A 41,021-nucleotide genomic window follows, 5' to 3' on the forward strand; every position below is an offset into this window, starting at 1 on the left:
GCCCGCACGGTCGAGGCCGCCTTCGGTGAGGTCGCCAGCGACGAGGAGGTGGCGAAGTGGCGCTCGGTGACGCCATTGGACCGCACCATCGCGGTGGTCGACGAGGGTGAGATCGTGGGCACCGCGGGGGCGTTCTCCTTCGACATGTCGCTCCCGGGCGGCACCGACACCGCGGTCGCCGGCGTCACCGCCGTTTCGGTGCGCCCGACGCACCGCCGGCGGGGCCTGCTGCGCCGGATGATGGATCACCAGCTCGACGACATCGCCGAGCGGGGCGAGGCGGTGGCCATCCTCACCGCGTCCGAGACCGTCCTCTACGGCCGCTACGGCTACGGGCTGGCCGCCTCGTACAGCGGGTGGACCCTGCCGACGCTCGGCACCACTCTGGCTCGCCCTTCCACGGCGCCGGGACGGTGCCGGATCGTCGACGCCGCCGAGGCCCGCAAGGTGCTCCCCGACGTCTACGAGCGGTCGCGCCACCGCCACCCGGGCCAGCTGACTCGGAGCGAGGCGTGGTGGGACCTGCACCTCGCCGACGAGCCGTCGGACCGCAACGGCCTGTCCGCGCTGTTCCACGCCGTCCACGAGGATCCCGCCGGCGTGGCCGACGGGGTCGTCACCTACCGGCGCAAGTCTGCCCACGACCACGGCCTCCCCGCAGCCGAGATCCACGTCCGTCCCGACCTCTACGCCGTCGACGACGAGGTCGAGGTTGCGCTCTGGGAGCTGTTGATCGGCACCGACCTCGTGCGCACGATCCGCACGCACGGCCGGCCCGTCGACGAGGTCCTTCGGTGGCGCCTCGCCGATCCCCGGCGGCTCCAGATCCGGGCCGTGACCGATCACCTCTGGGTGCGGGTGCTCGACGTCGCCGTCGCCCTCGAGGCGCGCCGCTACCCGGTGGATGGACGGCTGGTGCTCGACCTGACCGACCCCTTCCGCCCTGCCAACGACGGCCGGTGGGCGCTCGAGGGCGGCCCGGACGGCGCCACCGCAGGGCGGACGACCGACGATGCCGACTTGGCGCTGTCGGCCGACGACCTGGGGGCCCTCTACCTGGGCGGGGTCAGCGCCACGACCCTCGCCCGGGCGGGCCGGGTCACCGAGCTGCAGCCGGGCGCGCTGGCGAGGGCCGACGTCATCCTCGGCTGGGGCGTTGCCCCGTGGTGTGCCACCGAGTTCTGACCGGCCACTCGGCTGCCAGGCCCACCCCCTCGTAGGGTGGGCACATGAACCTCAAGGACAAGATCGCCAAGGTGGTCACGACCGGGCACGAGGCGGTCTTCAAGGCCTCCGGTGGCCGACTGCTGGGCCGGGTTGCCGGCATGCCCGTGCTGGTGCTGACCACCACCGGGCGTCGGAGCGGCAAGCAGCGAACCACCATGCTCACCGCGCCCATCGTCGAGGACGGCAGGGTCGTGCTCGTCGCCTCCTACGGTGGCGACAGCCGTCACCCCACCTGGTTCCTCAACCTGCGCGACCACCCCGAAGTGCGGGTGCTCATGGACGGCGCCGACCGCCCGATGCGGGCCCGCGTCGCCACCGACGAGGAGAAGGCCGAGCTGTGGCCGAGGATCGTGTCCACCTACAAGGGCTACGCCGGCTACCAGGAGCGCACCGACCGCGACATCCCGCTGGCGATCCTCGAGGGGTAGCCCACCGAGGGTCCCGCCTAAGGGCGTCAGCCGGTCAGGCGCCGGGCTGCTCCGAGATCAGGTGGTGAGCACGACCTTGCCGAAGACGTCGCCGGCGGCGAGCTGCTCGAGGCCGGTGCGGGCGTCGGCCAGCGGGAGCACGGTGTCGATCACCGGCCGGACGCCCGTGACCTCGCAGAACCGTGCCAGGCGGTCGAGCTCGTCGCGGGTGCCCATGGTGGAGCCGATGACCCGCAGCTGCAGGAAGAAGACGCGGTTGAGGTCGGCCGACGGGTCGGCGCCGCTGGTGGCACCGGAGACCACCAGGGTGCCGCCGGGTCGCAGCGACTTGAGGGAGTGGCTCCAGGTGGCCGCCCCCACGGTCTCCATGACGGCATCGACCCGCTCGGGCATCCGGGCGCCGCTCTCGAAGGCCTGGTGGGCGCCGAGCGCGACCGCCTGCGCCCGCTTCTCCTCGCTGCGGCTGGTGACCCAGACGCGGTACCCGGCGGCCTGGCCCAGGGCGATCAGGGCGGTGGACACCCCACCGCCGGCGCCCTGGACGAGCAGGGTGCCGCCGGGGTCGACGGCGGCGTTGGTGAAGATCATCCGGTAGGCGGTGAGCCACGCCGTGGGCAGGCACGCCGCTTCCTCGAACGAGAGGCCGGCCGGCTTGGGCACCACGTTGCGACGGGGGACGGCGACCCGCTCGGCCAGGGTGCCGTCGTGGACCTCGGAGAGGAGCGATCGCTTGGGGTCGAGGGTCTCGTCACCGGACCAACCGGGGGTGGAGATCACCGAGTGGACGATCACCTCGCGGCCGTCCTCGTCGATCCCGGCCGCGTCGCAGCCGAGGACGATCGGCAGGCGATCCGGGTCGATGCCAACGCCCCGCAGCGTCCAGAGGTCGTGGTGGTTCAGCGACGCCGCCCTGACCGTCACGGTCGTCCAGCCCTCCGGGGGCGACGGGTCGGGCCGGTCGCCGATGGCGAGGCCGTCGAGGGGGGTGTCGGGGTTGGTGGCGGTTGCGGTCACGGCGAGCACGGCGCCGACCCTACCGGCGCAGCGGGGAAGCCTCAGGGGCCGGCGCCGGTCACCCAGCGCCACTCGTCGCCGTCGTGGCGACGCACCACCTGGGCGGGGTTGCCCGCCACCACGGTGAGGTCGGGGACGTCGTCGCGCACCACGGCGTTGGCCCCGACCACGGCGTTGCGACCGATGCGGACGTTGCCCACGATCACTGCGCCGATGCCGATCCAGGCCCCCTCGCCGATCTCGACCCGGCGGCCGTCGCGCAGCCCCTGGCGCTTGATGGGGACGGTGGGGTCCTCGTAGATGTGGCCGGTGTCGGAGATGTAGACGCGGTCCGCGATCATCGCCTCGGCCCCGATCCGCACCCCTCCCACCGCAGTGAGGCGCAGGAAGCTTCCTAGGTAGGCGCCGTCGGCGATCTCGACCGTCACGCCCCGTTCGGGCACGAGCGCCTCGATCACGGCGAAGGCGCCGATGTTGACCCAGGAGCCGACGTGCACGCCGCCAGGGTTCACCACCGACAAGACGGGCTGGTGCAGCACGCTGTGGGGCCCGAAGGCAGCGAGCTGGTCGGGGTCGAAGGGCTCCATCATCAAAGGGCTCCAGTCGTGGCGGTAGGCGCCCGGTCGGGTATGGCGAGGGCGCGCAGGAGGAACTCGGCCTGGCCGGCCCGCCCGGCGTCGCCGATGCGGGTGCCCAGGGTGGTGAAGCCGTGATATGCCTCCGGATAGGTGCGAAGCTCGACCGCCACCCCGGCGGCCGCCAGCCGGGCGGCGAGGAACGTGGAGTCGTCGAGGAGTGGGTCGTGCAGCCCGACCGAGACGAGCGTCGGGGGGAGGCCGGCGAGGGAGGCGTAGAGCGGCGACACGTCCGGACGGCGCCGCTCCTCGGCGGTGAGGCCCGGCGTGTAGGCCTCCACGAACCACTCGACTGTCGCCCGGTCGAGGAGGACGGTGCGCTCGGCCGGGGCGCGCACGCTCGGCGTGAGGGAGAGGTCGTAGATCCCGTAGAGCAGGTCGAGGGCACCCACGGCGCCGGCGAGGCCGTCGCCGCGGAGGCGGAGCAGGGCCGACAGGGCGAGGTGGGCGCCCGTGGACTCTGCGGACACAGCGACCCGGTCGCTCCCGAGCTCGCCCTCCGCCCAGTCGATGCACCAGCGGAGGGCCGCCTCACAGTCGTCGACCGCGGCGGGGTGGGGGTCCTCGGGTGCCAGGCGGTGCTCGACGGAGGCCACTGCCAACCCGGTGCGCACGGCGAGGTCCCACAGCGGCTCGTCCTGCTGGTCGGCGGCACCGGTGGTGAAGCCGCCGCCGTGGACGAAGGCGCAGGCGCCCACCGGGTCCGGGGGAACGAGGAGGCGAACCGTCAGATCACCGGCGGGGCCGGGCACGGTGCGGTCCTCGGCTTGGGGGAGCCTGACTGGCCCGGGGAAGGGCCCCCCGCCGGTGGACCGCAGCCGCCGTGCCTCGTCGAGGTCGACCTCCGCGGGCGGGGCTCCACCGGCGAGTGTCGTCGCCAAGCGGTCGTTGGTCGCCCGCGCCTCGGCCAGCGCATCGTCGTCGAAGGGCACCAGCACGGAGGGCATGGTGGCACCTCCCGTCGACCGGAGCGCCCTTCAGGCCCGTAGGCCCGTCACCGCCTCCACGTCGTCGGCCACGAAGCGGTAGCCCCGGCGCACTGCCGTCTCGATGGCACTGCCGGCGGGGCCGAGCCGGCGACGGAGGCGGGCCACGGTGACCTCCACGGCGTGTTCGTCGGCCTCACCCGGACCCCACACCTGGCGCAGCAGGGTGCTCTTGGCCACCACCGTCCCCGGGCGCTCGAGCAGCACGTCGAGCACGGCCCGCTCCCGGTTGGTCAGCGCCACCGCGACGCCGTCGATGACGGCGGTGCTGCCCTGGAGCACGACCACCCGGGAACCGACCACCACTCGGCGACCTCGACCCTCGAGGGCCGAGCACAGGGCGCCGACCATGGCCCCGAGGCGGGCCCGAGGCGGCTCGACCACCCGGGTGAGGCCGTGGCGGGCGGCGACGCCGGCGCACACCGGCCCGACGCAGACGACCAGGATCGGGCCGGCGGCGGCGGCGACCAGCTCGTCGAGGCGGCCCAGCCCCCTTGCCACCCCGAGGAGGTTCTCGAGGGCAGGGGCGCTCGTGAAGGTGACGGCGTCGAGGCGGCCCTCGCAGGCGGCGACCACCAGGCGCTCGGCCGGGCGCAGGTCGTCGGGCAGCGTCCAGCGGTACACGGGGACCTCCACCACGTCGGCGCCCCGAGCCCGCACGGCGTCGCTGAGCGTGGAGGTCTCGCTCCCGTCGAGCTGCACCGCCACCCGCAGGCCGGCCAGGTCGGCGCCGAGGTGCTCGAGCAGCTCGGTCGAGCGCTCGCTCGGTGCCGACCACGCGATCTCCAGGCCCGCTGTGAGGGCGGCGCCGGCCGACTTCGGGCCGCGGGCCAACACCTGGGCGCTCACCAGTGCCGCGAGCAGGTCGTCGTCGAGGCCCTGGCTCTGGGCCGTGGCCATCCAGCCGCGCACCCCGAGCCCCGTGGTGATCAGCACCAGGTCGGGTGGCTCGGCGATCAGGGACTCGGTGGCGTCTCGCAGGGCGTCGGACGCACCCAGGAGGAGGGTGTGGATGGTGGGCGCGTGGACCACGGCGGCGCCCCGGCACTCCAGCAGCTGGGCCTGCTCCTCCCACCGGTGATCGGCGGTGATCCCGACCGAGAAGCCGGTGAGCGGGGAGAGGGCCATTGCATCAGTGTCGGACATCGATGTTTCGCCACCGTTGCCGAGGGATGTCCGCAGGTGTGGTTCGGTCACCGTCGAACGGCTCCGGGGTCACCGCTCCCAGTGGGCGAGGGCGCGGACGGCCACCGCAGCGTGCTTGTACGACGGTTGGCGCGAGTGCGGGTCGACGGTGGGGTGGGTGAGGCGGTTGGTGGCGGCGTCGTGCATGGCGACGAACACCTGGCCCGGCGACACCGTGGCGGTGACGAGTGCTCGAGCTCGCATGGTGCCCCGCGCCGAGGCGACCTCCACCTCGTCGCCGGGGCTCACGCCCGCCACCTCGGCGTCGACCGGGTTCACCTCCACCCATGCTCCCTCGGGAGCCAGGCTGCGCAGCACCGCCGAGGTGGAGGTGCGGGTGCCGGTGTGCCACTGGGCGGCGCTGCCCCGTCCGGTGAGCAGCACCAGCGGAAACCGATCGCTCACGGCCTCCCGGGGGGCACGGGGCACATCGGCCACGAAGTGGGCCCTGCCGTCGGGGTGGAGGAAGCGGCCGTCGGCGAAGAGGCGTCGCTCGTCGCCCGCCACCACCTCGGCGCCGGCGGGGCAGGGCCACTGGATGCCGCCGGCATCGTCGATGTGGCGGTAGCCGTCGATGCCGCTGATGTCGCACGGGCGTCCGGCGGAGAGCTCCTGGAGGATGGCGAATGCAGCCTCGGGGGAGGTCCACCGCTCGAACAGCTCGCCACAGCCCCAGGCGTCGGCCAGCAGGCGGAGGATGGCGAAGTCGGCGAGCGCCTGACCCGGCGCCAGCGACACCGCCTTGATGACCCCCAAGCGGCGCTCCGAGTTGATGAAGGTGCCCTCCTTCTCCCCCCATGCGGCGGCGGGGAGCACCAAATCGGCCCGGCGGGCCGTCTCGGTGGTGGCGTACATGTCCTGGACGACCAGGAGGTCGAGGCGGTCGAGGAGGCCGTCGAGGTCGGTGGAGCTGATCCAGGAGTGCGCCGGGTTGGTGGCGATCACCCACAGGCCGCGGATGGCGCCGGACGCGATGCCCTCCACGATCTGGTCGTAGGCCCACGACGGCCGGTCGGGGATGCGCTCGACGGGGACGTCGAGGATCGACGCGACCTCGGCCCGGTCGCCGGCGTCGGTGAAGGAGCGACCTCCGAACAGGTTGGTGGTGTTGGCGAAGAGGCGTGACCCCATGGCGTTGCACTGGCCGGTGATGGAGTTGGGACCCGTGCCCGGCCGGCCGATGTTGCCGGTCATGAGGGCGAGGCCGATGATCGCCTGGGCGGTGCGCACGGCTTCGTGGCCCTGGTTCACGCCCATCGTCCACCACAGCGACACCCGCTCCCCGGTGCCGATGCTGCGGGCGAGGCCCTCGAGCTGCTCGACGCTGAGGCCGGTTGCCGCGCCCACCCGCTCCACCGTGAAGTCAGCCACCGCCGCCGCCCACGCGTCGTAGCCCTCGGTGTGTGCGGCCACGAACGCCTCGTCGACCCACCCCCGCTCGATGATCAGGCGGGCCACGCCGTAGAGCAGCATCAGGTCGCTCTTGGGGAGCAGCGGGAGGTGGGTGGTGGCCGCCATCGCCGTCTCGGTGACGCGGGGATCGATGACGATGATCTCGGGGTGGTGGGGGTTGCGGGTGATGCGCTCCCAGAGGATGGGGTGGGCGATGCAGAGGTTGGATCCCACCAGGACGATGACGTCGGACGCCTCGAGGTCGGCGTAGGTGTAGGGCGGGGCGTCGAAGCCGAAGCACTCCTTGTAGGCCACCACCGAGCTGGCCATGCACTGGCGGGTGTTGCCGTCGCCGTGGACCATGCCCATGCCGATCTTGGCCACGGCACCGAGGAGGGCCAGCTCCTCGGAGGGCATCTGGCCGGTGCCGAGGAAGGCCACCGAGTCGAGGCCGTGGTCGGCCTGGATCTGCTGGAAGCGACGGGCGAACGTGGTGGTGGCCACCTCCCAGCTCACCGGTTCCAGCCGACCTCCCGGGCCTCGCAGTAGCGGGGTGGTGGCCCGTCCCTGCCCGGACAACGGCGTGAGCGCCTCCCAGCCCTTGGGGCAGGCCATGCCCAGGTTGACGGGGTGGTGGGTGCTCGGGGTGAGCCCCACCGCCTGCCCGTCGCGGAGGTGGACGTCGAGCGAGCATCCGGTGGAGCAGAACCCGCAGATCATCGAGGTGGTGGCGTCGGGGGCCCGGCGCGCGGGGACCTGGCCGATGCCGAAGCCGCCGGGTCGGCGCGACAGGTCGGCGGTGAGCGGGCCGTCGTCCTGGTGGAGGAGCGACCGGAGACGGTCGAGGAGCCTCACGTGGGCGCCCCCGGCATGCGCCTCGGGGTGGAGGCGGTGAAGTGCAGGTTCCGCTCGAGCAGCTCCCCGGCGACGAGGAGTGCGAGGGCGGCGACGGCCAGGGCGACGACGAGCCCGTCGTTCGGCACCGGCGACCGTGCGGTCACCAGCACGGCGACGGGGAGCACCACGCCCCCGAGCGTGCCGGCAGCCAGGCGGCGCACCGAGGTGGACCGCAGGTCGCGGGTCAGCAGCACGGCGGTGCCCCGCAGCTCACCGGAGCCGTGGCGGTGGCGGACCACCGAGGCGTCCAGGAGCAGCTTCGCGATCACCGACGCCACGACGGTGGTGGTGAGGGGCGCCACCAGGGCAGGCGCGCCGTCGGCACCGGCGGCGAGCGAGCTTGCCAGGACGGTGGCGGCACCGCACGACACGGTGGTGAGGGCGAAGCGGGGGCCGGTGGCACCGACCCGCCACCACCGCCGGCCGGTGGCGGCGTAGATCATCACCGAGCACGCCACCCCCGTCACGCCCATGACCACCACCGCGCCGGCGACGGCGGCGCCCGTCGCCGAGGCGAGCGGGACCCCGCCCACGGTGGCGCCCGCGTGGGCGGCGGCGGCACCGGCGAAGGCCACGAAGGCCACGATCTCCCGGCTCAGCCACGAGCGGCGCACGCCGAGCACGGCACGGAATGCCAGGTGCGGGCGCCCGAGGTGCAGCACCGACGCCCCGAGCGCCATCAGCCCGGCGACGAGGGCGCCGACGGCGTTCGACGGCAGCGCCTCGGCGGCGCCTCCGGCGGCCAGGAGCCGAACGGTGAGGTCAACGAGGAAGGCTCCGACGGAGAGCTGGGTCAGCACGAGCATCACCGCCAGGGACGGATGCGCGTGGCCCGGGACCACGGCGGAGGCGTCGGCGGCCACCAGGCCGGGGTCGATCCCGGTCGCCGACCGATAGGTGGTGGTGGGGACGGTGGTCGTCGATGCCGGGGCCCCGGGCACGAGCGGCGTGGCCGCCGCCACGCGCGCAGCAGCCACGTCGACCAGTCCGACGCGGATGGCCCCGTTGGGGCATCCCTGCACGCACGCCGGCGCCTCGCCCGCGGCCAGGCGGTCGGTGCAGAGGTCGCACTTGCGCACGATGCCGAGGCGAGCGCTCATGGTGGGCACCTCGTACGGGCAGGTCCAGGTGCAGTACCCGCACCCGATGCACTGGTCGTCGAGGTGGCGGACGATCCCGGTGGTTGGGTCCTTGACGTACGCCTCGACGGGGCAGCCCTGGAGGCAGGCGGGCTCCACGCAGTGGTGGCAAGCGGTGGTGACGTGCTGCTGGACCGCCGGGCCGCCGGACCCGCCGTGGAGCAGGCCCACCGAGCGCCAGGACTCCTCGTCCTCCAGTCCGTTGAGCTGGTGGCAGGCGGTGACGCACGCCTTGCACCCGGTGCAGGCGTCGAGATCGACCTCGAAGCCGTACTGCTGGCCCGGCCCGGGCGCCGTGAGGGGGATGAGATCGCGGTAGTACCGGGCGTGGGCGGGCACGGTCCCCGACTCGTGGCGTTGGGTGAAGCGCGCCACCGCCCGCAGGTCGCCCTGGGCGGCGAGCCAGTGGTCGAGGGGCGTCGACGGTGCCTGCTCCCCGGTCGGCGCCGGGCGGGACAGCTGCGCCCCGGCAAGGCTGGTGGCGGCCGCCGTCACGAGCTGGTCACAGCCACTCGCCGCTCCTCGGCGGCGGGGATGGCCACGGCGGACAGGTCCACGATCTCGTCGCCTGGGTCCTCGGCCGCCAGCTCGGCGTCGAAGGCGCCGTCGGGCTCGGGCAGGAAGGCGCAGGCCACGCTGCCGAGGACGGAGGCGGCGGCGATCACGATGAAGAACACCGCGGGGCTCACGAAGAGGAAGACGGTGAGGAAGCAGACCGCTCCCACGTTCCCGTAGGCCCCGACCATGCCGGAGATCTGGCCCCCGACACGCCGCTTGACGAGGGGGACGATGGCGTAGGTGGCGCCCTCGCCCGCCTGCACGAAGAACGAGCACGCCATGGTGACGGCCATGGCGACGGGCACGGGCCACGACGGCCCGAGGGCGGCCATGGCCAGGTAGCCCACGGTGAGGCCGACGAGGAGGGCCCGCAGGGTCTGGCGGCGGCTGCCGAGCAGGTCGGAGAGGAGGCCGCCGGCGGGTCGGGCCACCAGGTTCATGAAGGCGAAGCCGCTCGCTGCCGCACCGGCGAGGGCCGGCCCGAGCCCCCACGTGTCGGCGAAGAACAGCGGGAGCATGGAGACGACGGCCAGCTCGGATCCGAACGTGCAGGCGTAGGCGACGCACAGGATGGCCACGGAGCGGAAGGGGTAGCGGTCGCCCTCGGGGTACTCGTCGGCGAGGGCGGGTCGGTTCACCACGATCACCCGCTGGAGCTGCAGCGCCAGCAGGGCGACGAGGGAGATGCCCACCACCCAGAGCCCGGTTGTGGGTAGCACGTCCACCCGCCACACGCGCCAGGCGATGAGCCCGAGCACCCCGGTGAGGGGCACGGTCAGGGCAGCCAGGCCCCACACGGCGCCGGGCCCGGTGACCTCGAGGGCCCCCTGCCGCCGGGGTCGGGCGTAGCTGCGCCCCTCGGGGGTGTCGCTGACCGACCGCAGGTAGACGAGGCCGTAGGTGGCGGCGACGACGCCGGTCGCCGCCGTGGCCCAGCGCCACCCGGAGTCGCCTCCAACGACGCCGGCGAGCAGGGGGAGGGAGAAGGCGGCCGCCGCCGACCCGAAGTTGCCCCAGCCGCCGTAGACCCCTTCGGCCATCCCGACCTCGCGGGGCGGGAACCACTCCGAGACCATGCGGATGCCCACCACGAAGCCGGCGCCCACCAGGCCGGTGGCAAGGCGGCTCACCACGAGGGTGGTGAAGGTGGTGGCGGTGGCGAAGAGCAGGCAGGGCACCAGGCTGTACAGGAGGATGGCGCCGAAGACCCGGCGGGGCCCGTAGCGGTCGAGGGCCATGCCGATGAGGATCCGCGCCGGCACCGTGAGCGCCACGTTGCACAGGGCCAGGGTGCCGAGCTGACCGGTGGAGAGGTCGAGCTGGTCGCCGATGGTGGAGGCGAAGGGCGCGAAGTTGAACCACACCACGAACGACAGGAAGAAGGCGAACCAGGTCAGGTGGAGGGTGCGGTGCCGGCCCTGGAAGGAGCAGAGGCCGGCGATCCGGGCCGACGCCCGGTCGCCGGCGACGGCGCGGGGGGAGGGTGCGGTCGGGGGCATGGCGGCGATCGTGCCCGGGGCGCGTTTCCCCTCGGGTTCGGCCGGGTTACGCCTCGTCGACGTCCGCCTCGCCACACCGGCGGGCCGGTGTGAGGGACCTCGCAGCGGCTACGGCCCGGTGTGCGTGGCCGTTCACCGAGCCGTCCCACGGCGGCAACCGACGGGTGACGCAGCGTCCGTACGTTCGTCCCATGCAGTCGAAGCAGACGGTGGTCGTGATCGGCAACGGGATGGTGGGCCAGAAGCTCCTCGACGTGCTCGTGGAGGACGGGGCCACCGACAGGTGGGACGTGGTGGCCTTCGGTGAGGAGCGCCACCTGGCCTACGACCGGGTGAACCTCAGCGCCTACGTCGCCGGCGCGTCGGCCGCCGAGCTGAACCTGGCGGCGCCCGAGGTGGTCGGCCACCCGGCGGTGCGCATGGTGGTGGGCGACCGTGTGGTCGCCATCGACCGCGACGCCCGGACCGTCACCGCCGAGTCGGGCCAGGTCGTCTGCTACGACGCCCTCGTCCTCGCCACCGGGTCCACCCCCTTCGTGCCGCCGGTGGCCGGCGGAGACGGGCCCGGGTGCTTCGTCTACCGGACCCTCGACGACCTCGACGCCATCATCGCCCATGCCCCCGACTGCGGCACAGGGGTGGTGATCGGCGGCGGGCTGCTCGGCCTGGAGGCGGCCAACGCCCTGCGCCAGCTCGGGCTCGAGACCCATGTGGTGGAGTTCGCCCCCCGGCTCATGCCCGTGCAGGTGGACGACGCCGGCGGCTCGGTGCTGCGGTCGGCCATCGAGGCGATCGGCATCGGGGTGCACACGGCCAAGGTCACCACCGAGGTTCGCCGCGACGGCGACCGGGTCACCGGGCTGGCCTTCGCCGACGGCACCGACCTGGTCGCCGACCTGGTGGTGTACTCCGCCGGGATCCGCCCCCGGGACGACCTGGCCCGCAGCTGCGGCCTCGAGGTGGGGGAGCGCGGCGGTGTCGTCGTCGACGACGCCTGCCGCACCGCCGACCCGCGCGTGTACGCCGTCGGTGAGTGCGCCAGCCACCAGGGTCGGGTGTACGGCCTGGTTGCCCCCGGCTACTCGATGGCCCGGGTCGTGGCCGACCGCCTGACCGGCGGCGATGCGACGTTCACCGGCGCCGACCTGTCGACCAAGCTCAAGCTCCTCGGCGTCGACGTGGCCTCCTTCGGCGATGCCCACGCCACCACCCCCGGGGCTCGGATTCTCACGTGGCACGACGCCTGCCCCTCCGATCCGTCGGTGGCGACCTACAAGAAGCTGGTGGTGAGCGGGGACGGCCTACGGCTCCTCGGGGGGATGCTGGTCGGCGACGCCTCCGACTACGCGTCCCTCCACCAGCTGCACGCCTCCGGCGCGACGCTGCCCGCCCACCCCGAGCTGCTGGTGCTGCCGTCGCTCGCCGGCGCGTCGTCGCCCCTGCCCGGTGCCGGCGCCATGGACGACGGCGCCACCGTCTGCACTTGCAACAACGTCACCAAGGGCGCCATCTGCGCCGCCATCACCGACTGCGCCCTCACGACCGTCGGCGAGGTGAGGGACGCCACCCGGGCCGGCTCCACCTGCGGCTCGTGCACCCCCCTGATCAGCGGCATCCTCGACGACGAGCTGACCCGGGCAGGCGTCGCGGTCGACCGGAGCCTCTGCGAGCACTTCCCCCACACCCGCCAGGAGCTCTTCGACATCGTGCGCGTCCGCCGGGTCCGCACCTTCGCCGAGCTGGTGGCGGGCTGGGGCACCGGCCGGGGCTGCGCGGTGTGCAAGCCGGCCGTGGCCTCGATGCTGGCCACGCTGTGGAACGAGCACGTGCTCGACCGCGACCACGCCTCCCTCCAGGACACCAACGACCGCTTCCTCGCCAACCTGCAGCGGGACGGCACCTACTCGGTGGTCCCCCGCGTGCCCGGCGGGGAGATCACCCCTGAGCGGCTGATCGTGCTCGGTGAGGTGGCCCGCGACTACGACCTCTACACCAAGGTCACGGGCGGACAGCGCATCGACCTCTTCGGGGCCCGCCTCGACCAGCTCCCGTCGATCTGGCGGCGGTTGGTCGACGCCGGCTTCGAGTCTGGCCACGCCTACGGCAAGTCGCTGCGGACGGTGAAGTCCTGCGTCGGGCGTTCGTGGTGCCGCTACGGGGTGCAGGACTCGACCAGCCTGGCCATCGCCCTCGAAGAGCGGTACCGGGGGCTGCGCTCACCGCACAAGCTGAAGCTGGCGGTGTCGGGGTGCTCTCGGGAGTGCGCCGAGGCCCAGGGCAAGGACGTGGGCGTCATCGCCACCGAGGCCGGCTGGAACCTCTACGTCGGAGGCAACGGGGGGATGAAGCCCCAGCACGCGGTGCTGCTGGCCACCGACCTCGACACGGCGACGCTCGTCCGGTACATCGATCGCTTCCTCATGTTCTACGTGCGCACCGCCGACCGGCTGGAGCGCACGGCCACCTGGCTCAACAAGCTCGACGGCGGCCTCGAGCACCTGCGCCGAGTGGTGGTCGATGACTCGCTGGGCCTCGCCGCCGAGCTGGAGGCGGCCATGGACCACCACGTCGACACCTACCGCTGCGAGTGGGCCGCGACCCTCGACGACCCGGCCAAGCTGGCCATGTTCACGCCCTTCGTGAACGAGCCGGAGGCGGTGGAGGTCGATCTCGCCTACGTCCGCGAGCGAGGCCAGCGCCGGCCGGCCTCGGCCGAGGAGCGCGCCGCCTCCGAGGTCGCCGTGACCGTGACGGCGGGGGTGGGTGGACGATGAGCGCCGGCACCGAGGTGACGACCACGTGGGTGGCGGTCTGCCCGGCCGAGCAGATCGTGCCCGAGACGGGCGTGTGCGCCCTGGTCGAGGGCGAACAGGTGGCGGTGTTCCGCCTGGCCGACGGCAGCGTGTGGGCCCTCGGCAACCTCGATCCCTTCAGCGGCGCCTCGGTGATGGCCCGGGGGATCGTCGGCGACCGCGCCGGCGTCCCCGTGGTCGCCTCACCGGTCTACAAGCAGTGCTTCGACCTCCGCACCGGCGCGTGCCTCGACGACCCCTCGGTGGCCCTCCCGGCCCACCGGACCGAGGTGGTCGAGGGGGTGGTCCTGGTGGCGGCCCAGGAGGGCATGGCTACCTGACGTCCTGGGTCGAGAGGCGGCGCACGGTGAGGGCCACCGCGGCGGCGGCGGCCAAGAGCGGGACGGTCACCCCGGTGGCCATGGTGACGTCGGCCAGCCGCTCCGGTCCGTCAGCCAGGAGGGTCAAGACGCTCCGGGTGTGGCTGCGGATGGCGAGCTGTGACGCCGCCGAGCCGGCCCGGGCCACGAAGCCCTCCCACACGAGGATGTAGGCCAGGCCCCACACCAGGGCCCGCTGCACCCGCAGCCCCAGGAGGGTGAACACCGCGGTGTAGGCCACCGCTGCCAGCGCGACCGACGCGACGGTCGCGGTGACGAGCTCGGCACCCCCGCCGGTCAGCGCGGCGGCCAGAGCGAGTGGCATGACAGCGACCGGCACCACCACGGTGAGCGACGACGCCAGCGCCACCGCGACGATCCGCCAGCGGGCGATGGGCCGCAACCACAGGTAGACGAGGGTGCCGTCCTCGTTGGGCTCGCCCAGCACCGTCGCCGCCAGCACCAGGCTGGTGACCGGCACGAAGAGGGACAGGCCGAACGTGGAGATCAGGATCGTGCCCTCGTCGAGCGGGTCGGCGGCGGTGGAGGCGCCGATGGCCACACCGAGGAGCACGCCGACGAGGCCCAGCCCGCACAGGGCCAGCACCCGGCCGGTGGTCGCCTGGTTCCGCAGGAGGAGCCGGTACAGCGCCGTCATCGGGGCTCCACCAGGTAGCGGAACACGCTCTCGAGGTCGTCGTCGAGGGGCACCAGCTCGAGGAGGCGGGCGCCGGCCTCCACCGCGGCGGGCGCCACGCCACGCCGGAAGGCGGCCACGTCGGTGACGTCGACCAGCACGGTGCCGGCACCGTCGAGCCGGACGCCGGCGACGAGTCCGGAGGCGACCAGGGCGGCGGCGAGCTCGCGGGGCCGGTCGGAGCGCAGGCGGAGGCGGTGGGGCCGGGTGTCCATGAGCTCGCGGATGGCGCGGAAGTCGCCCTCGGCGGCGAGTCGGCCCTGGGCGATGACCAGCACCCGGGACCCGAAGCGCTCGACCTCTTCCAGCACGTGGCTGGAGACGAGCACGCAGCGGCCCGACGCCGCGATGCGGGTCACGAGGCCGATGAGGTGGAGGCGCTGGCGGGGGTCGAGGCCCTCGAGGGGCTCGTCGAGGAGCAACACGTCGGGCTGGTGGACGATGGCCTGCGCCACCTTGAGCCGCTGGCGCATGCCCTTGGAGTAGGTGGCGAGCGGCCGGTCGTCGCTCCCGTCGAGCTCGACCTCGCTCAGGGCCCGTTCGGTCGCCTCCCCGGGCGCGTCGAGGCCGTGGAGGTCGGCGGCGAGGCGGACGAAGGCCGGTCCGCTGAGACGGTCGAAGAGGGCTTCTTGCTGGGGGACGAGGCCGATGCGCCGGTACAGCGCCGGCGAGCCGTGCGGCGCCTGGCCGAGGACGCGGACCGTCCCCTGCGACGGCGGCGTGAGCCCGCTGATCATCCGGAGCAACGTCGACTTGCCGGCCCCGTTGGGCCCGAGGAGGGCGGTCACGCCGGGGCCGACCCGGCACGTCACCTCCGACACCGCGACCACATCGCCGAACCACTTCGATGCCCGCTCGACCTCGATCATCGCGCTACCTGCAGGCGGCGGTAGCGGCCCCAGACCACGCCGGCGGCGGCCGCCGTCCACGCAAAGGTGGCGGCGACCAGCTCGAGGGTGGCGATGGCGGGCTCCTCGCCGACTTGGCCGTAGATGCGCTGCACCAGCTCGAAGGGCAGGAAGAAGAGGTTGAGCAGTTGGATGCGGGTGTCGCCCCCGATGCCCACGAGCGTGCTCGCGGCCGACGCCGACACCAGGAGCAGGAGGATGACGGCCGCCGACGCCACCGCTCGGCGGTCGGTGAGGCTGGCGGCCGCCAGGGAGATCGCCGTGTACGCCACCGAGATCACCACGCCGCCGGCCACCATGCGGGCGAGGATCCCGAGGAAGTCGACCATGCCGTCGGGCCCGGCGTCGGCGAAGGTGAGCCCCACCAGGAGCAACAGCAGCGGCCCGAGGGTCACCAGCGCCAGCACCGGGGCCACGGCGAGGACCTTGGCCCCGAGGTAGGTGGCCCGGGTGAGGGGTGACGCCAGGTAGAGGCCGAGCATGCCGTTGCGCCGGTCGGTGCACAGCACCTCCGGGCCGACCAGGGCCACGAAGATGATGATGGCGGCGCTGATGAAGCCGTAGTAGTCGGCGTAGGTGGGCAGGAGGCCGGTGTCTGTTGCGAGGTTCTCGGGGAGGAGCGCGGCCACGCCGACGAACACCGCGGCGGGCAGGTAGGCGATCAGGACCGAGAGAGCGGGGAAGACCTTCGCCCACGGGGAGCGCTTGAGGCCGAGGGCGCGCAGCACGCTGTGCCAGGCCAGGCTGCGCACCGCGCCCCTGGTCCCGCTCCGCGGACCGTCGTAGGGGCGGTAGCCGCGGTCGACGATGCGGGCGTCAGCCACGGCCGGCCTCGCCCGTCGCCGCGCCGGAGGCGAGGAAGACCTCCTCGAGGGTGGTGGTGCGGGGGGCGAGGCGCCGCAGGGGCACGCCGGCGCGGGCGGCGGCGTCGCGGACCGCGTCGGCGGCGGTGCCGGCGTCGCCGGCGACCACGAGCCGCGGTCCGTCCTGCTCGACGGGGAGCTCCGGGGCCACGGCGGCCAGCGCCACCAGGAGCGTGTGAGCCGAGTCGGCGTCGACGACATCGACCGCGAGCCCCCGTTCGGCACCCCGGAGCGCATCGAGGGAGCCGGAGGCGGCGACGACCCCGTCGCCGAGGATCACCACCGCGTCGCAGGTGCGCTCCACCTCCTCGAGGAGGTGCGACGACAGGACCACGTCGATCCCGATGTCGTGGCTGATGCGCCTGATGAGGGCCAGCATCTCGTCGCGCTGGACCGGGTCGAGGCCGTTGGTGGGCTCGTCCAGGAGGAGGAGGGCGGGGTCGTGGGCGAGGGCGGCGGCGAGCTTCACCCGCTGGCGCTGGCCCGTCGACATCGTCCCGACGGGTCGGAAGCGCTCCTCGCCCAGACCCACCTGCCACAGGGCGTCGCTGGCCCGCCCCACCGCCTCCCGGTGGGGGAGGCCGTGCACCTCCGCCAGGTGCCTGACGAGGTCGTGGGCCCGTTCGTCGCCGGGGAGGGCGTCGTACTCGGGCGCGTAGCCGATGCGCTCGCGCACCGCCGGGCCGGCCACGGTGGGGTCGAGGCCGAGGACCTGCAGCGTCCCTTCGTCGGGCCGGTGGAACCCGAGCAGCAGGCCGAGGAGGGTCGTCTTGCCGGCACCGTTGGCGCCGAGGAGGCCGGTCACGCCGGAGTGCACCTCGAACGTGGCGCCGGCGAGGGCGGTCGTGGCGCCCCAGCACTTCACCACCCCCTGGGCCAACACGACGGTCATCGGCGCCGACGCTACCGGTCGTAGGATCGGGACCATGGCCGAGGACAGCAAGACGCGCAGCCACGAGGTGACCGACGGTGCCCAGCGGGCGCCGGCGCGGGCGATGCTGCGCGCCATCGGGATGGGTGACGACGACTGGGACAAGCCCCAGGTGGGGGTGTGCTCGTCCTGGAACGAGGTGACGCCGTGCAACATGCCGCTGGCCCACCTGGCGAAGGTCGCCAAGGAGGGTGTGCGCGCGGCGGGCGGCTTCCCCATCGAGTTCACCACCATCGCCATCTCCGACGGGATCTCCATGGGCCACGAGGGCATGCGGGCCTCGCTGGTCAGTCGGGAGGTCATCGCCGACTCCGTCGAGGTCGTCATGCACGCCGAGCGCCTCGACGGCTTCGTGTCCTTCGCCGGCTGCGACAAGAGCCTCCCGGGGATGCTCATGGCCGCCGCTCGGCTCAACCTGCCGTCGGTGTTCGTCTACGGCGGGTCGATCATGCCGGGCCAGCACAGGGGCAGGGCCATCGACATCGTCGACGTCTTCGAGGCGGTCGGCGCCTTCTCCGCCGGCACCATGTCGCGCGAGGAGCTCGACGAGATCGAGCGGGCCGCCTGCCCCACGGTCGGTGCCTGCGCGGGCATGTTCACCGCCAACACCATGGCGTCGGTGGGTGAGGCCCTCGGCATGTCGCTGCCGGGCAGCGCCTCGGCTCCGGCCGTCGACGAGCGGCGCGACGGCATCGCCAGGGCCAGCGGCGAGGCCGTGGTCCGGCTCCTCGAGGCGGGGATCCGGCCGCGCCAGATCATGACCAAGGCGGCGTTCGAGAACGCCATCGCCGTGGTGATGGCACTCGGTGGCTCGACCAACGCCGTGCTCCACCTGCTCGCCATCGCCGCCGAGGCGCGGGTCGACCTGGCGCTCGACGACTTCAACGTGGTGGCCGCACGCGTGCCCCACATCGCCGACACCAAGCCGCACGGGCTCTACCACATGAGCGACCTCGACCGGATCGGCGGAGTGCCCGTGGTCATGCGCGAGCTGCTCGACGCCGGCCTGCTCGACGGCGACTGCCTCACCGTCACAGGCCGGACCGTCGCCCAGAACCTGGCCGACCTCGACCCGCCGGCGCCCGACGGCAAGGTGGTGCACCCCCTCTCCGACCCGATCCACGCCACCGGCGGCATCGCCGTCCTCACCGGCTCGCTCGCCCCCAAGGGCTCGGTCGTGAAGGTCGCCGGCCTCGACTTCACCCGCTTCGAGGGCACCGCCCGCGTGTTCGACGGCGAGGACGGTGCCATGGAGGCGATCCTCGCCGACCAGATCCGCGCCGGCGACGTCGTGGTCATCCGGTACGAGGGCCCGAAGGGCGGTCCCGGCATGCGCGAGATGCTCGCGGTGACCGGCGCCATGAAGGGCGCCGGCCGGGGCGGCGACGCCGCGCTCATCACCGACGGGCGGTTCTCCGGCGGGACCCACGGCTTCTGCATCGGCCACGTGGCACCCGAGGCGGTCGACGGCGGACCCATTGCCTTCGTGGCCGACGGCGACCGCATCGTGATCGACGTCGAGGCCCGCACCATCGACCTCCTCGTCGACGACGACGAGCTGGCGCGTCGCCGCAGCGACTGGAAGCTGCCCGAGCCCCGCTACACCACCGGGGTCCTCGCCAAGTACGCCCGCCTCGCCAGCGGCGCCGAACGAGGCGCCATCACCGAGGCGTAGCTGCCCGGGCCAGTGCGCGACGCGGTCGGGGGTTTCAGGGGCTGATCCCCTCGAGCACGGTGTCGAGGATCTCGGCGATGATCGATGCGTCGACGGCGGAGGCCCGCAAGGTGAGCCGGTACAGAACGGCACCGGCGAGGAGGTCGATGACGATCTCGTGGGCGGTGCCAGCATGCAGCTCGCCGCGGGCGGCGGCTCGCTCGAGGACCTCGAGCGAGGCCTGCCGCCGGGCGTGGATGTGGGCATCCAGCAGGCGGCGAAGCTCGGGGTTGCGGCCGGCTTCGGCGGCGATGTCAGCCAGCACACTGGGGGCGGGCCCCGAGCCGAGGTCGTCAGCGAGGCCGATGAGGATCTCCTCCAGATCCCCGCGGAGCGAACCGGTGTCAGGCGCGGGGGCCGGCCCGGCGAGCTCGCCGGCAGCCGCCATCAGCAACGCCTCCCGACTGGGCCAGCGACGGTAGATCGTCGCCCTTCCCACCCCGGCGCGGGTCGCCACGGCCTCGACGGTGGTGGCGGTGAAGCCCACCTCCGCGACCAGGGCGAGGGTGGCTTCGAGCACGTCCCGGTCGACCTCGGGGCGTCGTGGCCGCCCGGGGCGACGGGCATCAGCCACGCCCGACGGTGCCCAGGTGGGTGTGTCGGAAGCCGGCCGGGGACTTGAGGCCGAAGCCCAGCGCCCGGTCGAGGCCGACGTGTGCCACCCAGATGAGGGCGACCGCCTGCACGCCTACCAGGGTGAGGGCGAGTCCGGCAGCGCCGAGGGCGACCGGCAGGACAAGGTTGTGGCCAAGGTTGTATGCCCGGGCGCCGGTGACCGGTCCTCGCAGGTAGCCCAGCATCGAGAGATCGGGCGCCAGGAAGATGAGGGAGAAGGGCAGCCAGCCGGCGCCAAGCGCCTGGTAGGCAGCCAGGGCGACGATGAAGGTGGCCGCACCCTCGGCCCGGAGGCTGAGCACGCTCGCCCGGTCGGGGACCATGGGGCCGGGAGCGGCGTCGGGCGGGACGGTGGTGATGGTCGCAGAGGTCATCCGGCGCTCTTCCATTCCGAGACGGATCCGTATTCTAATCTCGGTCGCATCACCCCGGTCAAGGGAGGATCATGAGCAGGTGATCCGCCTGGCCCGCGCCGCTGATGCCGAACGGCTCCGCAGCATCGAGCGGGCCGCCGGTGCCGCCTTTGCCGAGGTGGGGTTGGATGCCGTCGCCGCTGATGAGCCCCTCGCCGTGGAGGTCCTGGTCGCGTACGCGGAGGCGGGGCGCGCCTGGGTGGAGGTCGACGACGCCGACGAGGCCGTCGGCTACGTGGTGGTCGACCTGATCGACGGCTGCGCTCACGTGGAGCAGATCAGCGTCGACCCCGAGCACCAGGGCAGGGGGCTGGCCCGGCGATTGCTCGATGCGGTGGAGGCGTGGGCGGGAGCCCACCGGCTCCCGGCGCTCACCCTCACCACCTTCACGGAGGTGGCGTGGAACGCCTCGCTGTACGAGCACCTCGGCTTCCGCCGCATCGCCGATGACGCCGTCGGGCCCGAGCTTCGGGCGCTCGTGGCCCACGAGGCGGCCGCCGGGCTCGACCCCGGCGCGCGCACCTGCATGCGGCGGCCGGTCGCTACGACGAGGAGGGCTGCGCCGCCAGCCTGAGGGCGGACCAGTCGGGGCCCACGGTGATGACGTCGGTGCCCACCCAGCCGAGCGGCTGTGCCACCTCGTGGATGGCCCCCTCCGACAGGTCGGTCTCCAGCCCGGATCGCCCGGTGGGCCACAGCACCCAGAAGGCACCACTGGGGCGGATGGTGGCGACGAGCCAGTCGACGTTGCGCGCCAGGTGCGACCGGCTCGGCACGAAGCCCAGGATCAGGTCGACGGAGTCGCTGCGCTTCAGGCCGTGGCGGACGTCGGCTCCGTCGGGCACCGGCCCGAGCAGGTCGTCGAACCCCTCCGGTGCGTGCAGCACCGCCACCCTCGTGCCCGGGCCGATCCCCAGTCGCTCGGAGAGGGCGCGGGACCCCTCGACGGGGAACGTCTCAGCACGCTCTACCTCGTCCTCATCCACCTCCCCAGGATGCCCGCCCGAGGGTCATGCCGACTGCCGGTTCGGGTGCGCAAGCTCATTGGGCCGGACGCACGTTGACCTTTTCGCGTGGAAGGTCACTGTCATACCCCCGGTGGAGAATGGGTGCATGTTCGGGTCGTTGGCAGACGGGATCGGGGAGGCATTCGCTGCCGCGGACCGGCTCGTTGATGCCGAGCTGGCCGACGCGGTGGTTGCCCTGCAGGAGCACGCCCAGCGCCTGGAGGCGTTGCAGGCCCGGGTGTCGGCGAGGTTCGACGCCTCCAGGTCGTGGGCCGATGACGGTGCGCGCTCTGGGGCGGCGTGGTTGGCGTGGAGGCTCCGGGTGCCGCAGTCCGAGGCGCGGCGACGGATCCTGGCTGGTCGTTCGTGCCGGTCGATGCCTGTTGTCGATGAGGCGTGGCGCGCCGGTCGCATCGGTGCCGCCCACGTCGTGCTCTTGGCCCGTGCCGAGGCGTTGGACGCGCGGGCCTTCGCCCGTGATGAGGAGCTGTTGGTGGGCCACGCGACGTCGTTGCGGTTCTCGGCGTTCCAACGGGCGGTTGCCTATTGGTGTCAGCTGGCGGCACCCGACGCGGTGGAAGACGCTGCGGACGCGCAGCGGGCGCTGCGGGCGGTGCACCTGTCCCCGTCGATCGACGGCATGTGGTTCGGAAAGGTGACGCTCGACCCGGTGGGCGGCTCGATCGTGGGCGGCGAGCTCGCTCGATTGGAGCGGGAGATGTTCGAGGCCGACTGGCGCGAGGCCACCGACCGCCTTGGGCGCACGCCGTGCGTCGACGACTTGGCTCGCACCCCGGCGCAACGCCGTGCTGATGCGCTGGTGGAGATGGCCACCCGGTCCGGCTCCACGCCGGAAGGCGCGCAGCGGCCAGCGCCGCTGTTCTCGGTGCTGGTGGGCTTGGAGACGTTTGCGGGGCGGGTGTGCGAGCTGGCGAACGGTGCGGTGGTGACACCGGGATCGTTGGTGCCGTGGCTGACCGAGGCGGAGGTGGAGCGGGTGGTCTTCGATGGGGCGTCACGTGTGATCGACGTCGGCGTGAGGCAGCGGTTCTTCCGGGGTGCCACTCGCCGGGCAGCGCAGGTCCGTGACCGTCGCTGTCAGCACCCCACCTGCGACGAGCCTCTCGATCGGTGCCAGGTCGACCACATCGAGCCGGCCGCCGCCGGCGGGCTCACCACCTTGGCCAACGCCCGCCTCCTCTGCGGGTTCCACAACCGCCTCCGTGCCACCCGCACCGGCAAGACGAGCCCCACCGACGACGACGCCGAGGCCGACCCAGCCTGACCCGCCTCTCAGCTGTCGGGTTCGCCGGCCAGCGCCGTCAGCTCGTCCCACAGCCCGGTGATCACCTCGAGCACAGGGGTCTCTCGGGCGGCCGCCTCCGCCAGGCGGCCGTCGTGGGCAACGGCGCGTGCCTCGTCCGCCCACACCGCCTTGTCATCTCCGCGCAACGCTGCGACACTGGGCGCCGTGATGACCGCCGACCTCATCCTCGTACGCCTGATCTAGCGCACGCCGTCCACCACACGCGTGCGCTCACGACCTCCCCAGCGGGAGGTCGTCGCAGTTTTCCGACCGTTCGCCCATCCCCGACGCCCGCCACCGGACACACGAGCAAGCCAGTAGGAGCGCCATGAAGCTGACCGGGGCCCAGGCCCTCATCAAGAGCCTCGAGATGGAGCAGGTGGAGGTCATGTTCGGCCTTCCCGGTGGCGCCATCCTGCCGGTCTACGACCCCATCATCGACAGCTCGATCCGCCACATCCTGGTGCGCCACGAGCAGGGTGCCGGCCACATGGCCGAGGGCTACGCCATGGCCACCGGCCGGCCGGGCGTGGCCATGGTCACGAGCGGCCCGGCGGCGACCAACATCGTCACCCCCCTGTGCAACGCCTACATGGACTCCACCCCGCTGGTGGTCGTCACCGGCCAGGTGCCCTACTCCGCCATCGGCACCGACGCCTTCCAGGAGTGCGACACCACCGGCATCACCATGTCGATCACCAAGCACAACTGGCTGCTCTCCGACGCCCAGGACATCCCAAACGTGGTGCGCGAGGCCTTCCACATCGCCACCACAGGCCGTCCCGGCCCGGTGCTGATCGACATCCCCAAGGACGTCTCCACCGCCACCATGGACTGGCACTGGCCCGACTCGCTCGACCTGCCGGGCTACAAGCCCACCACCATCGGCCACCCGAAGATGATCAAGGAAGCGGCTCGGCTCATCCTGGAGTCGCGCCAGCCGGTGATCTACGCCGGCGGCGGCATCCTCAAGGCGCGGGCCGCCGAGGCGCTGAAGGAGCTGGTCGAGCTCACCGGCATCCACGTGGTCACCACCCTCATGGCCCGGGGCGCCTTCCCCGACGACCACGAGCTGTGCCTCGGCATGCCGGGCATGCACGGCAACTACACCGCCGTCACCTCCATGCAGCGGGCCGACCTGCTCATCGCCCTCGGCGCACGCTTCGACGATCGGGTCACCGGCAAGCTCGACGGCTTCGCCCCCGACGCCAAGATCATCCACGTCGACATCGACCCGGCCGAGCTGGGCAAGGTGCGCAACCCTGACGTGCCCATCGTGGGCGACTGCCGCCTGGTCATCGAGGACCTGATCTCCGCCATCCGCGACCTCCAGGCCGGCGGCATCGAGGCTCCCGACCGCAGCGCCTGGCGCACCACCATCAGCGGCTGGCAGGAGCAGTTCCCCTACGGCTACGAACCCCACGAGGAGGGCGACGCCCTCAAGCCGCAGTCCGTCATCGAGGCCCTGCGCGACTCGGCGCCCGACGACGCCATCGTCTGCTCGGGCGTGGGCCAGCACCAGATGTGGGCCAGCCAGTACTGGCGCTACAACCACCCCTACACCTGGATCAACTCCGGGGGCCTCGGCACCATGGGCTTCGCCGTCCCGGCCGCCATCGGGGCCAAGGTGGGCATGCCCGACCGCATGGTCTGGGCGATCGACGGTGACGGCTGCTTCCAGATGACCGCCCAGGAGCTCGTCACCGCCACCACCGAGCGCATCCCGGTCAAGATCGCCATCTTGAACAACGCCTACCTCGGCATGGTCCGCCAGTGGCAGGAGATGTTCTACGACGAGCGCTACTCCGAGGTGTACCTCTCGCCCGACGTCCCCGACTACGTGAAGTGGGCCGAAGCCATGGGCTGCGTGGGCCTGCGGGCGGAGTCGCCCGAGGAGGTCCAGCCCGTCATCGACAAGGCCAACGAGATCGACGACCGACCCGTGGTGATCGACTTCCGCACCGACAGCCGGGAGAAGGTCTTCCCGATGGTCGCCTCTGGCGCCACCAACGACGACATCCAGGTGCCGCCGTTCCAACAGCGGAAGGACATCTGATGGCGCAGCGCCACCACATCCTGTCGGTCCTCGTCGAGAACAAGGCTGGCGTGCTCGCCCGGGTCGCGGGGCTGTTCTCGCGCCGGGGCTACAACATCTTCTCCCTCGCCGTGGCTCCCACCGACGACGACCGCTTCAGTCGCATCACTGTCGTCGTCGACGTCGAGGCCACGCCCCTCGAGCAGATCACCAAGCAGCTGTTCAAGCTGGTCAACGTGGTCAAGATCAGCGAGCTCGACCCCGCCCAGGCCGTCGAGCGGGAGCTGCTCCTCTGCACCGTGCGGGCCCTCCCCGAGGTCCGCAGCCAGGTCACCGAGCTGGTGCAGATCTTCGAGGGGCGCATCCTCAGCGTCGGCCAGGACCAGCTGACTGTGAGCCTCGAGGGTCACCCTGGCAAGATCGATGACTTCGAAGAGCTCCTCCGGCCCTACGGGATCGTGGAGCTGCAGCGCACCGGACGGGTGGCGCTGCCCAAGCTCGAGCGCCAGGCATCCCGCCTGCGCGCCGTCAAGAACAAGGTGGGATGACCCCGATGGCAGCAAACGTCTACTACGAGTCCGACGCCGACCGGTCGCTGATCGCGGCCCGCAAGGTGGCGGTCATCGGCTACGGGTCACAGGGCCATGCCCACGCCCTCAACCTCAAGGAGTCGGGCATCGACGTCCGCGTCGGCTTGCGCGAGGCCTCCTCCTCCCGAGCCAAGGCCACCGAAGCCGGCCTGAGGGTCGCCACCGTGGCCGACGCCGTGGCCGAGGCCGACCTGGTGATGGTGCTGCTGCCCGACACCGAGCAGCGCGACGTCTACGAGGCCGAGATCGCTCCCAACCTGTCGCATGGCGACGCCCTCTTCTTCGCCCACGGCTTCAACATCCGCTTCGGCCAGATCACCCCGCCCGACGGCGTCGACGTGGCCATGGTCGCCCCCAAGGGCCCTGGTCACCTGGTGCGGCGCACCTACACCGAGGGTGGCGGCGTGCCGTGCCTCATCGCCGTGGCCCAGGACGCATCCGGCAAGGCCCGCGACCTTGCCCTGTCCTACGCCGACGCCATCGGCGGGGCCCGCGCCGGCGTGCTCGAGACCACCTTCGAGGAGGAGACCGAGACCGACCTCTTCGGCGAGCAGGTGGTGCTGTGCGGCGGGGTCACCGCCCTGGTGCAGGCCGGGTTCGAGACCCTCGTCGAGGCGGGCTACCAGCCCGAGTCGGCCTACTTCGAGTGCCTCCACGAGCTGAAGCTCATCGTCGACCTCATGTACGAGCAGGGCATCGGTGGCATGCGCTACTCGATCTCCGACACCGCCGAGTACGGCGACCTCACCCGCGGCCCCCGCATCATCGACGCCGACACCAAGGCGCGGATGAAGGAGATCCTCGGTGAGATCCAGAGCGGTGCCTTCGCCGAGGAGTGGATCGCCGAGAGCCGGGGCGGCCGCAAGCGCTTCAAGGAGCTCGAGGCGGCGGGTGAGGCACACCAGATCGAGCATGTCGGTGCCGAGCTGCGCGGGATGATGCCCTGGATCTCCGAGGGCAAGACCCGCGTGCAGGACGTCTCGGGCGGCTGATCCAGGACCCGCACCATTGCCGACACCCGATCCGCCCGAGCGGGCAGACTCGTACCACTGGACGACCTCGACACGGGAGATCCGATGACGCGAGCGAGCAGCTGCACCACACTTCCTCCGATCCGCAACACCATGTGGGTCGAAGCACGGTTCGGGCACCGCTGATGGCGGTCACCGCATCATCGGGCACCGCCAGCGAGGCGACCGACGTGATCGACCGCGAGGCGCTGCTCGACCGCTACCAGGCCACCCGCGACGCCACCGAGCGCCTCGCCGCCGTCCTCGCCCCCGAGGACCAGGTGGTCCAGACGATGCCCGACGTGAGCCCCACCAAGTGGCATCGGGCCCACGTCACCTGGTTCTTCGAGACCTTCCTGCTCGGTGAGCTGGCGCCGGGCCACGAGCCGTTCCACCCGGGCTTCGGCTACCTCTTCAACAGCTACTACGAGCAGGTGGGGGAGCGTCACCCACGGGCCGAGCGGGGTCTCATCTCCCGGCCCACCGTCGCCGAGGTCGGTGAGTACCGCCGGGCTGTCGACGCTGCCATGGCCGGCCTCGTGGCCGCCGTGGACGAGCGCACCTGGACCGGGCTGGCCGCGCCGAGGATCGAGCTCGGGGTCCACCACGAGCAGCAGCACCAGGAGCTGCTGCTCATGGACATCAAGCACGTGCTCTCGTGCAACCCCCTGGCCCCGGCGTACGTGCCCGACGAGTGCGACCCGGCCGTCGACCTCACCCCGCAGGGCTGGGTCGACCTGGAGGGAGGGCTGGTGGAGGTCGGCGGGGAGCCCGATGGCTTCTCGTTCGACAACGAAGCCCCCCGGCACCCGGTGTTCCTCCAGCCCTACCGGCTGGCCAACCGCCTCGTCACCAACGGCGAGTGGCTGACCTTCATCGACGACGGCGGCTACGAGCGGGCCGAGCTTTGGCTCTCCGACGGTTGGGCGGCGGTGCAGGCCGAGGGTTGGGGTTCGCCGCTCCACTGGCGGCGGGAAGGCGACGCCTGGCGGATCTTCACCCTCGCCGGTGAGCGGCCGGTAGACCTGGCCGAGCCGGTCTGCCATGTGAGCCACTACGAGGCCGACGCCTTCGCCCGCTGGGCGGGCTGCCGCCTGCCCCTCGAGGCGGAGTGGGAGCATGCCGTGGCTGGTCAGGCGGTGGAGGGCAACCTGCTCGATCCCCACGCTCCCGCCACCGGGGCGCCGCACCCCCGCCCCGCTCCGGCTGCCGCCGGTGGAGGGGTGCGCCAGGCCTTCGGCGACGTGTGGGAGTGGACCTCCAGCCCCTATGTGGCCTACCCGGGCTTCCGGCCGGCCGAGGGGGCGATCGGTGAGTACAACGGCAAGTTCATGTCCAACCAGGTGGTGCTCCGCGGCGGGTCTTGCCTCACGCCTCGCGACCACGTTCGGCCGACCTACCGGAACTTCTTCCCGCCCTCGGCGCGGTGGCAGGCCGGTGGGTTGCGCCTGGCCGCCGACGCCTGACCGCCCGTCGCGGTCCCGGGCCGCGATCGGGTCGGGGGCACGGGGCCCGGCGCTAGCGTGATCGTCGTGGGAGGCGAGAGCACCGCTCGTTTCGTCGCGTCATCGCGCACGTGGCGGGCGGCCAGAGGCGGGTCGTGGCATCGCCGCGTGCTCGACGCCGTCGCCGACGCGGTGCTGGTGCTCGACCCGGACGACGTCGTCACCTATGCCAACGACGCGGCCGTCACGCTGCTCGCCCGGCCCGCTGACGTCCTGGTCGGGTCCCACCTGGCCGACCTGGCGGCACCCGGGCCGGCCGCACCGCTCCCGCTCGAGCCGATCGGGGAGGGTCTCCCTGAGGAGCGGCCGGTCGCCGACGTGTGGGTCCTGCCCGATGGCACCCCAATCCCGGTCGAGGTCCTCTCGGCCCCGCTCCTGGGCCCGGGCGGCCAGGAGGGCATCGTGTTGACCCTTCGACCGGCGATCGTCCGCGACGGGTCCCTCTACGAGATCGAGCTGCTCCGCCTCACCGCCAGCGAGCAGGCGCAGCGGACGAACGTCCACCAGCTCCAGGAGGCGGTGCAGCCGCCCCAGCCCGAGGTCGACGGTGTCGAGCTCGGCGTCCACTACCTCTCGGCCGACCGGTCGGCTCCGACCGGCGGTGACCTCTACGACTGGCAGGTCCTGCCCGACGGCGACCTCCACCTCCTCGTCGTCGACGTGATCGGCAAGGGGGTGGCGGCCACCAAGGACGCTCTGGCGGTGGTCCACGTGCTGCGGGTGCTGGTGCTCGAGGGCTTCCCCATGGACCGCCTCGTCGAACGTGCCGACGACCTCCTCGCCCGCACGAACCGCGACCTCGTGGCCACGGTCCTCGTGGGTCGCTACACGCCCGCCACCGGACGCCTGGTGCTGGCCGGCGGCGGCCACCCACCGCTGCTGGTCGTCCGCTCCGACGGTGAGGTCGAGGAGGTGGCGGCGCCGGGGATCCCCCTGGGCTGGCCGGGTGCCGGCAGCTTCAAGCTCACCGAGGTCCACCTCGGTCGGTCGGAGACGGCGGTGCTCTACACCGACGGCCTCATCGAGGCCCGACGGGACATCCTCGCCGGCATCGCCGACCTCAAGACGGCGGCCGCCGAGACCTCGGGGTACCCGGCCCGACACCTCCCTCGTGTGCTCATCGAGCGTGCCCTGGCCGGGGCCCAGCGTCACGACGACAGCCTGGCCCTCGTGGTCCGCAGGCGCTGTCCACCACCGCCGGACGGAACCCGTCTGCTGGGCCCGTTCGAGCACCGGTTCACGCCGCACCTGGTGTCGGTCCCCGTGGCCCGATCGCTGTTCGGTGACTGGCTGCGCCATCAGGGCCTCGACGAGGCGACCGTGGCCGACCAGCTGTTGGTCGCCTCCGAGCTGTGCACCAACGCGGTGTGCTTCGCCACCGGATCGGTGGGCAGCATCACCCTGCGGGGCGAGGCCCGCGGCACCGACCTGGTGGTCGAGGTCGCCGACGACGGCGGCGGGTTCACCCAGGAGCTCACCCGTTTCGCAGAGCTGCCGACCCCGGAGCAGCTCACCGGTCGTGGTCTCTTCATCGTCGATGCCATGGTGGACGAGCTCATCGTCAACCAGTCGTGGGACCGCACGGTCGTCAGCGCCACCCGCCACGCCGTCTTTCCGGAGGAGTCCGAGTGACCGACCCCGCTGACCACGCCACCTCTGACGCCCCATCCTTCGACGTGGAGGTGGCGGCCGACGGCGCCCGGACCGTCCTCGCCCTGCGCGGCGAGCTCGACGCCTACACCGTCGCCCGCCTGGCCGAGGAGATCGTGAACCTCGGCGACATGGCCGGTCGCCACGTGATCCTCGACCTCGGTGCCGTCGGCTTCGTCGACTCCGCCGGGCTGTCGTCACTCGTCGCCGGCATCACCGCGGTGCGCGACGGCGGCGGGGCTGTCTCGATCCGGGCGGTGAGCCCCCAGCTCCGCAAGCTCTTCGAGATCACCGGCCTCACCCGGATGGTGACGCTCGAGTAGCACCGGAGACGGGCCGAGGACCTACATCGTCTCGGCGAAGCTCACCTCTCCCTCGCCCCGCAGCACGTTCTTGAGCAGCTTGCCCGAGGCGTTGCGCGGGAGCTTGTCGTCGACGAGCTCGACGTAGGCCGGGACCTTGAAGTTGGCGAGTGCCTCGGCCACCCACGACCTGACCTCGTCCTCGCTGATGGACGCCCCCGGCTCGACCTGGACGACCGCCTTGACCTCCTCGCCGAGGCTCGGGTGGGCCACGCCGATGACGGCGGCGTCGGCCACGGCCGGGTGCTCGACCAGCCGGTTCTCGATCTCGACGCAGTAGATGTTCTCGCCGCCCCGGATGATCATGTCCTTGGCCCGGTCGGTGATGTAGAGGAAGCCCTCGTCGTCGAGGTAGCCCACGTCGCCGGAGTGCAACCAGCCGTCGGTCACCGCCTCGGCCGAGGCCTCGGGCTTGCCCCAGTACCCGGGCATGATGATCGGACCCTTGATCCAGATCTCGCCGGTCGCACCGGTGGGGACGTCGTTGCCGTCGGCGTCGACGACCCGGAGGTCGACCACGGGCATGGCCCGCCCCACGGAGTCCGGCCGGTCGAGGAAGTCCTGGCCGCTGTTGACGGTGGCGACCGAGCTGGACTCGGTGAGGCCGTAGGCGTTGCCGAGCGTGCGCACGTTGGGGAACGTCTCCTGCACCCGACGCTGCAGCTCGCCGGCGGAGGGGGAGCCGCCGTAGGCGACGGAGGTGACCGACGAGAGGTCGTGGTCGTGGCGCTCGGGGTGCTCCACAAGCCTCCAGACCATGGTGGGCACGGTGGCCCAGACCGTGACCTTCTCCTGCTCGATGAGCTCCATGGCCTTCACCGGTTCGAAGCGGCCCTGGGGGATCACCAGCTTGATGCCGCCGAGCAGGCCGACCACGAGGCCCGAGTGGCAGCCCGAGACGTGGAAGAGCGGGGAGGTGAGCAGTGAGGCATTCTGGGTGCTCTGGTCGAAGACGGCGCCGCCACCGAGCATGCCCCCGGCGATGGCGTTGTACATCGTGTTCTGGAGGTTGGCGATCATCGACCGGTGGGTGGAGATGGCGCCCTTGGGCTTCCCGGTGGTGCCGCTGGTGTAGAAGATGACCGCCGGGTCGGCCTCGTCGATCGGCGTGTCGCGCATGGTGGGCGTGGGGTCGGCGGTGAGCTCGGCGAAGCGGCGGACGGCCACCCCCGAGGCCCCGGCGTCCGGGAAGTCGCCAGGGTCGGCGTCGATGAGGTAGACGGCCTCGAGGTCTGGCAGGTCGCCGAGGCGGTCGGCGATCCGCTCGAAGCGGCCGCGGTCGGCCACGAGCACCTTCGAGCCGGAGTCCTGGAGCCCGTAGACGATCTCCTCGGTCTTCCACCACCCGTTGAGGCCCACGAGGATGGCGCCGAGGTCGACGGTCGCCCAGAAGGCCAGGCACCACTCGGGGTTGTTGGCCGACAGCACGGCCACCCGGTCGCTGTGCCCGACGCCGCAGTCGTCCCGCAGGTGGTTCGAGACCGAGTTGGCCTCGGCGATGAACGTGGCGAAGCCCCAGCGGCGGTTGCCGTAGACGATGAAGGTCTGGTCGTCGCCCCGGGCGGCGCCGAGCTCGGCGACGACCCGCAACGAGGGGAGACGCTCCTTGTAGGCCTTCATCTCCACGCCGTCGATCACCTCGGTGGTGACCTCGAACATGCCTCCCGGTCCGGTCAGCTCGGCATGGACCTCGGCTCTGGTCGGCATCTGGCTGGTCTCCCTCGGTGTCGGTTTCGCGGAGAGATCCTGCCACGTTCGCTGACGTCGATGTCAGCGGCGAACCGGCGTGGCCCCGGGCCCGCCGCCGGGGAGGCGTCAGGACAGGTGCGCCACCACGTGGTCGATGCAAGCGGTGAGGGCAGCCACGTCGTCGGGCTCCACGGCGGGGAACATCCCAACCCGTAGCTGGTTGCGGCCCAGCTTGCGGTAGGCGTCGGTGTCGACGATGCCGTTGGCCCGGAGGACGGAGCTGACGGCGTTGGCGTCGATGGCGTCGTCGAGGTCGATGGTGCCGACCACGGGGCTGCGCATGGCGGGGTCGGCGACGAAGGGTGTGGCGTAGTCGCAGGCCTCGGCCCATCCGTAGAGGATGGCGGCCGACGCCTCGCTGCGACCGGCGGCGAAGTCCATGCCGCCATTGCCGTTGAGCCAGCGCAGCTGCTGGTCGAGCAGGAACAGCGTGGCGAGGGCGGGCGTGTTGTAGGTCTGGTCCTTGCGGCTGTTGTCGAGGGCGGTCACGAGGTCGAGGGAGGTGGGGATCCACCGTCCGGTGCCGCTGATGCGACTGATGCGGTCGATGGCGGCGGGCGAGCACGCGGCGATCCAGAGCCCGCCGTCGGCCGCGAGGTTCTTCTGCGGGGCGAAGTAGTAGGCGTCGACCTGGCTGGCGTCGAAGCGGATACCGCCGGCGGCCGACGTGGCGTCGACGAGCACCAGGGCGTCGTCGGCCGAGGTGCCCTCGGGCCGGCGCAGCTCCATGGCCACGCCCGTGGAGGTCTCGTTGTGGGTCAGGGCGTAGGCGTCGATCGACGGATCGGCCCGGGGGGTGGGGTGGCTGCCCACTGGGGCCTCGATCACCTCGGCCGGCCCGAGGTGGGGGGCGGCGTCGGCGGCGGCAGCGAACTTGGACGAGAACTCCCCGAACACCAGGTGCTGGCTGTGCGACTCGATCAGCCCGAAGGTGGCGATGTCCCAGAACACGGTGGTGCCGCCGTTGCCGAGCACGATCTCGTAGCCGTCGGGGAGGCCGAGCAGCTCAGTGAGCCCCCGGCGGATGGAGCCGACCACGTCCTTCACCGGCGCCTGGCGGTGGCTCGTGCCCAACCACGTGCCGGCGACGGCGGCGAGGGCCTCGACGGCCTCGCGCCGGACCTTCGAGGGCCCGCAGCCGAAGCGCCCGTCGGCGGGCAGGAGGTCGGCCGGGATGCGGATGTCGGGGGTGGTTTCACTCATCACGTGCCACTATCGCGGGAGCCCTCCACACCGGCGAATCCGATCAGGAGCGACCACCCCCCATGTCCAGGATCTCCGCCCGCATCGCCGCGATCGCCGAGTCGGCGACCCTCGCAGTCGACGCCAAGTACAAGGCCCTGAAGGCTGCCGGCGAGGACGTCATCGGCTTCGGCGCAGGCGAGCCCGACTTCCCCACGCCCGACCACATCGTGGAGGCGGCCGTGGCCGCCTGCCGCGACCCCAGGAACCACAAGTACTCGCCCGCCGCCGGGCTCCCCGAGCTGCGAGAGGCCATCGCCGTCAAGACCCTCCGCGACTCCGGCTACCAGGTCGCCGCCAAGCAGGTGCTGGTCACCAACGGCGGCAAGCATGCCCTCTACAGCACCTTCGCCACGCTGCTCGACCCCGGCGACGAGGTGCTGCTGCCGGCGCCCTACTGGACCACCTACCCCGAGCCGATCGCCCTCGCCGGTGGCGTCCCCGTGGTCCTGCCGACCGACGTCTCCACCGGCTTCAAGGTCAGTCTCGACCAGCTCGACGCGGCCGTCACCGAGCGGACCAAGGTCCTGGTGTTCGTCTCTCCCTCCAACCCCACCGGTGCGGTGTACTCGCCCGCCCAGGTGGAGGCGGTTGGCCGCTGGGCGCTCGAGCGCGGCATCTGGGTCGTCACCGACGAGATCTACGAGCACCTCACCTACGGCGACCACGTGTTCTCGTCGATGCCGGTGCTCGTCCCCGAGCTGGCCGACCGCTGCGTGGTGACCAACGGGGTGGCCAAGACCTACGCCATGACCGGCTGGCGGGTGGGGTGGATGGTCGGCCCGGCCGACGTGGTGAAGGCTGCGGCCAACCTCCAGTCGCACGCCACGTCCAACGTGGCCAACGTCTCCCAGCGGGCTGCCCTGGCCGCGGTGTCGGGTGGCCTCGACGACGTCGTCGCCATGCGCAGCGCCTTCGACCGCCGGCGCCAGACGATGCACTCGATGCTCCAGACCATCCCCGGGGTCGAGTGCGCCGAGCCGGAGGGAGCGTTCTACGCCTTCCCCTCGTTCGAGGGCGCCCTCGGCCGACCTCTCCGCGGCCGCACGCCGGCGACCTCGCTCGAGCTCTGCGAGCTGATCCTCGAGGAGGCCAAGGTGGCCCTCATCCCCGGGGAGGCGTTCGGCGCTCCGGGCTACGCTCGGCTGTCGTTCGCCTTGGGCGACGACGACCTCGCCGAGGGCGTCCGCCGCATCGCCGACCTGCTCGCCTGATCCGGGAGCTCGGCGGCGCCCTGCTCGACCCAGAGGTCGAGGGTCCGGGCGAGGATCACCGCCAGCTGCGCCCGGTCGACGGGGACGTCGGGCCGGAACGTCGCACCGCTCCCGGCGGCGATGCCGGCAAGGGCGACTGCCTCCACGTTGTCGGCGTGCGGGTGGTCGCGGAGGTCGAGGAACGGCCTGCCCACCGGAGCGGGCAGCTCCTCTCCGGTCAGCGCCGTGTGGGCGCGGGCCACCAGGCTCGACACCTCCGCACGACTGACGGTGGCGACGGGGGAGAAGGTGCCGCCGTCGGGGTCACCCATGAGCCCAGCCGCCGCCACCCGGGCGATCGCCGGCTGGTGGACGGAGCCCTCGGTGTCGTCGAAGCGAGCTCGGGCGACGGGGAGGTCGTGACCGGCGGCTGCCAACACCCGGTCGAGGAAGGAAGCCATCTGCTCGCGGGTCACCTGCGCCTCGCCTCCGTAGGTGCCACCCTCGGCTGTCACCACGCCCCACCACGACAGGCATCGCACGGCCTGCTCCTGCGCGGAGCCCGGTGCGAGGTCGTCGTAGCCGTGGTCGGGGAGGCGCTCGGACGGGCACGCCCCGTCGATGCCGCGTGGGTGGACCTCGTCCTCGGCCGCCACCAGCTGCATCAGCGCGGTGGGGGCCAACAGGAGCACGCTCACGAGGGCGAAGAGCCGGGTGGTGTTGCCGAGCTCGGTCGTGCGCGTCGCCCGGGCCGACCACGTGTTGTCGGCGAAGGCGGAGACGCCCAAGGCCACGAAGGCCGCCGCGGGGAGGCCGACGAGCCACCAGCCCGGCTCCATGGAGGAGTCGACCAGCCACAGGACGGAGAACCCCAGGCAGAGGGTGGTGACGAACAGGCACGCCGCCAGGACCAGGGCACCGCTGATGGTGGAGACCCGGGGCATCCCGAAGTGGTCGGCGGTCGTCGATGCCATGGTTGGCACGTACCCGGAGGGCCGCTCGGCAAGGCGAGATCCCACCGACCGTCACCGAACTGGAACAGCGCCGGCGAGGCCGTTACCCGGTTCGCCATCGGGCCGGATCGGGGCCACGATGGGGCATGGCCCGCATCCTTGTGTCTGAGAAGCTCGCCGATGCCGGTCTCGACGACCTGCGCAAGGCCGGACACGAGGTCGACGTCCGTCTGGGGCTCTCACCGGAGGAGCTGGTTGAGGCGGTCCGGGGCGCGGCGGCGCTGATCATCCGGTCATCGACGCAGGTGACCGCCGAGGTGCTCGAAGCCGGGAGCGACCTGGTGGTCGTCGGCCGGGCGGGGATCGGCCTCGACAACGTCGACGTCGCCGCCGCCACCCGCCTCGGGGTCATGGTCGTCAATGCCCCGCAGTCGAACATCCTCACCACCGCTGAGCACACCATGGCCATGCTGCTGGCCCAGGCCCGCAACGTTCCCCAGGCCCACTCCGCCCTCAAGGCCGGGAAGTGGGAGCGCAGCCGGTGGGAGGGCGTCGAGCTGCACGGCAAGGTCCTCGGCATCGTCGGCCTCGGTCGGATCGGAACCCTCGTGGCGCAGCGCGCCCACGCCTTCGGGATGCACCTCGTCGCCCACGACCCCTACGTCTCGGCCGAGCGTGCGCGCCAGCTCAACATCGAGCTCTGCGGCCTCGACGAGCTCGTCGCCCGGGCCGACTTCGTCACCATCCACGTGACCAAGTCCCCCGAGACCATCGGGCTGTTCGGCAAGGAGCTCTTCGCCAAGGCCAAGCCGGGCCTGCGCGTCGTGAACGTGTCCCGGGGCGGCATCATCGACGAAGACGCTCTCGCCGAGGCCGTGCGGGCCGGCCAGGTGGCCGGCGCCGCCCTCGACGTGTTCACCACCGAGCCCACAACCGAGTCGCCCCTCTTCGAGCTCGACAGCGTGGTCGTCACGCCGCACCTGGGCGCCAGCACGGTGGAGGCGCAGGACAAGGCCGGTGCCACCATCGCCGAGCAGGTTCAGCTGGCCCTCGGCGGCGAGTTCGTGCCCTTCGCCGTCAACATCGCCGCCAGCGAGGCCTCGGAGACGGTGCGGCCCTTCCTGCCGCTGGCTGAGCGTCTGGGCTCCCTGTTCGCGGCCATGGTGGAGGGCGCGCCCGCGGTGCTCGAGGTCGAGTACCAGGGCCAGCTGGCCGACGCCGACACCCGGATCCTCTCGCTGTCGGTGCTGAAGGGCCTCTTCACCGGAGCCGGCGCGGACTCGGTGTCCTACGTCAACGCCCCCCAGATGGCCGAGGAGCACGGCGTCGAGGTGCGTGAGACCACCGTCTCGGCCGCGCATGACTTCGTGAACCTCATCACCCTGCGGGGCGGGGGGCACGCCCTCGCCGGCACCCTCACGGGCGTGAAGGGCGAGCCGAGGATCGTCATGCTCGACGACCACACGGTGGAGCTGCCCCCCGCCGACAACCTGGTGGTGGTCCGCAACGACGACCGGCCCGGGATGATCGGCCTCGTCACCACCGCCCTCGGACAGGCCGGCGTCAACATCTCGGACCTGCACTTGGGGCGTTCGCCCGCAGGGGAGATGGCGCTGATGGTGCTGGCGCTCGACCAACCGGCCCCCGACGCCCTCCTGGCAGACCTCCGCACCGCCGACGGCATCGCCAGCGTCCACGCTCTCACCCAGCCTTAGCGGGGCCCGTCACCGACGGAACCCTCCCGCACCTACTCCAGCTTGATGGCGCCTGTGGGACAGAGCTCGGCGGCCTCGCGGACCTGGTCGTGGAGCGCCTCGGGGGGCTCCTCCTGCAGGACGTAGAGGTAGCCGTCGTCGCGCAGCTCGAAGACCTCTGGCGCGACCCGTGCGCACGATCCCGTGCTCACGCAGCAGTCGAAGTCGACCACGACCTTCATGGGCTCTCCCTGGGTTGTGTGCTGGTGCGGCTCAGCGCTTGGCGGCGCGGAGCCCGTCGGACTCGGCGGCATCGGGGTCCACGTAGCACCGGTCGGGCGCGGTGCGCTCGTAGTTCAGCATCCCCGGAAGGTGGAAGATCTTGCTCGAGAGCTTCGCCTTGACCGGGTGGGAGCCGGGGCAGGTGCCGTCGGCGTCGGGCTCGATCCACGCCGCCTTCTTGGCGGCGCCCTTCTTCGCCGTCGCCTTGCGGCCCGGGGCCTTCTTCGCCGCAGCCTTCTTCTTCGGTGCCGGCTCGAATGCCGTGGGGGCCGGGGCCTCGGCCTCGTCGGCGGCCGCGTCGGCCCAGTCGGGAGTGGGGGACTCGGGCTGGCGGTCGACGTCGCCTGCCTGGTCGTCGGCGTCGGTGCCGGTCCCGGTGGAGACGGTCGGGGCGGGCGCCGGGGTCTTCGGCGCCGGTGCGGCGTTGGTGTCGACCCGTTCGGGGGGCGTCGAGATCGGCGGCCAGGCCGACGAGCCGCCGCTCCCGGGCGCGCTCGAACGACGTCCCTGGATTGCCTTGACCGCGGCTGCGACGCCACCGGCGAGCGCTCCCAGTGTCAACCCGATGCGGAACGATCGACGGATCATGGGTCTGCGGTCTCCCTCGCTGCGTGCGGTCCTGGGGGCACCCTAGTTGGGCACGCCGATTGGATCCTTCGCCAGACGCTCGGTCAGGCCGTGGTGGGGAGGTGGCTGGGGCGGGTGGCCTCGAAGCGGTCGACGTCGTCGCCGTGTCGCAGCGTGAGGCCGATGTCGTCGAGGCCCTCGAGCAGCCGGTAGCGGGTGAAGTCGTCGAGGGGAAAGGTTGCCTCGATGCCGGCGGCGGGCGCTTCGATGGTGCGTCGCTCGACGTCGATGGTGATCTCGAGGGTGGGGTCGTCCTCCACGGCGCGCATCAGCGCCTCACCCACGGCCTTCTCGACCGTCACCGGCACCACGCCGACCTTGGTGCAGTTGTTCCGGAAGATGTCGGCGAAGCGGGGCGAGACGACGGCCCGGAAGCCGAAGTCCTCCAGCGCCCACACGGCGTGCTCCCGCGAGGAGCCGGTGCCGAAGTTGGGGCCGGCCAGGAGGATGGAGGCGCCGGCGTGCTCGGCCCGGTCGAGGACGAAGTCGGGCTCCGACTCCCGCCACGACGAGAAGAGCCCGGCGCCGAAGCCGGTGCGCTCCACGCGCTTGAGCCAGTCGGCGGGGATGATCTGGTCGGTGTCGACGTCGCTGCGGTCGAGGGGCACCGCGGTGCCGGTGATGATGCGGGTGGGCTCCATGGGAGGCTCCTAGCGGTCGAGGTCGGCGGGTGACGCGAAGTGCCCGGCGACGGCGGTGGCGGCGGCGACGGCGGGGGAGACGAGGTGGGTGCGCCCGCCCCGACCCTGGCGACCCTCGAAGTTGCGGTTGCTGGTGGAGGCGCAGCGCTCGCCGAGGCCGAGCTTGTCGGGGTTCATGGCCAGGCACATGGAGCAGCCGGGCTCGCGCCAATCGAAGCCGGCCTCGGTGAGGATGCGGTCGATGCCCTCGGCCTCGGCCTGCTCCTTCACCGCGAACGAGCCGGGGACGACGAGGGTGCGGATGCCGTCGGCCACCTTGCGGCCCTTGGCCACGGCGGCCACGGCCCGCAGGTCCTCAATGCGTCCGTTGGTGCACGACCCGATGAAGACGGTGTCCACGGGGATCTCGCGCACGGGGGTGCCAGCCGTCAGCCCCATGTAGGTGAGCGCCCGGGCGGCCGACTCGCGGGCCGCCGGGTCGGTGAAGGAGTCGGGGTCGGGCACGGTGTCGTCGATCGAGGCCACCTGGGCGGGGTTGGTGCCCCAGCTCACGTGGGGGGTGAGGGTGGAGGCGTCGATGATGACCTCCTTGTCGAAGGTGGCGCCCTCGTCGGTGGCGAGCGCGCGCCAGTCGGCCACCGCTGCGCCCCAGTCGGCGCCGGTGGGGGCGTGCGGGCGGCCCCGCAGGTACTCGAAGGTGGTCTCGTCGGGGGCGATCATCCCGGCACGGGCGCCAGCCTCGATCGACATGTTGCAGACCGTCATGCGCCCCTCCATGGAGAGGGCGCGGATGGCCGAGCCCCGGTACTCGATGACCGAACCGATGCCGCCACCGGTGCCGATGCGCCCGATGACGGCGAGGATCAGGTCCTTGGCGGTCACCCCATCGGGGAGGGCGCCCTCGATGGTGACGGCCATGGTGCCGGGCCGCACCTGGGTGAGGGTCTGGGTGGCCAGCACGTGCTCGACCTCGGAGGTGCCGATGCCAAAGGCGAGGGCCCCGAAGGCGCCGTGGGTGGAGGTGTGGCTGTCGCCGCACACGATGGTCATGCCCGGCTGGGTGAGGCCCTGCTCGGGACCGATGATGTGGACGATCCCCTGGCCGGGGTCACCCATGGGGTAGAGGCGGATCCCGAACTCGTCGCAGTTGCGGGCCAGGGCGGACATCTGGGTGGCCGAGACGGGGTCGGCCAATGGCTGGTCGATGTCGGCGGTGGGGACGTTGTGATCCATCGTCGCCACGGTGAGGTCGGGGCGGCGAACCGGCCGGTCGGCGAGGCGGAGCCCATCGAAGGCCTGGGGTGAGGTGACCTCGTGGACGAGGTGCAGGTCGATGTAGAGCAGCTCGGGCTCGCCCTCGGCCGCACGGACCACGTGGCGGTCCCACACCTTTTCGCTGAGCGTGCGGGGAGTGTCGGTCATCGTTGCGATCTCACATTCTGAGATAGTAGTCTCGGTTTGTGGACACGAGTGTAAGCGGGGTGGGCGTGCTCGACAAGAGCGTGCGCGTTCTCGAGGCCCTGGAGGGCGGGCCGCTCGGTCTGGCCGAGCTGGTGGAGGCCACCGGGCTGTCGCGTGCCACCGCCCACCGTCTGGCCGTCGCTCTCGAGACCCATGGCCTGGTGCGCCGTGGTGACGACGGCCGCTTCGCGCTGGGGCTGCGGCTGGTGGCCCTCGGCCGCGGCGCGAGCGACGCCCTCCCGCTCGCCGAGGCGGCCCGACCCGCCCTCACTGCCCTCAGGGACGAAACGGGTGAGAGCGTGCAGCTCTACGTCCGCCACGGCGACCAGCGGGTGTGCGTGGCGTCGCTCGAGTCACCCCACGGCCTGCGGACCATCGTCGGCCTCGGCGCCACCTTGCCCCTCGACCGGGGGTCGGCCGGTCGAGCCCTCACGGGGGCGTCGGGGCCGCAGGGCTGGGTGGAGAGCGTGGGTGAGCGCGAAGAGGGCGTGGCATCGGTGAGCGCGCCGGTGCTCGATGAGGGCGGTGGGGTGCTCGCCGCGGTGAGCGTCTCGGGACCCATCCCCCGGATCTCCCGGACGCCCGGCCGTCTCTACGGGGACGCCGTCGTCCGGGCGGCCACCGCGGTGGCCGCCGCCCAGCGCTGATGCAGTCGACGAAGGAACTTCTCGGCCCATCGAGCAGGAATCGGTGCATCTGGTGTAGAACGGGGGTGCTACGGCGACCCCCGTCGCCAACGCTGATCACCATCGCACCCCTGGGGGAGAGTCCTGTGAAGAACCGAATCTTGGCCATCTGCGCCGTCCTGTTGCTGGGCCTCGGCATCGCCGGTGCTCCCGCCATGGCGCAGGAGGAACCCGACGATCCCGCGCTGACCGAGGTCACCGACGGGCTCCGCCAGATCCTCGATGAGGCACAGCCGCTCTTCGACGGCCTCGAGCCCGTCACCGACGCCGTCGGCGATGCGCTCACCGAGCTCATCGCCGAGCTCCAGCCCCTGTTCCTCGCCCTGCAGGACGCCCTCAACGAGCTCGAGCCCACCTGCGTGGTGCTCGGCCCCATCGTCGACACCATCCAGCCGCTCATCGACGAGATCCAGCCGATCCTCGACCTCCTCGACCCCGATGAGACGCCCGAGCAGCTCGCGTTCCTGAGCCCGCTGCTGGCAGAGGTCGACATCCTCATCGACCAGGTCCTCGAGCTGTGCGCCCCCGCCGAGGAGCCCGAGGCCGAGGCGCCGCCCACGACCGAGGCCCCGGCGCCCCCGCCCCCGCCGCCCGCACCGGCCGAGCTGCCCCGTACCGGTGGGCCCTTGGGTGACACCGCTCCGGTGGCCCTTGCCCTCATGGGCCTTGCCGGCCTGGCCTACGCCGCCCAGCGGCGCCTCGCCAGCATCCGCTAGCCAGAGCCGCCGGTTGGCGGCTCATCGACGATCGACGGC

The 41,021-nt window shown here is 72.4% G+C and carries 38 protein-coding genes and 1 pseudogene; 17 read left to right on the forward strand and 22 right to left on the reverse strand.

What is annotated here, in order from left to right; translation table 11 throughout:
- Together VMN58_11150 and VMN58_11155 are read left to right on the forward strand one after the other, a co-directional pair.
- Nucleotides 1-1,185, forward strand: a 1,185-nt coding sequence (locus VMN58_11150) for a GNAT family N-acetyltransferase (GenBank protein HUF33750.1), incomplete at its 5' end; no start/stop codon positions are given.
- A gap of 44 nt (nucleotides 1,186-1,229) precedes the next feature.
- On the forward strand, nucleotides 1,230-1,655 hold the full coding sequence (locus VMN58_11155) for a nitroreductase family deazaflavin-dependent oxidoreductase (GenBank protein HUF33751.1): 426 nt from the start codon (nucleotides 1,230-1,232) through the stop codon (nucleotides 1,653-1,655).
- Between the two features lie 57 nt (nucleotides 1,656-1,712).
- On the opposite strand, the gene VMN58_11160 is transcribed toward VMN58_11155, so the two are convergent.
- The 7 genes from VMN58_11160 to VMN58_11190 all read right to left on the reverse strand — a co-directional run bounded on the left by VMN58_11160 (nucleotide 1,713) and on the right by VMN58_11190 (nucleotide 10,960).
- Entirely contained in the window at nucleotides 1,713-2,678 is a 966-nt protein-coding gene (locus VMN58_11160) for a zinc-binding dehydrogenase (protein HUF33752.1), read from the reverse strand.
- Between the two features lie 32 nt (nucleotides 2,679-2,710).
- The gene (locus VMN58_11165; GenBank protein ID HUF33753.1) at nucleotides 2,711-3,256 is read right to left on the reverse strand and encodes an acyltransferase; all 546 of its coding nucleotides are present in this window, start codon (nucleotides 3,254-3,256) and stop codon (nucleotides 2,711-2,713) included.
- A 2-nt stretch (nucleotides 3,257-3,258) separates the two neighbouring features.
- Nucleotides 3,259-4,242, reverse strand: a complete 984-nt coding sequence (locus VMN58_11170; protein HUF33754.1) for an alpha/beta hydrolase fold domain-containing protein — start codon at nucleotides 4,240-4,242, stop codon at nucleotides 3,259-3,261.
- Nucleotides 4,243-4,281: 39 nt separating this feature from the next.
- Entirely contained in the window at nucleotides 4,282-5,418 is a 1,137-nt protein-coding gene (locus tag VMN58_11175; protein ID HUF33755.1) for a uroporphyrinogen-III synthase, read from the reverse strand.
- Nucleotides 5,419-5,505: 87 nt separating this feature from the next.
- A complete protein-coding gene (locus VMN58_11180) occupies nucleotides 5,506-7,722 on the reverse strand; it encodes a nitrate reductase (protein HUF33756.1) in 2,217 nt (738 codons plus the stop codon).
- On the reverse strand, nucleotides 7,719-9,398 hold the full coding sequence (locus VMN58_11185; protein ID HUF33757.1) for a DmsC/YnfH family molybdoenzyme membrane anchor subunit: 1,680 nt from the start codon (nucleotides 9,396-9,398) through the stop codon (nucleotides 7,719-7,721). The genes VMN58_11180 and VMN58_11185 overlap by 4 nt, the downstream gene beginning before the upstream one ends.
- Nucleotides 9,395-10,960: a NarK family nitrate/nitrite MFS transporter gene (locus VMN58_11190; GenBank protein ID HUF33758.1), complete on the reverse strand. Its 1,566-nt coding sequence runs from the start codon at nucleotides 10,958-10,960 to the stop codon at nucleotides 9,395-9,397. Before VMN58_11190 ends, VMN58_11185 begins: the two co-directional genes overlap by 4 nt.
- Before the next feature lie 191 nt (nucleotides 10,961-11,151).
- Here VMN58_11190 and nirB point away from each other — a divergent pair, with 191 nt between their 5' ends.
- Together nirB and nirD are read left to right on the forward strand one after the other, a co-directional pair.
- Nucleotides 11,152-13,734 carry a nitrite reductase large subunit NirB gene (nirB, locus tag VMN58_11195; GenBank protein ID HUF33759.1) on the forward strand — a complete coding sequence of 861 codons (2,583 nt, stop codon included), beginning with the start codon at nucleotides 11,152-11,154 and terminating at the stop codon, nucleotides 13,732-13,734.
- Nucleotides 13,731-14,093, forward strand: a complete 363-nt coding sequence (nirD, locus tag VMN58_11200; GenBank protein HUF33760.1) for a nitrite reductase small subunit NirD — start codon at nucleotides 13,731-13,733, stop codon at nucleotides 14,091-14,093. Before nirB ends, nirD begins: the two co-directional genes overlap by 4 nt.
- Here the strand turns inward: nirD and VMN58_11205 are convergent.
- From VMN58_11205 to VMN58_11220, 4 genes are read right to left on the reverse strand one after another with little or no spacing between them, the layout of a single operon-like run.
- Nucleotides 14,086-14,790 carry a hypothetical protein gene (locus VMN58_11205; protein ID HUF33761.1) on the reverse strand — a complete coding sequence of 235 codons (705 nt, stop codon included), beginning with the start codon at nucleotides 14,788-14,790 and terminating at the stop codon, nucleotides 14,086-14,088. The two genes, nirD and VMN58_11205, sit on opposite strands and share 8 nt — an antisense overlap.
- Nucleotides 14,787-15,698: an ABC transporter ATP-binding protein gene (locus VMN58_11210; GenBank protein HUF33762.1), complete on the reverse strand. Its 912-nt coding sequence runs from the start codon at nucleotides 15,696-15,698 to the stop codon at nucleotides 14,787-14,789. The genes VMN58_11205 and VMN58_11210 overlap by 4 nt, the downstream gene beginning before the upstream one ends.
- Nucleotides 15,695-16,561, reverse strand: coding sequence for an ABC transporter permease (locus VMN58_11215; GenBank protein HUF33763.1), 867 nt, complete (start codon nucleotides 16,559-16,561; stop codon nucleotides 15,695-15,697). Before VMN58_11215 ends, VMN58_11210 begins: the two co-directional genes overlap by 4 nt.
- Nucleotides 16,554-17,492, reverse strand: a complete 939-nt coding sequence (locus VMN58_11220; protein HUF33764.1) for an ABC transporter ATP-binding protein — start codon at nucleotides 17,490-17,492, stop codon at nucleotides 16,554-16,556. The genes VMN58_11215 and VMN58_11220 overlap by 8 nt, the downstream gene beginning before the upstream one ends.
- Before the next feature lie 34 nt (nucleotides 17,493-17,526).
- Here VMN58_11220 and ilvD point away from each other — a divergent pair, with 34 nt between their 5' ends.
- Nucleotides 17,527-19,206 carry a dihydroxy-acid dehydratase gene (gene ilvD / locus VMN58_11225; GenBank protein ID HUF33765.1) on the forward strand — a complete coding sequence of 560 codons (1,680 nt, stop codon included), beginning with the start codon at nucleotides 17,527-17,529 and terminating at the stop codon, nucleotides 19,204-19,206.
- 34 nt (nucleotides 19,207-19,240) lie between these two features.
- Here ilvD and VMN58_11230 read toward each other — a convergent pair whose 3' ends face one another.
- Nucleotides 19,241-19,819 carry a TetR/AcrR family transcriptional regulator gene (locus VMN58_11230; GenBank protein ID HUF33766.1) on the reverse strand — a complete coding sequence of 193 codons (579 nt, stop codon included), beginning with the start codon at nucleotides 19,817-19,819 and terminating at the stop codon, nucleotides 19,241-19,243.
- Complete coding sequence (locus tag VMN58_11235; protein HUF33767.1) at nucleotides 19,812-20,234, reverse strand: DUF4260 domain-containing protein; 423 nt, start codon at nucleotides 20,232-20,234, stop codon at nucleotides 19,812-19,814. The genes VMN58_11230 and VMN58_11235 overlap by 8 nt, the downstream gene beginning before the upstream one ends.
- Nucleotides 20,235-20,313: 79 nt before the next feature.
- On the opposite strand from VMN58_11235, the gene VMN58_11240 reads away from it, so the two are divergent.
- Entirely contained in the window at nucleotides 20,314-20,847 is a 534-nt protein-coding gene (locus VMN58_11240) for a GNAT family N-acetyltransferase (GenBank protein ID HUF33768.1), read from the forward strand.
- On the opposite strand, the gene VMN58_11245 is transcribed toward VMN58_11240, so the two are convergent.
- On the reverse strand, nucleotides 20,816-21,259 hold the full coding sequence (locus tag VMN58_11245) for a DUF3052 domain-containing protein (protein ID HUF33769.1): 444 nt from the start codon (nucleotides 21,257-21,259) through the stop codon (nucleotides 20,816-20,818). The genes VMN58_11240 and VMN58_11245 overlap by 32 nt on opposite strands.
- A gap of 139 nt (nucleotides 21,260-21,398) precedes the next feature.
- On the opposite strand from VMN58_11245, the gene VMN58_11250 reads away from it, so the two are divergent.
- Entirely contained in the window at nucleotides 21,399-22,565 is a 1,167-nt protein-coding gene (locus tag VMN58_11250) for a DUF222 domain-containing protein (GenBank protein ID HUF33770.1), read from the forward strand.
- An 8-nt stretch (nucleotides 22,566-22,573) separates the two neighbouring features.
- Here the strand turns inward: VMN58_11250 and VMN58_11255 are convergent, their stop codons facing one another.
- A complete protein-coding gene (locus VMN58_11255; protein HUF33771.1) occupies nucleotides 22,574-22,732 on the reverse strand; it encodes a hypothetical protein in 159 nt (52 codons plus the stop codon).
- Between the two features lie 134 nt (nucleotides 22,733-22,866).
- Between VMN58_11255 and VMN58_11260 the strand changes: the two are divergent.
- The 6 genes and pseudogenes from VMN58_11260 (at nucleotide 22,867) to VMN58_11285 (ending at nucleotide 29,699) form a co-directional block, all read left to right on the forward strand.
- Nucleotides 22,867-24,612, forward strand: a pseudogene (locus tag VMN58_11260) (acetolactate synthase large subunit).
- A 29-nt stretch (nucleotides 24,613-24,641) separates the two neighbouring features.
- Complete coding sequence (ilvN, locus tag VMN58_11265) at nucleotides 24,642-25,169, forward strand: acetolactate synthase small subunit (GenBank protein ID HUF33772.1); 528 nt, start codon at nucleotides 24,642-24,644, stop codon at nucleotides 25,167-25,169.
- A gap of 5 nt (nucleotides 25,170-25,174) precedes the next feature.
- Nucleotides 25,175-26,203 carry a ketol-acid reductoisomerase gene (gene ilvC, locus VMN58_11270; protein HUF33773.1) on the forward strand — a complete coding sequence of 343 codons (1,029 nt, stop codon included), beginning with the start codon at nucleotides 25,175-25,177 and terminating at the stop codon, nucleotides 26,201-26,203.
- A gap of 164 nt (nucleotides 26,204-26,367) precedes the next feature.
- Nucleotides 26,368-27,687 carry an ergothioneine biosynthesis protein EgtB gene (gene egtB / locus VMN58_11275; protein HUF33774.1) on the forward strand — a complete coding sequence of 440 codons (1,320 nt, stop codon included), beginning with the start codon at nucleotides 26,368-26,370 and terminating at the stop codon, nucleotides 27,685-27,687.
- A gap of 147 nt (nucleotides 27,688-27,834) precedes the next feature.
- Nucleotides 27,835-29,358 (forward strand): SpoIIE family protein phosphatase, encoded by a 1,524-nt coding sequence (locus tag VMN58_11280; GenBank protein HUF33775.1) that lies wholly within the window; start codon nucleotides 27,835-27,837, stop codon nucleotides 29,356-29,358.
- Nucleotides 29,355-29,699 (forward strand): STAS domain-containing protein, encoded by a 345-nt coding sequence (locus VMN58_11285; protein HUF33776.1) that lies wholly within the window; start codon nucleotides 29,355-29,357, stop codon nucleotides 29,697-29,699. Before VMN58_11280 ends, VMN58_11285 begins: the two co-directional genes overlap by 4 nt.
- Nucleotides 29,700-29,720: 21 nt before the next feature.
- Here the strand turns inward: VMN58_11285 and VMN58_11290 are convergent, their stop codons facing one another.
- Entirely contained in the window at nucleotides 29,721-31,445 is a 1,725-nt protein-coding gene (locus VMN58_11290; protein HUF33777.1) for a class I adenylate-forming enzyme family protein, read from the reverse strand.
- 108 nt (nucleotides 31,446-31,553) lie between these two features.
- Complete coding sequence (serC, locus tag VMN58_11295; protein ID HUF33778.1) at nucleotides 31,554-32,690, reverse strand: phosphoserine transaminase; 1,137 nt, start codon at nucleotides 32,688-32,690, stop codon at nucleotides 31,554-31,556.
- Between the two features lie 62 nt (nucleotides 32,691-32,752).
- Here serC and VMN58_11300 point away from each other — a divergent pair, with 62 nt between their 5' ends.
- A complete protein-coding gene (locus VMN58_11300; GenBank protein HUF33779.1) occupies nucleotides 32,753-33,943 on the forward strand; it encodes a pyridoxal phosphate-dependent aminotransferase in 1,191 nt (396 codons plus the stop codon).
- On the opposite strand, the gene VMN58_11305 is transcribed toward VMN58_11300, so the two are convergent.
- Nucleotides 33,865-34,896, reverse strand: coding sequence for an S-layer homology domain-containing protein (locus tag VMN58_11305; GenBank protein HUF33780.1), 1,032 nt, complete (start codon nucleotides 34,894-34,896; stop codon nucleotides 33,865-33,867). The two genes, VMN58_11300 and VMN58_11305, sit on opposite strands and share 79 nt — an antisense overlap.
- 125 nt (nucleotides 34,897-35,021) lie before the next feature.
- On the opposite strand from VMN58_11305, the gene serA reads away from it, so the two are divergent.
- Complete coding sequence (gene serA, locus VMN58_11310; protein HUF33781.1) at nucleotides 35,022-36,590, forward strand: phosphoglycerate dehydrogenase; 1,569 nt, start codon at nucleotides 35,022-35,024, stop codon at nucleotides 36,588-36,590.
- Nucleotides 36,591-36,622: 32 nt separating this feature from the next.
- On the opposite strand, the gene VMN58_11315 is transcribed toward serA, so the two are convergent.
- From VMN58_11315 to leuC, 4 genes are all read right to left on the reverse strand, one after another.
- The gene (locus tag VMN58_11315; GenBank protein HUF33782.1) at nucleotides 36,623-36,811 is read right to left on the reverse strand and encodes a ferredoxin; all 189 of its coding nucleotides are present in this window, start codon (nucleotides 36,809-36,811) and stop codon (nucleotides 36,623-36,625) included.
- A 31-nt stretch (nucleotides 36,812-36,842) separates the two neighbouring features.
- A complete protein-coding gene (locus VMN58_11320) occupies nucleotides 36,843-37,439 on the reverse strand; it encodes a hypothetical protein (protein HUF33783.1) in 597 nt (198 codons plus the stop codon).
- 83 nt (nucleotides 37,440-37,522) lie between these two features.
- A complete protein-coding gene (gene leuD, locus VMN58_11325) occupies nucleotides 37,523-38,119 on the reverse strand; it encodes a 3-isopropylmalate dehydratase small subunit (protein ID HUF33784.1) in 597 nt (198 codons plus the stop codon).
- A gap of 9 nt (nucleotides 38,120-38,128) precedes the next feature.
- The gene (leuC, locus tag VMN58_11330) at nucleotides 38,129-39,541 is read right to left on the reverse strand and encodes a 3-isopropylmalate dehydratase large subunit (GenBank protein ID HUF33785.1); all 1,413 of its coding nucleotides are present in this window, start codon (nucleotides 39,539-39,541) and stop codon (nucleotides 38,129-38,131) included.
- Nucleotides 39,542-39,579: 38 nt separating this feature from the next.
- On the opposite strand from leuC, the gene VMN58_11335 reads away from it, so the two are divergent.
- The gene (locus tag VMN58_11335) at nucleotides 39,580-40,227 is read left to right on the forward strand and encodes an IclR family transcriptional regulator (protein HUF33786.1); all 648 of its coding nucleotides are present in this window, start codon (nucleotides 39,580-39,582) and stop codon (nucleotides 40,225-40,227) included.
- Between the two features lie 125 nt (nucleotides 40,228-40,352).
- Complete coding sequence (locus VMN58_11340) at nucleotides 40,353-40,982, forward strand: hypothetical protein (protein HUF33787.1); 630 nt, start codon at nucleotides 40,353-40,355, stop codon at nucleotides 40,980-40,982.
- Nucleotides 40,983-41,021 lie beyond the last annotated feature (39 nt).

The sequence above is a fragment of the Acidimicrobiales bacterium genome (assembly GCA_035512495.1).
Lineage (GTDB): Bacteria > Actinomycetota > Acidimicrobiia > Acidimicrobiales > CADCSY01 > DATKDW01.

Excerpts from the sequence above, each read along its gene's own strand:
- VMN58_11155 (HUF33751.1), top strand. The coding sequence starts at position 1,230 with ATGAACCTCAAGGACAAGATCGCCAAGGTGGTCACGACCGGGCACGAG.
- VMN58_11165 (HUF33753.1), bottom strand. The coding sequence starts at position 3,256 with ATGGAGCCCTTCGACCCCGACCAGCTCGCTGCCTTCGGGCCCCACAGC.
- VMN58_11175 (HUF33755.1), bottom strand. The coding sequence starts at position 5,418 with ATGGCCCTCTCCCCGCTCACCGGCTTCTCGGTCGGGATCACCGCCGAT.
- VMN58_11190 (HUF33758.1), bottom strand. The coding sequence starts at position 10,960 with ATGCCCCCGACCGCACCCTCCCCCCGCGCCGTCGCCGGCGACCGGGCG.
- nirB (HUF33759.1), top strand. The coding sequence starts at position 11,152 with ATGCAGTCGAAGCAGACGGTGGTCGTGATCGGCAACGGGATGGTGGGC.
- nirD (HUF33760.1), top strand. The coding sequence starts at position 13,731 with ATGAGCGCCGGCACCGAGGTGACGACCACGTGGGTGGCGGTCTGCCCG.
- VMN58_11205 (HUF33761.1), bottom strand. The coding sequence starts at position 14,790 with ATGACGGCGCTGTACCGGCTCCTCCTGCGGAACCAGGCGACCACCGGC.
- VMN58_11210 (HUF33762.1), bottom strand. The coding sequence starts at position 15,698 with ATGATCGAGGTCGAGCGGGCATCGAAGTGGTTCGGCGATGTGGTCGCG.
- VMN58_11220 (HUF33764.1), bottom strand. The coding sequence starts at position 17,492 with ATGACCGTCGTGTTGGCCCAGGGGGTGGTGAAGTGCTGGGGCGCCACG.
- ilvD (HUF33765.1), top strand. The coding sequence starts at position 17,527 with ATGGCCGAGGACAGCAAGACGCGCAGCCACGAGGTGACCGACGGTGCC.
- VMN58_11235 (HUF33767.1), bottom strand. The coding sequence starts at position 20,234 with ATGACCTCTGCGACCATCACCACCGTCCCGCCCGACGCCGCTCCCGGC.
- ilvN (HUF33772.1), top strand. The coding sequence starts at position 24,642 with ATGGCGCAGCGCCACCACATCCTGTCGGTCCTCGTCGAGAACAAGGCT.
- ilvC (HUF33773.1), top strand. The coding sequence starts at position 25,175 with ATGGCAGCAAACGTCTACTACGAGTCCGACGCCGACCGGTCGCTGATC.
- egtB (HUF33774.1), top strand. The coding sequence starts at position 26,368 with ATGGCGGTCACCGCATCATCGGGCACCGCCAGCGAGGCGACCGACGTG.
- VMN58_11290 (HUF33777.1), bottom strand. The coding sequence starts at position 31,445 with ATGCCGACCAGAGCCGAGGTCCATGCCGAGCTGACCGGACCGGGAGGC.
- serC (HUF33778.1), bottom strand. The coding sequence starts at position 32,690 with ATGAGTGAAACCACCCCCGACATCCGCATCCCGGCCGACCTCCTGCCC.
- VMN58_11300 (HUF33779.1), top strand. The coding sequence starts at position 32,753 with ATGTCCAGGATCTCCGCCCGCATCGCCGCGATCGCCGAGTCGGCGACC.
- VMN58_11305 (HUF33780.1), bottom strand. The coding sequence starts at position 34,896 with ATGGCATCGACGACCGCCGACCACTTCGGGATGCCCCGGGTCTCCACC.
- serA (HUF33781.1), top strand. The coding sequence starts at position 35,022 with ATGGCCCGCATCCTTGTGTCTGAGAAGCTCGCCGATGCCGGTCTCGAC.
- VMN58_11315 (HUF33782.1), bottom strand. The coding sequence starts at position 36,811 with ATGAAGGTCGTGGTCGACTTCGACTGCTGCGTGAGCACGGGATCGTGC.
- VMN58_11320 (HUF33783.1), bottom strand. The coding sequence starts at position 37,439 with ATGATCCGTCGATCGTTCCGCATCGGGTTGACACTGGGAGCGCTCGCC.
- leuD (HUF33784.1), bottom strand. The coding sequence starts at position 38,119 with ATGGAGCCCACCCGCATCATCACCGGCACCGCGGTGCCCCTCGACCGC.
- leuC (HUF33785.1), bottom strand. The coding sequence starts at position 39,541 with ATGACCGACACTCCCCGCACGCTCAGCGAAAAGGTGTGGGACCGCCAC.